51 protein-coding genes and 1 riboswitch (2 of these 52 only partly in view) are annotated in these 57,063 nt (G+C 63.7%); of the genes, 34 read left to right on the top strand and 17 right to left on the bottom strand.

Annotated elements, in window-relative coordinates; genetic code table 11:
- A protein-coding gene (locus BCEP18194_RS36505; protein ID WP_011356350.1) for a S10 family serine carboxypeptidase-like protein crosses the window boundary here: on the top strand, positions 1 to 202 show its end. 1,643 nt of this gene lie to the left of the window's left edge; only the last 202 of its 1,845 coding nucleotides appear in the window; the start codon falls outside the window, past its left edge; it ends in the stop codon at positions 200 to 202.
- Between the two features lie 53 nt (positions 203 to 255).
- On the top strand, positions 256 to 687 hold the full coding sequence (locus BCEP18194_RS36500; protein WP_050781645.1) for a hypothetical protein: 432 nt from the start codon (positions 256 to 258) through the stop codon (positions 685 to 687).
- Between the two features lie 81 nt (positions 688 to 768).
- Here the strand turns inward: BCEP18194_RS36500 and BCEP18194_RS36495 are convergent, their stop codons facing one another.
- A complete protein-coding gene (locus BCEP18194_RS36495) occupies positions 769 to 1,773 on the bottom strand; it encodes a helix-turn-helix domain-containing protein (RefSeq protein ID WP_011356348.1) in 1,005 nt (334 codons plus the stop codon).
- A 170-nt stretch (positions 1,774 to 1,943) separates the two neighbouring features.
- On the opposite strand from BCEP18194_RS36495, the gene BCEP18194_RS36490 reads away from it, so the two are divergent.
- From BCEP18194_RS36490 to glyA, 3 genes are all read left to right on the top strand, one after another.
- Positions 1,944 to 3,191: a D-arabinono-1,4-lactone oxidase gene (locus BCEP18194_RS36490; RefSeq protein ID WP_011356347.1), complete on the top strand. Its 1,248-nt coding sequence runs from the start codon at positions 1,944 to 1,946 to the stop codon at positions 3,189 to 3,191.
- 33 nt (positions 3,192 to 3,224) lie between these two features.
- Positions 3,225 to 4,004 (top strand): SDR family NAD(P)-dependent oxidoreductase, encoded by a 780-nt coding sequence (locus tag BCEP18194_RS36485; RefSeq protein WP_011356346.1) that lies wholly within the window; start codon positions 3,225 to 3,227, stop codon positions 4,002 to 4,004.
- Positions 4,005 to 4,245: 241 nt separating this feature from the next.
- Positions 4,246 to 5,493, top strand: coding sequence for a serine hydroxymethyltransferase (gene glyA / locus BCEP18194_RS36480; protein ID WP_011356345.1), 1,248 nt, complete (start codon positions 4,246 to 4,248; stop codon positions 5,491 to 5,493).
- Between the two features lie 122 nt (positions 5,494 to 5,615).
- Here the strand turns inward: glyA and BCEP18194_RS36475 are convergent, their stop codons facing one another.
- Complete coding sequence (locus BCEP18194_RS36475) at positions 5,616 to 7,148, bottom strand: amino acid permease (RefSeq protein WP_011356344.1); 1,533 nt, start codon at positions 7,146 to 7,148, stop codon at positions 5,616 to 5,618.
- Between the two features lie 898 nt (positions 7,149 to 8,046).
- Between BCEP18194_RS36475 and BCEP18194_RS36470 the strand changes: the two genes are divergently transcribed.
- Positions 8,047 to 11,349 (top strand): VPA1262 family protein, encoded by a 3,303-nt coding sequence (locus tag BCEP18194_RS36470; RefSeq protein ID WP_041493396.1) that lies wholly within the window; start codon positions 8,047 to 8,049, stop codon positions 11,347 to 11,349.
- Positions 11,350 to 11,591: 242 nt separating this feature from the next.
- Positions 11,592 to 15,497 (top strand): RNA-directed DNA polymerase, encoded by a 3,906-nt coding sequence (locus tag BCEP18194_RS41530; protein WP_011356342.1) that lies wholly within the window; start codon positions 11,592 to 11,594, stop codon positions 15,495 to 15,497.
- 433 nt (positions 15,498 to 15,930) lie between these two features.
- Here BCEP18194_RS41530 and BCEP18194_RS36455 read toward each other — a convergent pair whose 3' ends face one another.
- Both BCEP18194_RS36455 and BCEP18194_RS36450 read right to left on the bottom strand, forming a co-directional pair.
- Positions 15,931 to 16,230, bottom strand: a complete 300-nt coding sequence (locus BCEP18194_RS36455; protein WP_011356341.1) for a hypothetical protein — start codon at positions 16,228 to 16,230, stop codon at positions 15,931 to 15,933.
- Positions 16,231 to 16,260: 30 nt separating this feature from the next.
- The gene (locus tag BCEP18194_RS36450; RefSeq protein WP_011356340.1) at positions 16,261 to 16,815 is read right to left on the bottom strand and encodes a flavodoxin family protein; all 555 of its coding nucleotides are present in this window, start codon (positions 16,813 to 16,815) and stop codon (positions 16,261 to 16,263) included.
- Positions 16,816 to 16,972: 157 nt separating this feature from the next.
- On the opposite strand from BCEP18194_RS36450, the gene BCEP18194_RS36445 reads away from it, so the two are divergent.
- Positions 16,973 to 17,929: a LysR family transcriptional regulator gene (locus BCEP18194_RS36445; RefSeq protein WP_011356339.1), complete on the top strand. Its 957-nt coding sequence runs from the start codon at positions 16,973 to 16,975 to the stop codon at positions 17,927 to 17,929.
- Positions 17,930 to 17,941: 12 nt separating this feature from the next.
- Here the strand turns inward: BCEP18194_RS36445 and BCEP18194_RS36440 are convergent, their stop codons facing one another.
- Complete coding sequence (locus tag BCEP18194_RS36440; RefSeq protein WP_011356338.1) at positions 17,942 to 18,958, bottom strand: GlxA family transcriptional regulator; 1,017 nt, start codon at positions 18,956 to 18,958, stop codon at positions 17,942 to 17,944.
- Between the two features lie 88 nt (positions 18,959 to 19,046).
- On the opposite strand from BCEP18194_RS36440, the gene BCEP18194_RS36435 reads away from it, so the two are divergent.
- Entirely contained in the window at positions 19,047 to 20,147 is a 1,101-nt protein-coding gene (locus BCEP18194_RS36435; protein ID WP_011356337.1) for a DJ-1/PfpI family protein, read from the top strand.
- Positions 20,148 to 20,186: 39 nt separating this feature from the next.
- Here the strand turns inward: BCEP18194_RS36435 and BCEP18194_RS36430 are convergent, their stop codons facing one another.
- Together BCEP18194_RS36430 and BCEP18194_RS36425 are read right to left on the bottom strand one after the other, a co-directional pair.
- A complete protein-coding gene (locus tag BCEP18194_RS36430) occupies positions 20,187 to 20,606 on the bottom strand; it encodes a hypothetical protein (protein ID WP_011356336.1) in 420 nt (139 codons plus the stop codon).
- A gap of 131 nt (positions 20,607 to 20,737) precedes the next feature.
- Positions 20,738 to 22,216 carry an aminotransferase class V-fold PLP-dependent enzyme gene (locus BCEP18194_RS36425; protein ID WP_011356335.1) on the bottom strand — a complete coding sequence of 493 codons (1,479 nt, stop codon included), beginning with the start codon at positions 22,214 to 22,216 and terminating at the stop codon, positions 20,738 to 20,740.
- Positions 22,217 to 22,415: 199 nt separating this feature from the next.
- Between BCEP18194_RS36425 and BCEP18194_RS36420 the strand changes: the two genes are divergently transcribed.
- The 17 genes from BCEP18194_RS36420 (at position 22,416) to BCEP18194_RS36355 (ending at position 37,438) form a co-directional block, all read left to right on the top strand.
- A complete protein-coding gene (locus BCEP18194_RS36420; protein WP_011356334.1) occupies positions 22,416 to 23,030 on the top strand; it encodes an NIPSNAP family protein in 615 nt (204 codons plus the stop codon).
- A gap of 516 nt (positions 23,031 to 23,546) precedes the next feature.
- Positions 23,547 to 24,803 (top strand): MFS transporter, encoded by a 1,257-nt coding sequence (locus BCEP18194_RS36415; RefSeq protein WP_011356333.1) that lies wholly within the window; start codon positions 23,547 to 23,549, stop codon positions 24,801 to 24,803.
- A 146-nt stretch (positions 24,804 to 24,949) separates the two neighbouring features.
- A complete protein-coding gene (locus BCEP18194_RS36410; protein ID WP_011356332.1) occupies positions 24,950 to 25,879 on the top strand; it encodes a LysR family transcriptional regulator in 930 nt (309 codons plus the stop codon).
- Between the two features lie 115 nt (positions 25,880 to 25,994).
- On the top strand, positions 25,995 to 26,489 hold the full coding sequence (locus tag BCEP18194_RS36405; RefSeq protein WP_011356331.1) for a hypothetical protein: 495 nt from the start codon (positions 25,995 to 25,997) through the stop codon (positions 26,487 to 26,489).
- Positions 26,490 to 26,527: 38 nt separating this feature from the next.
- Positions 26,528 to 27,547: a hypothetical protein gene (locus tag BCEP18194_RS36400; RefSeq protein WP_011356330.1), complete on the top strand. Its 1,020-nt coding sequence runs from the start codon at positions 26,528 to 26,530 to the stop codon at positions 27,545 to 27,547.
- 51 nt (positions 27,548 to 27,598) lie between these two features.
- A complete protein-coding gene (locus tag BCEP18194_RS36395) occupies positions 27,599 to 29,065 on the top strand; it encodes an aldehyde dehydrogenase family protein (protein WP_011356329.1) in 1,467 nt (488 codons plus the stop codon).
- 8 nt (positions 29,066 to 29,073) lie between these two features.
- Positions 29,074 to 30,141, top strand: coding sequence for a maleylacetate reductase (locus BCEP18194_RS36390; protein WP_011356328.1), 1,068 nt, complete (start codon positions 29,074 to 29,076; stop codon positions 30,139 to 30,141).
- Between the two features lie 28 nt (positions 30,142 to 30,169).
- Positions 30,170 to 30,313, top strand: a complete 144-nt coding sequence (locus BCEP18194_RS41525; RefSeq protein ID WP_157687402.1) for a hypothetical protein — start codon at positions 30,170 to 30,172, stop codon at positions 30,311 to 30,313.
- Between the two features lie 5 nt (positions 30,314 to 30,318).
- The gene (locus BCEP18194_RS36385; protein ID WP_011356327.1) at positions 30,319 to 30,630 is read left to right on the top strand and encodes a YciI family protein; all 312 of its coding nucleotides are present in this window, start codon (positions 30,319 to 30,321) and stop codon (positions 30,628 to 30,630) included.
- A 3-nt stretch (positions 30,631 to 30,633) separates the two neighbouring features.
- A complete protein-coding gene (locus tag BCEP18194_RS36380; protein WP_011356326.1) occupies positions 30,634 to 30,969 on the top strand; it encodes a Rieske (2Fe-2S) protein in 336 nt (111 codons plus the stop codon).
- A gap of 197 nt (positions 30,970 to 31,166) precedes the next feature.
- Positions 31,167 to 32,255: a porin gene (locus tag BCEP18194_RS36375; RefSeq protein ID WP_011356325.1), complete on the top strand. Its 1,089-nt coding sequence runs from the start codon at positions 31,167 to 31,169 to the stop codon at positions 32,253 to 32,255.
- A 184-nt stretch (positions 32,256 to 32,439) separates the two neighbouring features.
- On the top strand, positions 32,440 to 33,255 hold the full coding sequence (locus BCEP18194_RS36370) for a MipA/OmpV family protein (protein ID WP_041493667.1): 816 nt from the start codon (positions 32,440 to 32,442) through the stop codon (positions 33,253 to 33,255).
- 8 nt (positions 33,256 to 33,263) lie between these two features.
- On the top strand, positions 33,264 to 33,938 hold the full coding sequence (locus BCEP18194_RS36365; RefSeq protein WP_011356323.1) for a response regulator transcription factor: 675 nt from the start codon (positions 33,264 to 33,266) through the stop codon (positions 33,936 to 33,938).
- 48 nt (positions 33,939 to 33,986) lie between these two features.
- On the top strand, positions 33,987 to 35,339 hold the full coding sequence (locus tag BCEP18194_RS36360) for a sensor histidine kinase (RefSeq protein ID WP_011356322.1): 1,353 nt from the start codon (positions 33,987 to 33,989) through the stop codon (positions 35,337 to 35,339).
- Positions 35,340 to 35,490: 151 nt separating this feature from the next.
- A riboswitch (SAM-I-IV-variant riboswitch) is annotated at positions 35,491 to 35,594 on the top strand.
- 42 nt (positions 35,595 to 35,636) lie between these two features.
- Complete coding sequence (locus BCEP18194_RS41520) at positions 35,637 to 35,993, top strand: hypothetical protein (RefSeq protein WP_157687399.1); 357 nt, start codon at positions 35,637 to 35,639, stop codon at positions 35,991 to 35,993.
- Between the two features lie 238 nt (positions 35,994 to 36,231).
- The gene (locus BCEP18194_RS40600) at positions 36,232 to 36,381 is read left to right on the top strand and encodes a helix-turn-helix domain-containing protein (protein WP_081436698.1); all 150 of its coding nucleotides are present in this window, start codon (positions 36,232 to 36,234) and stop codon (positions 36,379 to 36,381) included.
- A gap of 244 nt (positions 36,382 to 36,625) precedes the next feature.
- A complete protein-coding gene (locus tag BCEP18194_RS36355; RefSeq protein WP_041493666.1) occupies positions 36,626 to 37,438 on the top strand; it encodes a hypothetical protein in 813 nt (270 codons plus the stop codon).
- Between the two features lie 832 nt (positions 37,439 to 38,270).
- On the opposite strand, the gene BCEP18194_RS36345 is transcribed toward BCEP18194_RS36355, so the two are convergent.
- The 3 genes from BCEP18194_RS36345 to glmS all read right to left on the bottom strand — a co-directional run bounded on the left by BCEP18194_RS36345 (position 38,271) and on the right by glmS (position 42,360).
- Positions 38,271 to 38,513 (bottom strand): hypothetical protein, encoded by a 243-nt coding sequence (locus BCEP18194_RS36345; protein ID WP_011356317.1) that lies wholly within the window; start codon positions 38,511 to 38,513, stop codon positions 38,271 to 38,273.
- 218 nt (positions 38,514 to 38,731) lie between these two features.
- Positions 38,732 to 39,460 (bottom strand): tetratricopeptide repeat protein, encoded by a 729-nt coding sequence (locus tag BCEP18194_RS40590; protein WP_157687393.1) that lies wholly within the window; start codon positions 39,458 to 39,460, stop codon positions 38,732 to 38,734.
- Positions 39,461 to 40,530: 1,070 nt separating this feature from the next.
- Positions 40,531 to 42,360 (bottom strand): glutamine--fructose-6-phosphate transaminase (isomerizing), encoded by a 1,830-nt coding sequence (gene glmS, locus BCEP18194_RS36340; RefSeq protein WP_011356315.1) that lies wholly within the window; start codon positions 42,358 to 42,360, stop codon positions 40,531 to 40,533.
- A 156-nt stretch (positions 42,361 to 42,516) separates the two neighbouring features.
- Between glmS and BCEP18194_RS36335 the strand changes: the two genes are divergently transcribed.
- Positions 42,517 to 43,008 (top strand): Lrp/AsnC family transcriptional regulator, encoded by a 492-nt coding sequence (locus tag BCEP18194_RS36335; RefSeq protein ID WP_011356314.1) that lies wholly within the window; start codon positions 42,517 to 42,519, stop codon positions 43,006 to 43,008.
- 51 nt (positions 43,009 to 43,059) lie between these two features.
- Here the strand turns inward: BCEP18194_RS36335 and panB are convergent, their stop codons facing one another.
- Positions 43,060 to 43,917 (bottom strand): 3-methyl-2-oxobutanoate hydroxymethyltransferase, encoded by an 858-nt coding sequence (gene panB, locus BCEP18194_RS36330; protein WP_011356313.1) that lies wholly within the window; start codon positions 43,915 to 43,917, stop codon positions 43,060 to 43,062.
- A gap of 77 nt (positions 43,918 to 43,994) precedes the next feature.
- Between panB and BCEP18194_RS36325 the strand changes: the two genes are divergently transcribed.
- Complete coding sequence (locus BCEP18194_RS36325) at positions 43,995 to 44,813, top strand: AraC family transcriptional regulator (protein WP_011356312.1); 819 nt, start codon at positions 43,995 to 43,997, stop codon at positions 44,811 to 44,813.
- 19 nt (positions 44,814 to 44,832) lie between these two features.
- Here the strand turns inward: BCEP18194_RS36325 and BCEP18194_RS36320 are convergent, their stop codons facing one another.
- Positions 44,833 to 45,366 carry a methylated-DNA--[protein]-cysteine S-methyltransferase gene (locus BCEP18194_RS36320; protein ID WP_011356311.1) on the bottom strand — a complete coding sequence of 178 codons (534 nt, stop codon included), beginning with the start codon at positions 45,364 to 45,366 and terminating at the stop codon, positions 44,833 to 44,835.
- Positions 45,363 to 46,847, bottom strand: a complete 1,485-nt coding sequence (locus tag BCEP18194_RS36315; RefSeq protein ID WP_011356310.1) for a DNA-3-methyladenine glycosylase 2 family protein — start codon at positions 46,845 to 46,847, stop codon at positions 45,363 to 45,365. The genes BCEP18194_RS36320 and BCEP18194_RS36315 overlap by 4 nt, the downstream gene beginning before the upstream one ends.
- Positions 46,848 to 47,168: 321 nt before the next feature.
- Between BCEP18194_RS36315 and BCEP18194_RS36310 the strand changes: the two genes are divergently transcribed.
- A complete protein-coding gene (locus BCEP18194_RS36310; protein ID WP_011356309.1) occupies positions 47,169 to 48,461 on the top strand; it encodes an MFS transporter in 1,293 nt (430 codons plus the stop codon).
- 94 nt (positions 48,462 to 48,555) lie between these two features.
- On the opposite strand, the gene BCEP18194_RS36305 is transcribed toward BCEP18194_RS36310, so the two are convergent.
- Positions 48,556 to 49,659, bottom strand: a complete 1,104-nt coding sequence (locus tag BCEP18194_RS36305) for a LacI family DNA-binding transcriptional regulator (protein ID WP_041493393.1) — start codon at positions 49,657 to 49,659, stop codon at positions 48,556 to 48,558.
- A gap of 81 nt (positions 49,660 to 49,740) precedes the next feature.
- Between BCEP18194_RS36305 and BCEP18194_RS36300 the strand changes: the two genes are divergently transcribed.
- Positions 49,741 to 50,577, top strand: coding sequence for an NAD-dependent epimerase/dehydratase family protein (locus BCEP18194_RS36300; protein ID WP_011356307.1), 837 nt, complete (start codon positions 49,741 to 49,743; stop codon positions 50,575 to 50,577).
- Positions 50,578 to 50,596: 19 nt separating this feature from the next.
- On the opposite strand, the gene BCEP18194_RS36295 is transcribed toward BCEP18194_RS36300, so the two are convergent.
- Positions 50,597 to 50,917 carry a DUF1330 domain-containing protein gene (locus tag BCEP18194_RS36295; RefSeq protein ID WP_011356306.1) on the bottom strand — a complete coding sequence of 107 codons (321 nt, stop codon included), beginning with the start codon at positions 50,915 to 50,917 and terminating at the stop codon, positions 50,597 to 50,599.
- Positions 50,918 to 51,171: 254 nt separating this feature from the next.
- On the opposite strand from BCEP18194_RS36295, the gene BCEP18194_RS36290 reads away from it, so the two are divergent.
- The 3 genes from BCEP18194_RS36290 (at position 51,172) to BCEP18194_RS36280 (ending at position 55,334) form a co-directional block, all read left to right on the top strand.
- The gene (locus tag BCEP18194_RS36290; RefSeq protein ID WP_041493392.1) at positions 51,172 to 52,899 is read left to right on the top strand and encodes a sensor histidine kinase; all 1,728 of its coding nucleotides are present in this window, start codon (positions 51,172 to 51,174) and stop codon (positions 52,897 to 52,899) included.
- Positions 52,900 to 52,902: 3 nt separating this feature from the next.
- On the top strand, positions 52,903 to 53,553 hold the full coding sequence (locus BCEP18194_RS36285) for a response regulator (RefSeq protein WP_011356304.1): 651 nt from the start codon (positions 52,903 to 52,905) through the stop codon (positions 53,551 to 53,553).
- Positions 53,554 to 53,885: 332 nt separating this feature from the next.
- Positions 53,886 to 55,334, top strand: coding sequence for a hypothetical protein (locus BCEP18194_RS36280; RefSeq protein WP_157687390.1), 1,449 nt, complete (start codon positions 53,886 to 53,888; stop codon positions 55,332 to 55,334).
- Positions 55,335 to 55,423: 89 nt separating this feature from the next.
- On the opposite strand, the gene BCEP18194_RS36275 is transcribed toward BCEP18194_RS36280, so the two are convergent.
- Positions 55,424 to 56,122: a hypothetical protein gene (locus BCEP18194_RS36275; protein WP_011356302.1), complete on the bottom strand. Its 699-nt coding sequence runs from the start codon at positions 56,120 to 56,122 to the stop codon at positions 55,424 to 55,426.
- Positions 56,123 to 56,231: 109 nt separating this feature from the next.
- Positions 56,232 to 56,702, bottom strand: coding sequence for a MerR family transcriptional regulator (locus BCEP18194_RS36270; protein WP_011356301.1), 471 nt, complete (start codon positions 56,700 to 56,702; stop codon positions 56,232 to 56,234).
- Positions 56,703 to 56,779: 77 nt separating this feature from the next.
- Between BCEP18194_RS36270 and BCEP18194_RS36265 the strand changes: the two genes are divergently transcribed.
- Positions 56,780 to 57,063: the 5' portion of an NADH:flavin oxidoreductase/NADH oxidase family protein gene (locus BCEP18194_RS36265; protein WP_011356300.1), read on the top strand. It continues 961 nt past the right edge of the window; the window shows 284 of its 1,245 coding nt (coding positions 1-284); its start codon is at positions 56,780 to 56,782; its stop codon lies off the right edge, out of view.

Raw genomic sequence — 57,063 nt, 5'->3', positions numbered from 1 at the left:
CGGCCACATGATCTACCTGGACGACGTCGCCCGTCCGCAGATGAAGCGGGACCTGAAGACGTTCTACAAGGGCGCGCGGATTCCGACGGCACTGACGCTGCATACGCTGCCGCCGCCGTGGCCGGATGAAAACCCGCCGAGCGTACCGACCGGCAGCGTCCCCGGCGCAACCGCCGCGACGACGCTGGCGGCGGCCCCTTGAGCGACCCCGAGCGACGGACTCCTTGTCAAAGGAACCCTCTATTCATCCATTGAATGCGAGTGATCATGTCCCTAATCAATTTGATGCGGCGTATGTCTCCGTTGATCGTCCTCGGTGCCGTGATGAGCAGTGCCTACGCGTTGCCGCCGCAGGCGGTGGCGCCGGTGAAGCTGCCGCACGGCGGGCGCGGTGTCGACGGTCCGTTCTTCCCTGCCACGAAAGCGGCGCCCGTGTTGCCGTCGACCGGCGCGACGCTGCAGCAGCAGGCGCAGCAGCGTGTCGATGCGAGGCTCGGCGCCAATACGGTGCTGAGCAACGGCGCGGCCGTGACGAAGGCGCAGGCGCAGAGTAATGGCCTGGGTTTCGTGTCGAAGCACTTCGACGAGATCGATGCGAAGCACACCGGCCGCGTGACGATGAGCGATGTGCGGCAGTTCATCCAGCAGCGGCAGGTGCAGGCGCAGCAGGAACAGCAGGACGAGTGACGTAGCAGGCAGGGCGGCGGCCGGTGCGGACTCCTTCGTAACCGGCCGCCGGAAGGTGAACGACAGGGTGAACGACAGGTGCTAGGTGGCCTGGCGCGCGTAGCGCTTCGCGGTGGCCGACGGCAGTTCGCCGAACATCGCGCGATAGTCCTGCGCAAAACTGCTCAGGTGCCAGAAGCCCCATTTGGTGGCCGCGGACGTCACGGAGTCGCCGAGCCGCAGCTCGCGGCGCACGTGATTCAGCCGCACGGCCCGCAGGTACGCGATCGGGTTCAGGTTCAACGTGTCCTGGAACGCGTATTGCGCGGTGCGCCGGCTGACGCCGAGCTCCACGCACAGCTCGGCGATCGACAGCGGGCAGGTCGATGCATCCTGCAGCCGCTCCCGCACCGCATTGACCAGCGACCAGTATTTCGTCGGGCGCACGATCTGCGCGCCAGCATCCGGCGTGGCGGCCGTCATCACTTCCGAGATCGCGTACAGCACGGTGCGTTCGAGCAGTTCGATCCTGTCCTGCGTCGTTGCATCGCCGATGTGCGTGGTTTTTGCCGCGGCGGCGAGCGTCTGGCGCAGCAGGTCGCGCAGATGGTCGGCCACACCGGTCGCCATCGGGATCACCGGTGCATGGGTGCGAGCGCGCAGAGATTCGGCAACCGTACGCAGTGCCTGCGTCGACAGTTTCTCCGGCTCGATTTCGACATTCACGAGCAGATGCCGATCGGGCGAATAGAACTCGAATTCCGGCTGGCTCGAGAACACGTGCAGGCTGTCGCGCCCGCTCTTCTCGCCGCACAGGCGCGCGTGGCCTTCCAGTTCCAGCGGCACGGCCACGGCGATTCGCTCCAGTGGCACCGCGCCTTGCTGCAGGATGACCTTGTCGAGATCCTCGACCAGCAGCTTGATGCCGCCCAGCGACATGATCGACGACGAGCCGTGAAACAGCCCGCCCGAGATCTGCGTGTAGTTCATGTTCCAGCCGTCGAACGAGCGCGCCTGTTCCTCCACGTCGGTGAACGCGCAGAACGCGACCGTTCGCGCGAACAGCGGGTTGCCGGAGAAATCGCTCGGGTGGGCAGACGGCGTCATCGAGGGCGGGAAGGGGCGGGCCGGATCGATTCATTGTAGCCGCTCGCCGCGCCGGTCAAAAAGCGCCGGACGGGTGTCGCCTCGTCAAAACCCTAACTTGCCGAAATCCGATAGTGGAAAACCTTTCGGCACCTTACCTTTGGCACCAATACGACGCTGGAGAGACGGTGATGGAACTTCCCCGTGGCGGATTCTGGAGAAACTGGGTCGGCAATCAGTCGTGCGTGGCCGCGCACCTGGCGTCGCCGGCCAGCGAGGCCGAGATCGCGGAGCTGGTGCACACCGCGACGCGGCAAGGCAAGCACGTGCGCTGCGCCGGGTCGGGGCACTCGTTCACGCCCGTCGTGGCCACCAGCGGCCTGCTGCTGTCGCTGCAGGATTACCAGGGCATCGTGGCGGTCGACGAAGCGCGCAAGCGCGTGACCGTGAAGGCCGGCACCAAGATCAATGCGGTGACGCGGCACCTGAAGGAACTCGGCCTGTCGCTCGTCAACCAGGGCGACATCGATTCGCAGGCGATTGCCGGCGCGTTGGCCACCGGCACGCACGGCACGGGGACGACACTGAGCAACCTGTCGTCGCAGGTCGTCGGGATGCGCATCGTGCGTCCGGACGGCTCGATCATGACGGTGAGCGACCGGCAGGACCTCGACCTGCTGCACGCGACGCAGGTCAACATCGGCATGTTCGGCGTGGTGTCGGAGTTGACGCTGCAGGTGACGGACGCGTTCTGGCTGCACGACCGCGTATGGCGCGAGGATTTCGACGCGCTGATGGCGCAATACGACGACCTGGCCGCGAAGCACCGGCATTTCAGCTTCTTCTGGTGCCCGACGTCCGCCAGCCGCGATCTCTACTGCCTGCCCGACACCACGAAGGTGTCGAACTCGAAGAAGGACTACGACGTGTGCGAGATCAAGGTGATGGATGTCACCGACGCGCGCACGTTCCACGAAGGTGAGCACGAGAAGATCGCCTACAGCTCCGAGGTGTACGCGATCCACTACGTGCCGAACTTCCACGAGCTCGAGTACGCGGTGCCCGCGCAACACGGCAAGGAAGCGCTGCGCCGGGTGCGCGAGCTCATCCTTACGAAGCATCGCGACTGCATTTTCCCGGTCGAGTACCGCTTCACGAAGGGCGATCCGGCGTGGATCAGCCCGTTCAATCACCAGGACAGCGTCACGATTTCATGCTCGGGCGGCCCGAACGGCGTCGACTACTGGCCGTTCCTGAAGGACGTCGACACGATCCTGCGCGACTACGGCTCGCGTCCGCACTGGGGCAAGCTGCATTTCACGAACCGCGAGGACGTCGATCGCTGGTTCCCGAAGGCCGAGGCGTTCCGCGCGCTGCGCCGCAGCGTGGACCCCGAAGGCTATTTCCTCAACGATCACCTGCGGACGCTGTTCAGTTGAGCAGACCGAACGAACCAGACTGGAGAACGAAGCATGAATGTCAAGATTGACGGCCGACTGGCCGGCAAGGTCGCCGTCGTGAGCGGCGGCGCCGGTGGCTGTGGCGGCGCGGCGTCCGAACTGTTCGCCGCACAGGGCGCGAAGGTCGCGATCATCGACCGCGACGGCGACGCCGCTGAAACACTCGCATCCCGGCTGCGCGACGCGGGCCTGCAGGCGATCGGCTTCGGCGCCGACGTGTCGAAACAGGCCGAAGTCCAGCAGGCCGTGAACGCCGCGCGGGAGCAGTACGGCAACGCGGACATCCTGTTCAATCACGCCGGCACGCTGATCGTCAAACCGTTCCTCGACATCGAGGAGTCGGAATGGGACTGGCTGATGGGCGTGAACGTGAAGAGCATGTTCCTGATGACGAAAGCGGTGCTGCCGCAGATGCTGGAGAAGGGGCGGGGCAGCATCGTCTGCACGTCGTCGATTTCCGCGGTATGCGCGACGCCGGGCGAGGTGCTGTATGACGCGACCAAGGGCGCGTGCCACATGTTCGCGCGGGCGATTGCGGTCGAGTACCGCGACCGCGGCATTCGGTGCAACGCGCTCGCACCGGGGTTCATCCGCACGCCGCACGGGATGCGCGAACTGAAGGACCTGCAGGCGATGGGTGTCGACGCGACCGAGGCGGCGATCGCGGTTCAGCAAGGCCGCCTGTGCGAGCCGTCGGAAGTCGCGGCGGCGGCACTGTTCCTCGCTTCCGACGAGTCGAGTTTCGTCAACGGCACCCACCTGTTCGTCGACAACTGCTTCTCCGCCGTCTGATCGTTGATGCTCGCAAGAAGCTGAAGGGCAAGCCTCACGCCCGCTCGGCAGGCAAGTTCCGTCGAAGGTGTCGCAGCGATGCGACCCTTCGATTTTTTTTGCGCGCCCGGCGCGCGGTGTCCTAGCGGAATGTCGGAATCCTTCTAGCTGAACGAGGGCGCGTCTGATGGAATGCGAAGGCCGAAACACCATGCAGCCGGCAAGCCGCGGTCAGTCATTCACTCTCAACTGGTCAATCATCATGTTCAACCGCACCACCAGCACCGTTGCCAACGTCGATCCGGAACTTTATGCCGCGATCGAGCAGGAAAACCGCCGCCAGGAAGATCACATCGAGCTGATCGCGTCGGAAAACTACACGAGCCCGGCCGTGATGGCTGCGCAGGGTTCGCAACTCACGAACAAGTACGCGGAAGGGTATCCGGGCAAGCGCTACTACGGCGGCTGCGAATACGTGGACGTGGTTGAGCAGCTGGCGATCGACCGCGTGAAGCAGCTGTTCGGTGCGGAAGCGGCGAACGTGCAGCCGAACTCGGGTTCGCAGGCGAACCAGGGCGTGTTCTTCGCGATGCTCAAGCCGGGCGACACGATCATGGGCATGAGCCTCGCGCACGGCGGCCACCTGACGCACGGCTCGCCCGTGAACATGTCGGGCAAGTGGTTCAACGTGGTGAGCTACGGCCTGAACGAAAACGAAGACATCGACTACGAAGCGGCCGAGCAGCTCGCGCAGGAACACAAGCCGAAGCTGATCGTCGCAGGCGCGTCGGCATTCTCGCTGAAGATCGATTTCGAGCGTCTGGCGAAGATCGCGAAGTCGGTCGGCGCGTACCTGATGGTCGACATGGCCCACTACGCAGGCCTGATCGCAGCGGGCGTGTACCCGAACCCGGTGCCGCACGCAGACTTCGTGACGACGACGACGCACAAGAGCCTGCGCGGCCCGCGCGGCGGCGTGATCCTGATGAAGGCCGAGTACGAGAAGCCGATCAACTCGGCGATCTTCCCGGGGATCCAGGGCGGCCCGCTGATGCACGTGATCGCGGGCAAGGCCGTGGCGTTCAAGGAAGCGCTGTCGCCGGAATTCAAGGCGTACCAGGAGAAGGTGGTCGAGAACGCCCGCGTGCTGGCTGAAACGCTGGTGAAGCGTGGCCTGCGGATCGTGTCGGGCCGTACGGAAAGCCACGTGATGCTGGTGGACCTGCGTGCGAAGAACATCACGGGCAAGGCAGCGGAAGCAGCGCTGGGTGCTGCGCACATCACGGTGAACAAGAACGCGATCCCGAACGATCCGGAAAAGCCGTTCGTGACGAGCGGCGTGCGCCTGGGTTCGCCGGCAATGACGACGCGCGGCTTCGGCGTGAAGGAAGCGGAGATCGTCGGCAACCTGATCGCCGATGTGCTGGAAGCGCCGGAAGATGCGGCCACGCTCGAGCGTGTGCGCGGGCAGGTCGCCGAACTGACGAAGCGTTTCCCCGTCTACGGCTGATGCGCGCAAGATTCAACCGCTGCCAGGCGGTTGAATCTCGTTGTTGTGTGTAGACATGAAAAAACCGACTCGCGGCATCGAGCCAGCGAGTCGGTTTTTTTTCGGCCTGCTTCGAAGACGCTTCAGGCCGTCGGATCGACGTTCGCCTCGAGTTCGCGGATGCGGTCGAGATTGCGCGTGTCCTTCAGCACCGGCGGCCCCGCGAACGTGTTGCGCACGCCGAAGCCGTACCAGATCACCATCAGCACCACGACGAAGCCGACGAGCACGTACAGCACCTTCTCGTTCGGCGGCTGGATGCCGACATACGCGAGCACGCAGGCGCCGACCAGCGCGAGCAGCGCACACGGCTTCGACCAGATCCCCAGTTGAAACGGGCCCTTGTCGGTCCACGTGCGGCCTTCGGCCAGCATCCCGGAGCCGATCGGCATCGCATACGAGATGAACAGGAACACCGCGCTGCCGGCACTCAGCACCGAGAACGCATCGCCGTACAGCGTGACGACGATCGCGAGCACCGCACACGTCCAGATCGCGGGGCCGGGCGTGCGGTGCGTCGGGCTCACGCTGCGCAGCAGCTTCGACGCCGGCAGCCCGCCGTCGCGTGCGAACGCATACACCATCCGCGACGTCGACATGATCGCCGCGAGCCCGCACACGTAGTTGATGAAGAACATCGCGAGTTCGAGGATGACGCGCAACGTCTTCGGAATCGGCGCGAGAATCGCTTCGAAGAAACCGGTGCCCTGCTTCATGCTGGCGGTCAGGTCGGGCATCACCAGCACGAACGCGCACACCATCACGTAGCCGAACACCGCGGACCAGAACACCGACCCGATGATGCCGCGCGGCACGTTCTTCGCCGCATCATGCGTCTCTTCCGACGTGTGCGCGGAAGCGTCGAAGCCGGTGATGGTGTAGGTCACGAGCAGCAGGCCGGACAGGAACGCGAGCGGCGTGGCCTGCTTCGGCCATGCGCCGCCATCGACACCGGTGAAATTGGTGAACGTCACGAGCCGATGCGCATCGAACGCGACCGGCGAGTAGTAGAGCAGCGACACCACCAGCGCGATCGTCACCACGAAGATGAGATAACCCGACAGGTCGGTGATCTTGCTCGCGATCCTGATGCCGCGCGCGTTCAGGATCGCCTGCGAGATCGTGATGAACGCGATGAACGCCGTTTGATGCCACCAGGTCAGGCTGTCCGGGCTGACGCCGAACATCGGTGCGATCAGCGTCTTGAAGAACGGGTCGTAGGTGCCGAAATTGATCGCGGCGATCACGAAGATCAGGCCGATCAGGTTGAGCCACGCCGTCATCCACCCCCATTTCTTCCCGCCGAGGATCGCGCCCCAGTGATAGAGGCCGCCGGCCGTCGGAAACGCGGACGCGATCTGCGACATCGACACGGCGACGATCAGCGCGAACAGCGAGCCCAGGGGCCAGCCGAGGCCGATCGACGCGCCGCCGGCGGCGGAAAACGCGAGCTGGAACGCGGTAATGCCGCCCGACAGGATGCAGATCACCGAAAACGACACCGCGAAGTTCGAAAAACCGCTCATACGTCTCGACAGTTCCTGCGCATAGCCCATCTTGTGCAGCAGGCTTACGTCACTGTCGGTGCCTGAATCAGGCTGGAATTTTGCATCCATGGTCGCTCCGTCACGAATGTCCTGCGTGGCAGGACCGTCATCGCCGCCCGGGCCAAGCAAGCTGGCCCGCTCCTGGGATTCGTCGGCGGCTCGCGATGCCCGGGGTCGAGCGGCAATCGCTTTCCAGTCCGATGCGTGAACGGTATGAAATCAAATCTCCCGGCTCTATCAGATTTCGGCAACGTAGTGAAAATCCGGAGGGATGTGAGACAGGAAGGATAATTTTCCATGAGGTGCAAAGATATGCTTCTGTTTACAAAGTGCAGCCTTATGCTTCGCAAACAAAAATCCGGCCCTGAGCCGGCTTTTTGTTTGGTCGCACTGATCTGCATGGTGAGGCCAGAGCGCCTAGCTGACCTGCGTCATCCACACAAATCACCTGTCCCACATTCTTGTCAGCGGCCTCACGTGTCCCCGAGGATGCATTCGTGACCCGACTGCACTTCTTGTCATGCGCACACCCCTTGTGACGTGGATGAGCTTGTCATCCACGGTGTCAATCGGCGTCAACGGGAACTCTACATTGAACACTACGGATATTTTTCGTAAGTGATTGAATATTAATGGTTTTAGTGATTTTTGAGCGAGCGTAGGAACCCTACTTTAGATCTAGCCGACCATCATGGCACGCCGAAGAGCCTGCGAGTCGTTGGTTCCGGAGGAGCGCCTATTCGATCAATTGCTCGGGCGCGTGATACGCGTCGCAACAACCGCCCCCAGGCCAAAAAAGATCACACTAGGCGAGAGTAGATTGCCAGCGGACAATCCAGCAATGTCTATAGCCTGAAAGAACCGTGACGCAACGGACAGCCGTTGACGGCGCTAAGCGGAAGCAGGCAATGTGTGCTGCCCGCCACAGCGGTCGGTGGGGATGTGGAAAGTTACTCACAAGGGAACAATGGCTCCGACACTCGATGACCTTCTCAACGATGGCCGGTTGACGCGGCTGTTCTCGAAGAGTACCCGCCACTGCGCGCTGCAGCTTTGGATCCTGCAGATCAAGTCGGGGCAATCGATCGAAAATCGAGTGGTCTACGGCCGTTTGCTTCCCTACAGCCATTCGAGTGATCGCTGGTCAGCCGGGGACGATGATAGTTTTCGCCCTGTCGGACAAGTACAAGCTCAGGTTGCCCGGCTCAACCTATACGTCAAAAGTGTCTACTGCGCCGACCTACTACGGCGACTGGCTGCGGGTTGGACCGTTTCTGCAGTCAGCGAAGAGTTGAAGCTTGGCCTTTCCGATCGGCTGAAAGAAAGGTTTGGGGCAACCTCGCTTGCTCCCGATGGCCTAGCTTACCGCCCGGTCTCCTATCAGCTAAATCGTGGCGCACATGACGAGCGGTCGCTCTCCAGCCCACATGGTGGAGCTGGGGCGTTCAGTGCCTCTATTACTCTGACTGACAAGGGGGCGCTGTTCCGTGTTGGGCAGGACTATGACGTAGCTTTGACCTCATTGGTGGTCGAACGCATCAGCGCAGATACGGGCTTGGACTTTGGTGCTGCTGACCTAGCTCGGTTTGGTGATCTTGAGCTGTTAGTTTTTCCTGCGCTCGACGACATGGAGCGACAGTTGATGAAGGTAGGCTGGGTTGATACCCCGCATGCATTAGTCGCGCGATTTGATCCGATGCAGGTCCCGCACTTCAGTGCGTTCCATTTTCGTCTGTGTATCGCGAACGGCGGACAGATCGTCTACTCACGTATCGCCGTCGCAAAACGCGATGCGGAGGGCGTGTACGAGCACAAGTTCGAGCTGAGCGAGCATCTGCACGCTACCACAGACAGTACTGAGCTAGAGGTCTACGGTTTCGACGGCGATCAATCTCGCGAGGGTACGCTGTGTTGCCGGTGGCGAATCGGGTACTTCCGGGAGGTTAATCTGCAGACACACGTGGTAGGCCGCGGAGCTGAGCCGGTTAAATTCGACTGGTTAGAAAAAACCACACGGCCGGCTGTACTAGCGAGAGTGAAGGCGGCCCTGACTATCAATCGCGGCGATTTGGGATTTGCTAACCGTGTCGGTAGCCGTGAAGCGGATCCGTGGGTTCCTGCTAACCTTGATCTCGCATCTCTTTTCGAGCGACTCCATCCGAGAAATTCAGAGGGGCGGTTCTTCTTACGCTGGGGGCAGGGGGACGGAGAGGGGCGATTGCAATTCGTGGAGTGGTTTAGAGGACTACTGAACAAATACCAGCAGCATCAAATAGTCATCTTTGATCCATACTTTGAGGCTGCGGGCCTAGCCCTGTTGCTACTCGGTGCGGCGCCTAAGTCTGACTATATTGTCTTCACGTCCTTGTCCAAACCGTCCAAAGTAAGTGACGGTGTGGTAGGCGAATCTGACAAACCTGCACAGAGTCGGATTAACAACCTAGTGGCGAGTTGCGAGCACAACAGCCAACTGCTGAGGCGGATCAAGTTGCGCATCTATGGCCTGAGGGAGGGGCGGCTGCACGATCGTTACATCTTGATCATGGGGGCGGACGGACTACCGGCAGCGGGCTTCAATCTATCAAACTCGTTTCAGAAGGCCGCCGAAAACTATCCTCTGTTAGTTACCCCGATTCCAGCGGACACCCTTCTCTCGGTTGAAAAATACATGTCCGGGCTGGTGCAGGAGGCGGAGACCGCGCAGTCCGAAGGGGGGGGCGAAAGCTATTCTATGCGCCTACTTTTCAACTCCGCATCGTCGCCGATGGTGCCGCAGCGCTACGAGCCATTACGCTTTCTTGAAAACGTTAGAGCAGGCGATGTGTTGAGCGTCTGGGTTGGCGAGTTATCACTACGTGGCCAAAGCGGTGATTCGTTGAAGGTGCAGATGGCTGAGTTGGGCCTGCTCAAGGATGGTTCGCTTGTGCTGCCTGAGATGGTTGATCTGCAGGATTGGATGAATGAGCAAGCGAGCAACTTCACTGAATTCACTGCGATTTGGGAGGTGCTCGGCGAGGTTATCGCGCATACACGTGCCAGTGATCGTCGATTTCGCGAGGATAAATTGGACCGTGGCTTTGTCGAGTTCCTTGTGCGGTTCCTCAATACATCGTTCAACCGCGTGTATGACGGAGTAGATGAGGAGTTATCTGTGATGGATGCTCGTCTCTTTCGGGAGCCGGTCGAGACTCTACTACATAGCTCTTACCGTCCCGAACACTTGTTCCACGCGACAAAGTATGTAGCTTTGACTTGGTCAGAGTACTTCACCATCAAGTTTCTGTGGTGGTACGCCCCGCATATGCTGCTGGCGACTTTCGAAGCCCAAGTGGCTGACTTGCCGGTAGAGTCAGGAGGCTCAAATGTAGTGCAATTGTCCCTGTTGAGCCAGATCGTTAGCGACATTTCGCTCTCGATCCAGTTCGATATAAACAAGGTGCAGCGGGGCCTCCTTGTGAACAGTGGCAACGGCTTTCTGCGATGGATGGGACTCATCGCGATTGAGCGACAGCTGGAAGGACCAGGTGGGCTCGCCGTTGTGCTGCAATTGGTCGCCAGATTTTCCTCTGCAGACCAGGTACGTGCCCTTGGTTGGATGATTCATCGTGCGAAAAGTAATCCGAAGAAAGCAGAAATTTACGATGGTTTGGTAACGTCGTTGCATGAGGCGTTGCCACCGATGATCCCTGCGGAGGACTTGAGGCATCTAGTTGACTCGATGCGTGGGCATATGCGGCAATTGACTTGGGCAGAGCCTTGGCTGTTCCAGGATGTCGTCTTTCCTTTGTTGCAGGATGAGCGCGCTAATACAGATGATGCTTGCGAGATCTGGATCAATGAATTGGTTGCGTTGCTGGGACCAGAACTGAATCACCGGCTGTTTGCTCTTGCGCGTGAGGGCCAGACGACCAATATCACCGCGTTCCTTTTTGCTCACAGCGGCCCTGAGCGGCAGCGAGCCAGCCTTAGGTCGATGCAATTGATCTTGAAGCAACAGCGACGGATTGTGCAACAACCTCTCGCCAGCACGTCAGACTGGACTCGCTGGGACGATGCTTTGGTTGTCTCGATGTGGATACTCGCTTTTACCCGATGGGCGCAGTACTACCTACGCCTGCGCGACGTGACCGACAGTGAGCTGGAACGACTGTCGGAGGACGCACGAGAGTTAGCTATGGTTCGACCGATGGATGAATGGCGTTCGGAGGGGGCTGGCAAGCCAGTCCAGTTGGCGGCGTTCCTTGATCAGGCCGAAGAACTCTCACTTTAAGCGACAAGCCAGCGGCCAAACTCCCACAGTCGACCGAGTGGTGGCCTTGGGATAGCCGATAAGGATGTGATCGATTGCTTGAGGGCAAGTCGGCGGATGACTTCGTCGTTGCGGGAAGCAGCAGCCCTCTGTGCACGCTACCTTCGAGAGGCGATACAGGAGATAAAGGTTAGCTTCCCTCGATACCCTGCTGGAATAGGGGGCAGCACTCGAGATGCTCCCCCTCTGCTGAAGAGTGGACGATGCTCTTGCCAACGTTACGCGGACATGCCACCTTTGGTGTCGATGTTCGCCATACGCAAAAAATAACGGGACACGGCATGACTAATAAGACAGATAAGTACGCAGCTCTAGCTCCGAGAATCGAGTATCTCAGCGATGTAGTTGTGCTCTCACAGGCATGGAAGAAGACGCATACTTACATCCGGCATCACAACTGGTATGCCGACACGCTGGAACTAGACTGTTCGGCTGTAAACCTTGACGGAGAGCTTAGTCAATGGTCCGCGGAGCTGCGAGACGGAACGTACACTCCTAAGGCCGCTCGCCTTGTGCCGGCTCCCAAAAGCGATCCATGGGTGTTCGGTGATGCGGAGATAAATGGGTGGGCACCCGTGTCATCGAGTGAGCATTTCTTGCGCCCTCTTGCTCATGTGGGAATTAGGGAGCAGACGATAGCTACAGCCGCTATGTTGTGTCTCGCTGATTGTGTTGAGTCGGCACAAGGCGATACGTCACTAGACGCATTGGATGCGCAGAAGGCTGGTGTCTTCAGTTACGGAAACCGACTGTTCTGTTCGTGGACAGATCAAGGGGCTCGCGCGCGCTTTTCGTGGGGAAATTCAAATGTATACAGTCGATATTTTCAGGACTATCAGAGTTTTGTCGAGAGACCGCTGCTCATCGCGCAGAGCGCCGTCCTGAGTGGACAAGATGCTCTCACTTTGTTTGTCATAAAGCTAGATTTGAGCGCTTTCTACGACAACATCAATATAGAAGGACTCGTCGAGAAGTTGACGGAGCTTTATTGGCGGTACAGCGAGACGATCGCTCCGACAGCGAAAACATCCAGTGCGCGATTCTGGGCCACTCTTGCGAAATCCCTGTCAATTGGATGGCAGGTCGAGGACGCGAAATGGGCGCCGTATCTGAAGGGACAAAAGCTTCCATCAGGGCTGCCGCAGGGGCTGGTATCAAGTGGATTCTTCGCCAACGCGTATCTAGTGGATTTCGATGAGGCCGTCGGGGAATCAATAGGTCGATCTTTCAATCGTCGGGGCGTGAAATTTCGGCTGCACGACTACTGTAGATACGTTGATGATGTGAGGCTTGTTGTCTCTTGTGACAAACAAGTACCAAGCGAAGAAGAACTTGGACTCGCACTGACTGAATGGGTCCAGGCACGGCTTGATTCTAAAGCGAATGATGTTGAGTTTGAGGAGCGACTCGTAGTAAACGAGCAGAAGACGGAAGTTCAACCGTTTGCATCTCTTGGTGGAGAGTCTGGGACGGCAGCACGTATGAAGTCGCTACAGAGCCAGCTTAGTGGTCCGTTCGATATCGCAGCGCTACAGCACGTCGAGGCAGGACTCAATGGTTTGCTGGCTCAGGCTGAGTTGGGGACAGCAGCTAAGCAGAAGGTTGACGGTGGCAGAAATTTACCGCCTCTAGCATCCGTGGTGCGTCCAAAGCGCGAGGTGCGTGACGACACGTTGACTCGATTTGCAGCCTATCGGTTGACAAAGGCCCTGAAGCTACGCAGAAAGATGACGGATCTCACCCAAGATGAGGAAGCCGGACTTTCGCGAAATATTCTCCTGCATGACCTGGAGGTTGCTGCGAGGCGACTCGTTGCTGCGTGGTCCCTGAATCCAGGTCTCGCACAAGTCCTCACTTATGCCCTAGATCTGTTTCCGTGTCCTGAGTTGCTAAAAACCATAACGGATGCACTTCTGACAAAGGTTCTCGGAACGCAGGAGGATGCATACTCGACTGGAACAGCCTTGTATACGCTTGCTCAACTATTTCGAGCGGGGGCGTCCCAGACGGGAAAATACTGGGAGAGTGATGGTTCCCTGCAAGTCGGCGACGTAGAGCGCTATCGGCTGGAGCTCGGGCAACTGGCGCGGATGCTTATTGATGAGGGAGTTCTTCCATGGTACGTCCGACAGCAGGCACTGCTGTTGCTCGCGTCGCTGAGCCAGGTCATCACGCTTGATACGAGCTTCGACGAGTTACCCTACCACCGAAGCTTGCATGAGTTCATTGGTAAGCGCGTGGATGAAGGACTTCCACACATTGAGGAAACAATTGCGGTGTCGTTGGTCGGTCATCAGCTACTGCGCGATGATGCGCACTATGCGATGTGGTTTGCGGCCTTATCGAGGCAGTCGACGCGCAAGGATCGCCTTATAGCATTGGAGCTACTCGCGCAAAATCAGCCACACTTGCTGCGGGTAATCGCAGCGAGCCGCAGTAATCGGCAGCTTGCTGCTGAACCGGCTTTCCAAAGCATTGTCCGATATTTTTCGAGCTTCAAGGAACCGGAAGACGAATGTGCGTTGGTCGACGGCGAATGGCTATCTTTCGGTGACATCGTCAAGATGCGTGATACGCCATTCCACGAGGAGAACGCGCTGTTGCAGCTTGCGTTCGCACTTGCAGATGCGGTGTCTCGCACGGATGAACTGCCCGAGCAATGGACGCCTCAGACGATACAGGTGAGATGTGAAGACTGGGCGCTTTTGAGCGATCCGCGTGGTATGCCGCGACTATCGATACGGATTGGACCAACTCGTGGTCGCAGGGATCCACGCTATAGAACACCGGAATGGTGTAACTCAGAGGATGCGATTCTGTATGCAATCGGAAGAGTTATTCGATGTGCCGCCACTGGGGAGTTGGACTTCACAGCGCGCCAATGGTTGCTTCGAGAAGAGAACATTGGCTGGTATCGAGGTATTTCCAGTACGTGGAAGAAGCGCCAAATAGGTATGTTGAATACGTCCGTCGCTATGGCCGGGACAACTGCGGCCATAACGCCGTGGTTCTCGGAGCTTTTACTTCGGCTGCTACGCTGGCCGGGACTACAAGCTCAATTGGAAACAAGTAGCAGCGTTGGTGTCGTCACCGATGCGGCCATGTTACGAGACCTTGTGCATGAGCGCTTGAAGGCACAGGCTGCCTTGTTTGGAAAAAGCTCAAATCTCCCCATTTACGTCTATCCGGTCGATTGGCCCATTGACGAGTCGAGATTGCTACGCGTCTGCGTCATTCAAGGCTTGCTGCCAACCACCAAGGATTTCGATGGAGGTTTGGCGAGTTTGCACAAGGAGGGATTCCGGGCTAGACAAAGAAACCACACCGCATCAATCCTTTATCTCGCGTATCAGCAACTGCAAGCTCGTGATTCTGTACTCGGTAAGGATCACAAGCCTTACGTTGACTTGGTCGTGTTGCCGGAATATAGCATTCATCTTGACGACCAAGATCTGATGAGGGCGTTTTCGGATGCCACTGGTGCAATGATTTTTTATGGATTATGTGGTGCAACTCATCCAGTCACGAGCGAACCGATCAATGCGGCGCGTTGGTTAGTGCCACAACGTAGAAATGGAGGGCGTTCGTGGGTTGAAGTTGATCAAGGGAAGAAGTATCCGACTACCGAAGAAGAGACCCTCGGGGTTAAACCGTGGAGGCCTCATCAGGTGGTCATTGAGCTTTCCTCTGGAGGTGCTGGAAAGTTTCGGATTTCTGGTGCGATTTGCTACGATGCAACCGACATTTCACTTCCCGCAGACCTTCGCGACGTCTCACACATGTTCATCGTGTCTGCTATGAACAAAGACGTAAAGACATTTGACAGCATGGTAGGCATGCTTCGCTATCACATGTATCAGCACATATTGGTGGCAAATGCTGGTGAGTTTGGTGGATCGACGGCGCAAGCTCCATATGAACAGGAGCACAAACGTCTAATATCTCACAACCACGGCTCCGACCAGATTAGCGTAAGTGTGTTCGATGTCGACATAAATCACTTTGGCCCAAATTTGCAAGCAACGAAAGTTACGTTGGATCCAAGTGGGAAGAAGAAGCGTATCGGTAAGACGCCACCTGCCGGTCTGATGCGCGATAGCGTCCAGTAATCGCTCGCATCATTTCTGCAGCCGCTCGGGTGACTGCGCCCTGGAACGGTCACCCGGGTCTAGCGGACCAGCGTCGTCCTTCTGGTGAACGATTGGTACCGGTGTGGCTTATCCGATCGACGGTGCTTTCCGGAGCAGACGTACTCTATTTGTCCACAGCCTCTCTGGTTTCCAAGTATCTACTTCGGGCAGTGTAGGCGGCTTCTCGGACTACTGGATCCAACAGAGAGAGGCCGACCTTGCCGAGTACTTCTTCTATTTGCCTGCGGGCTCGAGTTCAGGGAGCTCGTTCTCGCCGGGTGCAAGAACTTCCGTCCTGTCTCAAATGCACCGGAAGCGGGCAGGGGGCGGTGTCGTGGCAGGTCGATCCGGTGCGACGCCGGATGCGGATTCTCGCCCCCGGAATGCCGGGGGCGAGCGTGGGGGACGTCAGTCACGCATGGCCCGCCGCGAACAGCGCTTCCCAGCCGAGAAACGCGCCGAGCGGAATGATGTCCCAGTCGATCAGCCCGGCCTTGGCCAGCGGAAACTCGCGCAGTGCTTCCCGCGCGCTTTCCATCGAATCGCACTCCGCAATGATCGCGACGCCGGGGCGATCCTGGCGGAAATAGATGTCGCGGACGATCCCGCGCTTGAGCAGGTGCCAGCCGTAGCGCACTTCGTCGAGCATGTGCGGTTGATAGGCTTCCGGACTCGCACCGGGCAGCGGAACGTCGAGGCACAGCAGTTTCATGTCGATCTCCTGGTAAGCGCGTTGCACCGCTTATGCGCTGGCCGCGAACCGCGTCGCCAGTTCGGCGACGCGCTGCCCGAGGTGCGCGGCGGTTTCGAGGTCGCTGGCGATCGGCGACAGTTCCGGCGACACGTCGTCGGACTGCGCCATCGCGCCGAGCCAGCCGCCGATCCGGTTGCGCTCGTTTGCCGCGGTGCCGGCGAACAGGTCGAGCCCGACCCAGATCATCCCGTGTTGCGCCGCGAACAGCGTCATCGTCATCAGCGCGTTCAGCTTGTCGCCGTGCTGCGCGCCGGAGTTGGTGAAGCCGGCCGCGATCTTGTTGCGCCAGGCTTGCGGAATCCACGCGGGGCGCGTCGAATCTTCCATGAACTTCTTGAGCCGCGAGCTGATCGACGCGTTGTACGTCGGCGAGCCGAAGATGATCGCGTCGCTCGCGGCGAGCGCATCCCACGGAATCGCGCCGTCGGCGACCGCGATGAGCCGCACTTCCGCGCCCGGTACGCGCCGCACGCCTTCCGCGACGGCTTGCGCCTGTCGCTCGGTGTGACCGTGACCGCTGTCGAAAACGATGGTGGCAAGCATGAGCATTCCTTTGCAGTCCGTTGAACGATGGCCGCATTGTGGGCGGCGCGAGTCGCAACCGGAAGTTGGGCCCGGGTTGAGTCGCTCTCAACTTCAGGTTGATAATCGGCGGCAGGCGAAGGTGTACCGTGCAACGTGTCGATCGAAGGAGGCTGCTTTGGATGTGTCACAACGGACGCGTGCGATCCTGTCGTTCGTGCATGCGGCCGACGGCGGCAGCTTTGCAGCGGCCGGGCGGATGCTCGGCATCACGTCGGCCGCCGTCAGCAAGAACGTCGCCGGCCTGGAGCAGGCGCTTGGCGTGCGGCTGATGAACCGCACCACACGCACGCTGAAGCTCACCGATGAAGGCAGCGTGTTCCTGCGCGAGGCGCGCATCGCTCTGGACGCGCTCGATTCGGCGGTCGACAGCATCGTCGCGCAGCGGCTCGGGCCGCAAGGGCGCGTGCGCATCTCGACGAGCGCTGCGTTCGGGCGCGAGCACCTGCAACCGGTGCTGCCCGGGTTGCTGGCGCGCTACCCCGGTTTGTCGGTGGAGGCCGATTTCGACGACCGGATCGTCGACGTCGTGCGCGACGGTTACGACATCGTCATTCGGGGTGGCAACATTCACGATTCCGCACTGGTATCGCGGCCGATCTTTCGCATGAATACGGTGCTGGTTGCGTCACCCGCCTATCTGGCGAGTCACGGTATTCCGCGAGCACCGGACGATCTGGGCGCGCACCGGCTGATTGCACGCAGGTTTCTAGGCGGTGAGGTGTCGACGTGGAGCTTCAGGATGCGCGGCGGGAGCATCGTGGCGGTCGATCCGGGCGACACGGCGCCGCTGACGTTCTCGGCGCCGGAGGCTGTGCTGCAGGCCGCGCATGACGGCCTCGGCATCGCGGAGGTCGGTGTGCATCTCGCGTGGGCGCATCTGCGCGCCGGCTCGCTGAAGGTGTTGCTGCACCGCCATCATTTGCCCGGCACCTACGAAATGGCGATGCAGTATCCGCATCGCGCATTGAAGGCGTCGCGCGTGCAGGCGACGGTCGACTATCTGCTCGACGCGTTTGCTTCGAACGAAAGCCTGCATGTGCCGTTGAAGGCGCTGGATGCGTACGGCGCGTGATGCGGGCGCGGCCTAAGCGGTCCGCTGTCTGTCGGGGTGGGGATGCACGCCGAAGCGCGCGCGATAGTCGCGCGGCGAGACGCCGACCTGTTTCGCGAATGCGCGCTGTAGCGCGTCGACACTGCCGAATCCCGACCGTTCGGCGATGCGTTCGAGCGGCCAGTCGGCCCGCTCGAGCAGCGCCTTCGCGCGCTCGACCCGTGCTGCCAGTACGAATTGCGCGGGTGATCGCCCGGTTTCCTTGAGGAAGTGGCGCGCAAACGAGCGTTCGCTCATGTGCATCCGTGCGGCCAGCGCGGCGACGCCGAGATCGCCGGCCGGATCGTCGGCGATCTCGGCAAGCAGGGTACGCATGCGCGGCGTTGCGCTGGCCAGCGAGCCGAGCCCGACGCTGAACTGTGCCTGCCCGCCGGGCCGGTGCATGAACAACACGAGTTCGCGTGCGACCGCGAGCGCGGTCGGCGCACCGCAATCCGCCTCGACCAGTGCAAGACACAGATCGATGCCGGCCGTCACGCCGGCCGACGTATGGAACGGCGGGTCGCTGACGTAGATCGCGTCGGGCTCGATCCGCGCGTCGGGACAGAGTGCCTGCAGCATCGCGCACCGGTTCCAGTGCGTGGTCGCGCGCTTGCCGTCCAGCCATCCGCCCGCGGCGAGCACGAACGCTCCCGTGCAGATGCTCGCGATGCGCCGCGTGTCCGCGATCCGCGTGCGCAGCCACGGCAGCACGCCGGCTTCCGACGCCGCGTGTCGCAGCGCCGCTTCATCGCCGCCGGCGACGACGATCGTGTCGATCCGCGCCGGCAGCGCCGCCAGCGCGACGGTACCGGCGAGCCGCAAGCCCGCATGCGTGACGATGTCGTCCCCGTGTTGCGACGCGAGCGTGAGCCGGTACGGCACGGCATGGTCGGGCAGGTAACGGTTCGCGACCGCGAACACTTCCATCGGGCCCGTGATGTCGAGCGACTGGACGCCTTCGAAGCCGACGACAACGATGTCGCGTGCCGAACAGGTTGACTGGGACATGGCGGAAAGTGCGGTGGAGTTGTCCTTGTGACCGCGAGCATGATCCTTGTAATTTTCCGGACGTGCAATCGACGGATGCGGGGGGACGATGCGGGTATGGAAGACAGGCGGCGCAGTGCTGCTCGCGGGCGCGATGCTGGGCGCGTGCGCAGCGGGGCGGACGGCACCGGCGAAGGCGGAGGACGCACTGCCGGTCGCACGCGCGCTGACGATCGGCGTGCCGAAAGCGGGCCGCACGCGGCCGCTTGTAGCGATCGTCGCGGACAACGCTGGAACCGAGACGACCGATTTCATCGTGCCGTACGCGATTCTGAAGACGTCCGGTGCGGTCGATGTCGTCACCGTGTCGGCCGACGAAGGCGAGGTCGAACTGATGCCCGCGCTGCGCATGCTGGCCGATATGACGGTCGAACGGTTCGATGCCGCAACGCCTGCGGGGGCCGATGTCGTGATCGTGCCCGCGCTGCATCGCGCGGACAGCCCGGTGGTATTGGCGTGGCTGCGCAAGCAGGCCGTTGCCGGCGCGACGATGGTGGCGATCTGCGATGGCGCGGAAGTCCTCGCGAATGCGGGCCTGCTGCGGCATCGCACGGCGACGTCCCACTGGTATTCGCGCGACGGCCTGCGCCGCCGCTTTGCCGATACGACGTGGGTCGACGATCGACGCTACGTGATGGACGGCAACGTCATGACGACGACCGGCGTGTCGGCGTCGATTCCCGCTTCGCTGGCCTTGGTGAGTGCGCTGGCCGGGCCGGCAGCGGCGCGCGAGACGGCGCGGCGCGTCGGCGTGCAGACATGGAGCGATGTTCACGACGGCCGCCGGTTCGCGTTGACTGCGCGTGCGGTGACGGTCGCGTTGACGAACCGCGTCGCGTTCTGGCGGCACGAGACGTTCGATCTTCCGGTCGAAAACGGGTTTGACGAGCTGTCGGTTGTGTTGACCGCCGACGCATGGGCGCGAACCTGGCGCAGTGACGTCGTCGCGACGGCGGACACGCGCGTGATCGCGTCAAGGCACGGGCTGCGGTTGCTGGCGCAGCCGCCGAATGCCCGGCATGTGAGCGTGACGACGCCGGCCGCCCGGCGTGGGGAATCCGTGCTGCCCGGTGTGCTCGGCGACATCGCGGCCCGCTACGGCGATGCGACATCGGGCTGGGTCGCGTTGCAGCTGGAGTATCCGAAGTAGCGGCCGTCTTGCGCAGAATGCGGGCGTTGTGCGCTGCGCTTACTTCACCCACTCTGCGAGCTTCGGATCGGGATAGGGCAGGATGTCCCGCGACTGGGTGTGCTCGGCCACCCATTTCGTTCCGTTCCAGTGGAAATCGGCCTGCGTTTCCGTCCCGTGGCCGTTCGCGCGGATGACCAGCGTGCAGGCCGCCTGGATCGGGTAAGTCGGGTTTTTCGGGCCGATGCAGGACCCGAGAATCACCATGACGTCGCCGAGGCCGAACCGCTCCTTCATCGCGTAGGTCGCGTCGAATTCCGAGAGCCGGTCCGGTACCGGCGTTGCGTCGCACGCGGCGACGCTCGCGGCAAGCAGCAGCGCGGCGGCTCGGCCGGCACGCCGCCAGGTGAACGGGGTGTGGGCTGAACGGGCATCAGCGTCGGCGCGCTTCTCCGCGCGGGAGTTTGACGGACAGGGCATTCGGAGTTCGGGTCACGGACACGGCGGCCATTGTGACGGATTTCACCGGCACCCGGGCTGACCCGAGCGCATCGATGCGTCGGCGTCGTACTCGAACGCGGGGGAACCGTTGAGCGGCGCGGTGTTCCGGCTCACGCCATACGCCGGGCGGACAAGCGATTCCACAGCATGCCGGAGCGGTTGCCGCTGCGGCAGTATGCGAGCACCGGCTTCTGCAGCGTGTCGACCAGTTCACCGAAGGCATCGATCTCCGCATCGCCGATGCGGTCGCGCTCGACCGGCAGATAGCGCGCTTCGAGGCCCAGTTCGCGGGCTGCCGCGGCGATTTCATCGAACGCCGGATGTTCGTCGCCTTCGCCGTCCGGACGATTGCAGATGACCGAGCGGAAGCCGGCATTGCGGATCGCCTTCAGGTCGGCCGGCGTGATCTGCCGCGACGCGGAGAACCCGTTCGCCGCCGTCGCGCGACACTGTTCGATCGCGTGGCGGAAGCAGGCGATCGCGAAGTCGACATCCTGCTCCGTCGTGAAGCGGCCGAAGCTCACGCGCACGGTGCGGCCTGCCGTCTCCGCATCGAGGCCGATCGCGGTCAGCACGTGGGACGGTGCGCCGCTGGTCGAGTTGCACGCGGACGTCGACGACACGGCGAGCGCTTCGCCGAGCATGAACGGGAAGAAGCCCGGCGCATTCACCGTCAGGCTCAGCGTGTGCGGGATGCGGCGCGCGGCGGCCGCGTTCTGCGTGACATCGCCGAGCGCGACCAGCGCGTCCGTCAGGCGGGCGCCGAGCGCTGCGATCCGTGCGGTTTCGCCGTCGAGCTTGTCAGCGGCCAGTTCGCATGCGACGCCCATGCCGACGATCTGATGCGTCGCGAGCGTGCCCGAGCGCAAGCCGCGCTCGTGCCCGCCGCCGTGAATCTGCGGGGCGATCCGGTCCGCGATGTCGCGGCGCACGAACAGCGCGCCGATGCCCTTCGGGCCGTACACCTTGTGCGCGGACATCGACAGCATGTCGATGCCGAGCGCGCGCACGTCGATCGGCGTCTTGCCGAGCGCCTGCGCGGCGTCGACGTGGAGCAGCGCGCCCGCGTCATGCACGATGCGCGAGATTGCGCCAATATCGGTCAGCGTGCCGAGCTCGTTGTTCACGAGCATCAGCGACACGAGGCCCGTATCGGGGCCGATCGCGGCAGCGACCGCGTCGACGGTGATCTCGCCGTCGCGGGTGGGCGTCAGGAACGTGACCGACGAGCCGTGCTTCGACAGGTTCGCCATCGTGTCGAGAATGGCCTTGTGCTCGATGCGGCTCGTGACCAGGTGGCGCTTGCCGGTCGCGTTTTCCGCATAGCCCTTCAGCGCGAGGTTGTTCGATTCGGTGGCGCCGGACGTCCAGACGATCTCGTCGGCATCCGCGCCGATCAGCGCGGCGACTTGTGCGCGTGCCTGTTCGACCTTGTCTTTCGCCAGCCGGCCGGCGGCATGCGAGCTCGATGCGGGGTTGCCGAAGATGCCGTCGAAGCCGAGGCAGGCCGTCATCGCTTCGATCACGCGCGGATCGGCGGGGGTCGTGGCGGCGTAGTCGAGGTAGTGCAGCGTGGTGGTGTCGCTCATGTCCTTCTCATACTCGTTTCTTTCGGAATGGAAGAAATGATACGGGGGACAGGAGGGAAAAAGGATCCAAAGTTGGCTGGCGATTCAGCTTGATATGGAATAACGTTTTATCTGAATGTGGATTGGGGGAATTTATTTTTCTGGCGGCGGGCGGGTGCGACTGGCGCGTCCGCCGCCCATTTTGCGAGGGATGGTCGAGATGCAGTATGAACTGACGACGTTGTCGTGTTGGCTGCTGGCGCAGGATGCCGTTTCCGCCGGGGCGCACCGATGGGTATCGGATCCGGGGGCCGCGGGGCGTCTCCTTGGCGCCTGGCGTTCGGAAATCGGCGAGTTGGGGCAGATCGTCGTGTTGCGCGGCTTCGACGACGTCGACGAACTGCAGCAGGAGCGCCGTCGTGCGTTGATGAGCGGCGGGCCGTTCAATATCGACGGTGCCGACGTGGGTCTCAACATGGAAACCTACGAACGCTTTCCGTTCCTGCCCGAGATCGAGCCGTCGAAACTCGGCAGGTTCTACGAATTTCGCCGCTATTGGCTCAAACCGGCCGGGATCGCGCCGACGATCGCCGCGTGGGAGCAGGCCGTCGGTCCGGCCGAAGCCTATACGTCTCATCTCGTCGCGAACATGTACGCGATCGATGGCCCGCCTCGCATCGCCCATATCTGGGGGTTCTCGAGCCTGGAGGAGCGCATGGCCTTGCGCGCGCGCCACTATGCCGAAGGGCTCTGGCCGCCCAAGGGCGGACCGCAGCAGATCGAGCGGGCCACGTCGACGATTTGCCTGCCGGAGGCGTGGTCTCCGCTGTGCTGAATGTCCGGTGATGCGTCGATGATGTCGCCCCGCGCATTGCCGCCGAGGGCAGCCCGTTGCGAAGGCAACTGGCTGGTTCGGCCACGCCGAAGCGGCCGGCTTGCCGCGTTTTACCGCTGAACGGCGGCGAGCGCCGGGGCGTGCCCGAATGGCGGTTCGCCGTGCTCATGCGGCGAAATGCAGCCGCCGCCATGTCTATGAGGGATTCCCCCGTGACACGCGAATGAGCGCTGCTTCAACGCCGCTTTCGTTCGCTCCGCGCTTCTCCGTCGATGCTTCCCGCGCACCGCCCGCGATTATTTGCGTTTCGCGAATGGCGCGTTCGCCGGTTGTTCCATACCCGATTGGCGGCCGTGCACCTATCGTGGTGACGTCGGCCGATTGAACTCGGCGCGTCGAACCCGAACGGCGGCCGGCACTTCCTCGCGATTCGCGTCGCACACAAAAACCATCGGACCTGGCTCATGCGCAGGCGCTGCGGCGCGCGCAGGCGAACCTGTGTCCACGGAGACGGACATGAAAGCAAACGAGTGGGATACCTCATACGAGTGGAAGGCGGTCACGCTGCTGGCGCTCGGTTTCGGGCTGGTCGGCCTCGATCGCTGGCTGATCGCGCCGCTGTTCCCTTCGATCATGAAGGACCTCAACCTGAACGCGCAGGACGTCGGCAACTGCATCGGCGTGCTCGGCCTGTCGTGGGGTATTTTCGCGGCGCTGATGGGCGGTATCTCCGACAAGATCGGCCGCCGGAAGGTGCTGATTCCGGCCATCCTCGCGTTCTCGCTGCTGTCGGGCTTCTCGGGGCTCGCGGGCGGGCTGCTCGGGTTGATGGCGATTCGCGGCCTGATGGGCGTGGCCGAAGGCTCGTTCTGCCCGACGAGCTTTGCCGCGACGGCCGACGCGTCGCATCCGCGGCGGCGCGGGCTGAACCTCGGCCTGCAGCAAAGCGGCTTCGCGCTGTTCGGGCTCGCGCTGTCGCCGATCATCGCGACGCAGCTGCTCGGCTTCGTGTCGTGGCGTTGGGTCTTTGCGCTCGTCGCCGTTCCCGGCCTGATCCTCGGCGCGATCATGTTCTTCGTCATCCGTGAGCCCAAGGTCACGAAGGCCGTCGCGTCGGAGCATGCGCCGGCGTCGCTCGGCCATGTGCTCAAGAGCCGCAACATCCTCGTCGCGATGGCCGCGCTGTGCTGCGCGATGACCGGCGTATTCGTGCTCGGCGCGCTGCTGCCGCTGTACCTGACCGACTACCTGGCGCTCGGCACGCAGAAGATGGGCCTCGTCGTGTCGGCGATCGGCTTCGGCGGTTTTCTCGGGCAGTTCGGGTTGCCGGGCCTGTCCGACCTGGTCGGCCGCCGCCTCGCGAGCATCGTCGGCTTCGCGGGAACGGCCGTGATGCTCTATATCTTCCGCGGCCTCGGCCCGCAGCCGGTCGTGCTGTTCGGGGTCCTGTTCGTCGCGTCGTTCTTCACGCTCGGGCTGGTGTCGCTGCTGTCCGGCCCGGTGGCGACCGAGGCCGCGCCCGTCGGGCTCGTGTCGACGTCGATCGGCGTGGTGGTCGGTGTCGGCGAAATCTTCGGCGGCGGCATCGCGCCGGCGATGGGCGGCTACGTCGCCGCACACTTTGGCATCCAGAACATTCTGTGGCTGCCGATGTGCTCGGTCGTGCTGGGCATCGTGGTCAGCTTGCTGCTGAAGGAAACCGCGCCGGCCGTGCTGCAGCGTCGCGTGGCGGCCGTGCAACCGGAACTGGCGGCGGGTGAGCAATCGCGGTAACGTCCGCGCGGGCACGGCGGTGCATTCGGGAGCGGGTGCCGCCGGCGATTGACATCGATTGGGTGACAGAGTGACGCCTCCCGCATGACACAGCCCGTTACCCGCACGGGTAGACTGCCGGTTTCGCTGTCGAAAAAGGGCGCGGTATGGACCGGTTCCTGAGCATCGAGGCATTCGTCAGGGTGGCGGAGGCGAGCAGCTTCGCCGAGGCGGCGCGGCAGCTCGGCGTGACCAGCTCCGTCGTGACGAACCGCATCCAGCAGCTCGAGAAGTTCGTCAACGCGCCGCTGTTCCATCGCAGCACGCGCCACGTGCGCCTGTCGGAAGTGGGCGAAGCGTTCTATCGCGAGTGCGCGGAGGTGGTGGGGCGCGTCAACGAGCTGACGGACCAGATGCGCGAGCTTCGCGCGACCCCGACCGGGCGGCTGCGCATCCAGATGCTGCCCGGTTTCGCGCTCGATCACTTCGGCGCGCCGCTGATGGAATTCAACCGGCGCTACCCGGGCATTCAGCTCGACGTGATCGTCAATGACCGTGTCGTGGACCCTGTCGAAGAAGGGTTCGACATCGCGTTCCAGATCTTCCCGCCGATCTCCGAGTCGCTGATCGAACGGCGGCTGTTCACCGTCAGGCGCCTCTTCTGCGCGTCGCCTGCGTACCTCGACGCGCATGGTGCGCCACAACATCCACGCGACCTGCTGCAGCACACCACGGCACTTTATTCGGGCTATCCGTCGCGCAACCGCTGGACGATGACGCGCGGCGACGAGGTCGTCGAAATGGAGTTGCCGGGCATGATCCGCTCGAACTCCGTGCACCTGCTGCGCGAGTATGCGCTGTCCGGCGGCGGCGTCGTGTGCCTGCCCACGCTCGTCGCGAGCGAGGCGCTCGTTGCGGGCCGGCTGGTGCCTATCCTCACCGACTTCCAGCTCGCGCCACTGAGCTTTGCCGCGGTTTATCCCGCAACGCAGCGACAGGCGCTGAAGGTGAAGGCGCTGGTCGAATTCCTCGCGGAAACCATCGGCGACGAATCGCCGTGGGACCTTCCGCTTCTGGAGCGTGGCTGGGTGCGCTGAACCGCGCGGATTATTCGCGAAACGCAAATGCCGTAGTCGCCGTCCCGTGCCTTGTTGCGGTGGTGCCTTGCCCCTAGAGTTGAATCCAACAAGCGGTTCAACTCAGGAGACAGAAATGACCGACACGGCATTCCACACCGTCTTTGGCTCGCTCGACCATTACCGGAAGGGCGAGATCGAAATCACGAGCGGCAGCGCTCAACACTACGCGTTCTCGAATGTCTTCGAGGTCGCATCGAAGTCGGCCCCTTATGAAAAGGTCGTCGCCGGCAAGAACCTCGAATACGTGATCGAAGTGCTGCGGACCGACGGCCAGTCGCCGTGGTTCGCCTGCTCGCACGACGAGTTCGTGATCCAGATGGATGGCGAAGTCCGGATCGAGTTCATCAAGCTCGATACGCCGCCGCAGTCGGCGCGCGGCACCGTGAGCGCCGGCATGCAACCGGCCGGCCGCAAGATGGGCTACGTCGTATTGCGCCAAGGCCATCAGGCGCTGCTGCCGGCCGGCTGTGCGTACCGCTTCACAGCAAGCCAGCCGGGCGTCGCACTCGTGCAGACCGTCCTGGGCGAGCTGTCCGTGGAGAAGTGGGCCGACATCTGCCTGCACTGATTCGTCCGACCTCATTCGACTATTCCAGGAGACACGTTATGGCCACCCTCGACACCCTTGATACCTCCGCAGGCTTTGCCGCCGATCTGGTGCGATCGACCGAAGCCGATGCCGTCACCGGCTACCGCCGCTTCCAGCTCGGCGCATTCGAATTCCAGCGCGACGAATATTTCGTGAAGATCTGCTGGCCCGCGAAAGGCCAGACCCGCACGCACGCAATGCCGGCGGACGCCTTCCTGCGCGCGATGATGCGCGACGTGGCGTGGGGCTTCTTCTACGGCTGGGTGAACTTCGATCACGTGTTCGGCACGCGCAATCACTATGGCAAGGTCGACATGTATGCGGGCACCTTCAACGGCATCCTGAAGGACGCCGGGGTCGACTACACCGAGACCTTCGAAACGCCCACGATCATGGCGACCTTCAAGGCGATGTTGCACGACTGGACCAACGAAGGCTTCGATCCGTTCGCGGCGCCCGAGGAAACCGGTACGGCGTTCGGGCGCAAGCACGGCGACAACGGCTCGGCGATCGAGCGCACGCGGATCGCGACGCGCCGCATGCCGGGCCTCGAAGGCGATTCGCCGCTGCGCGACGACCTGCCGGTCAACCGCGCGTTCGTCGACGTCGCGCAGGACGAGCCGGAAGTGCATGTCGAGCCGGGCTTCGAAGGCGAACTGCACGCGTTCAACCTGTTCAAGTACCTGTCGCGCTCGGACGTGACGTGGAATCCGTCGGTCACGTCGGTGTGCGGGCGCAGCCTGTTCTGCCCGACCACCGAGGAATTCATCCTGCCGGTGTTCCATGGCAACGACCGCGTCGAGTGGTTCCTGCAACTGTCCGACGAAATCGTGTGGGACATCGGCGACAAGAACACCGGCGCGCCGCGCGCACGCGTGACGATGCGCGCCGGCGACATCTGCGCGATGCCCGCCGACATCCGGCATCAGGGCTACTCCACGAAGCGGTCGATGCTGCTGGTCTGGGAGAACGCGACACCGAACCTGCCGCAGCGCTACGAGAGCGGCGAGCTTGCGCCGTATCCGATCGCGTTCTGAGCGGCGCTTCCGCTTCAGATTCCGCTTCAAGCCATACACCGAGGACGATTCATGCAAACCCAACTCTTCATCGACGGGCGCTTCGTTGACGCCGTCGACCGCGGCACGATCGACGTGCTGAACCCGCACGACGGCTCCGTCATCACGAAGATCGCGGCCGCCACCGCCGCGGACGTCGACCTGGCCGTCGAAGCCGCGACCCGCGCGTTCCCCAAATGGTCGGCGCTGCCGGCCGCCGAACGCGGCCGCTTGCTGCTGCGCCTCGCCGACGCGATCGAGGCCAATGCGGAGGAGCTGGCGCAGCTCGAATCGCTGGACACCGGCCACCCGATCCGCGATTCGCGCGCGCTCGACGTGCCGCGCACGGCCGCCTGCTTCCGCTACTTCGGCGGCATGGCCGACAAGCTGCAGGGCTCGGTGATTCCCGTCGAAACCGGCTTCCTGAACTATGTGCAGCGCGCGCCGATCGGCGTCGTCGGCCAGATCGTGCCGTGGAATTTTCCGCTGATGTTCACGAGCTGGAAGATGGGGCCGGCGCTCGCGGCCGGCAACACGGTGGTGCTCAAGCCGTCGGAGATCACGCCGCTGTCGACGCTGCGCATCGTCGAGCTGATGGCCGAGGTCGGGTTCCCCGCGGGTGTCGTCAACATCGTTCCCGGCTACGGTCATACGGCCGGCCAGCGGCTCGCCGAACATCCGGGCGTCGGCAAGATCGCGTTCACCGGATCGACGGCCACCGGCCGCCGTATCGTCGAAGCGTCGCAGGGCAACCTGAAGCGCGTGCAGCTCGAACTGGGCGGCAAGGGCGCCAACATCGTGTTCGACGACGCCGACCTCGACGCGGCCATCAACGGCGCCGCGTGGGCGATCTTCCACAACCAGGGGCAGGCGTGCATCGCCGGCTCGCGTCTCGTGCTGCACGAACGCATCGCGGATGCGTTCCTCGAGCGCTTCGTGGCGCTCGCGTCGTCGATCCGCATCGGCAACCCGCTCGATGCGAACACCGAGATGGGGCCGCTGACGTCGAAGCAGCACCTCGATCGCGTGCTGTCGTTCGTCGACGTCGCGCGCGAGCAGGGTGGCCGCGTGCTCACGGGCGGCAGTGCACCGCAGGACCCGGCGCTCGCCAACGGCTACTACGTGCGCCCGACGGTCATCGAAGCAAAGAGCGCGGCCGACCGCGTTGCGCAGGAAGAAGTGTTCGGCCCGTTCGTCACGGTGCTGCGCTTCGGCAGCGACGACGAAGCGCTGGCCATTGCGAACGCAACCGAATACGGGCTGGGCAGCGGTCTCTGGACGAAGGATCTCTCGCGCGCGCACAAGATGGCGTCGCAGATCAACGCGGGCATGTGCTGGATCAACTGCTACAAGCGCGTCAATCCGGGCAGCCCGTTCGGCGGCGTCGGCCAGTCGGGCTACGGCCGCGAGATGGGCTTCGAGGCGATGCACGACTACACCGAGGCGCGGTCGGTGTGGGTCAACGTCGACGGCAACGTGCCGCCGCACTTCAAGCGCTGAGGTTCGTCATGGATCGCTTCGTTTATCAGGGCACCCCTTCCCGTGTGGTGTTCGAATGGGGCGCGCTCGACAGGCTGCCGGACGAGTTGTCGACGCTCGGCGCGCGCCGCGCGCTGATCCTGTCCACGCCCGAGCAGCGGCCGCTTGCCGAGCGCGTGGCGGCGATCCTGGGCGAGCGTGCAGCCGGCATCTGCGCGCAGGCGGTCATGCATGTGCCGATCGAGGTCGCGCACGCGGCGCGCGAGATGGCCGGCGAACTGGATGCGGACTGCTGCGTCGCGATCGGCGGCGGGTCGACGATCGGGCTGGGCAAGGCGATTGCGCTCGAGTCGGTGCTGCCGATCCTGGCCGTGCCGACGACGTACGCGGGCTCGGAGATGACGCCGATCTTCGGGCTCACGGAAGGCCGGCTGAAGCGCACCGGGCGCGATGCGCGCGTGCTGCCGCGGACGGTGCTCTACGACCCGTCGCTGACGTTGTCGCTGCCGCCGGACATTTCCGCGGCATCGGGCATCAATGCGATGGCGCACGCCGTCGAGGCGCTGTATGCGGAAGACACGAACCCGGTGATCAGCCTGATGGCGGAGGAATCGATTCGCGCGCTCGGCGAAGCGCTGCCCGTGGTCGTGCGCGATCCGGGGAACCGCGAGGCGCGCAGCCGCGCGTTGTACGGTGCATGGCTTGCCGGAACCTGCCTGGGTGCGGTCGGCATGGCGCTGCACCACAAGCTGTGCCACACGCTCGGCGGCACCTTCAACCTGCCGCACGCGCAGACGCATGCGGCGATGCTGCCGCATACCGCGCACTACAACCACAGTGCCGCGCCCGATGCGCTACGCCGCGTGGCGCGGGCGTTGGGCGGGAGCGATGCAGCCGAAGCCGGCCCGCTGCTGTTCGCGCTGAACGCACGGCTCGGCATCGCGCCGGCGCTGGCCGACCTCGGGATGCCGGAGGCCGGCCTCGACGAAGCAGCTGATCTCGCGTGCCGCAACCCGTATGTGAATCCGCGGCCGGTCGAACGCGCGGCGATTCGCGCGCTGCTGCAGTTCGCATGGGAAGGGCGCGCGCCGCAATGAGCGGGCGGATGCGCCAACGGAGACAACCATGAGCCATGATCACCATGACGGCGACGCCACGCTGACCGAGCAGGCCGTCGCCAGCTTCGACGGCACGCCGAGCCATCACTGGCGAGCGCCGATGCAGCGCCCCGTGCGGCGTCGTCATGCACTCGTCCTCGATCGGAGCTGATCGTCATGGCGCGATTCTTTGCGGTGTTTGCGACGGACCAGCCGGGCATGCGCGACGTGCGCGATCGCGTACGGCCGATTCATCGGACTTACCTGCGCTCGGCCGATCAGCACGGCGTGGTGGTGCGGCTCGGTGGCCCGACGCTGGACCCGCACGGCGATGCGATGAACGGCACGCTGCTCGTCGTGGAAGCGGACGACATTCAGGCAGTGATGCAGTTCATCGGCAACGATCCGTATGTGAAGGAAGGGCTGTTCTCGCACGTGGAAGTGCGTCCGTGGGACTGGAGCCTCGGTAACCCCGAGCATCGAGTGTGAATCATGGATGCACGACAACTCTGCCACTTTTCCGATGTGCCCGACGGCGGCGCGCGGGTCGTCGACGAAGCGTGTATCGGGCGTCCCGTGATTGTCGTGCGACGCGGCGAGCACGTGTGGGCTTATGTGAATCGTTGCCCGCACTTCTCGGTGCCGCTCGATTTCGTGCCGGGTAGCGTTTCCTGTTACCGGTCGCAGGTATTGATGTGCGCCCATCACAGCGCGCTGTTCCGGTTCGACGATGGCGTGTGTATCGACGGGCCGTGCTCGGGGTCGGCGCTGGAGGCCGTGGCTGTCGAGGTGGATGCCGCCGCGTGGGTCGTCTATCGAGGCGCTTGATTCGCGTGTTTTGATGAAGTCCAAGCAGGACCGTTCTATGCGACGGTCATCGTATTGATCAATCAGTAAATCTAATCATATTTCGGGTGTCCGGTAGTCGACGCCTGAATGACGGCGATTCCTTGTGCAGCACCGAGCGAGCACCTGCCACGTAGCAGGTGGTGGCCTCGCTTTTTCATAAAAAAGACGGAGACAGCATGAAACTCAGGTTTGGAGCAGTGGCGATTCTCGCCGTGGCGCAGGGTGCATGGGCACAAAGCAGTGTGACGATGTTCGGTCTGATCGATGCCGGCGTCTCTTATGTGAGCAACGAGGGCGGCGGAAAGAACGTCAAGTTCGACGACGGCATATTTGCGCCCAACCTCTTCGGCTTTCGCGGCACGGAAGATCTCGGCGGCGGATATCGCGCGATCTTCGCGCTCGTGAACCAGTTCTCGATGGCGAACGGCGCGATCATCGGGACGGGGATTTTCGGGCGCAATGCGTACGTGGGCCTCGAAAGCAACCGGTTCGGCAGCATCACGCTGGGCAATCAGTACGACTTCATGGTGGATTCGCTGTTTTCCAAGAACAACGCGATTTCACGGGATATCTCGGGGCTGTACGGCTTTCGCAATGGCCCGTTCCAGCGTCTCGCGCTCCCGGACAATCCGACCGGTGCATTCGATTGGGACCGCACGGCGGGTAGCAAGCCGATCGCGAATGCCGTCAAGTACAGTTCGCCGACGGTCTCGGGGTTTTCGGGCGGCGCGATGTATGCGTTTGGCGGCGTAGCTGGCTCGGTCGGCGCGGACAATGCGGTCAGCGCCGGGGTGAACTATGAGATGGGACCGTTCGGGGTGGGCGCCGCCTACACGAACGAGAAATACGGCCCCGCGCCCGGCGTGCCGTCAACCAGCGTGCGCAACTGGGGCGTCGGGATGCATTACGACTTCGGCGTCGTGACCGCGAATGCGCTGATGACTACCGTGCACAACTCGTTCAACGACGCCGGGGTGTGGATGGCCGAAGCGGGCGGGCTGTGGCACGTCAGGCCGGATGTCGTGCTGGGCGCGAAGTACATGTACATGAAGGGCAATGAAGCGGTGAACGACAACCACGCACACCAGGTCAGCGTGGCGCTTCAGTACCTGTTCTCGAAGCGGACGATGGTGTATGTGTCGGCGGACTACCAGCGCGCGAACAACGGCGCGAATGCGCAGGTCAATGGCGTGCTCGATCCGAACGGGGCGTCGAGTTCCGCGAGCCAGACGGTGGCGCGGATCGGGCTGCATACGGTGTTCTGACGGGGCGGTCGCCTCGCTCTTCAAGCGCGCGGGGCGACACATGCTCGCCCTGCGTCGATATTCCCCATCACCGATATTTCCCGCAAGGTCCGCAACGCGACGATATTTTTCCTGGTAAGTGAGCGGTAAGTCGACTGGTCCTACAGTAGCCCCCGTTTCGATCGTCGACTCCAGGAAAATGATGCTGAAAATAGCCTCCCGCCGCCAACGTCCGTTATTGCTGCTTGCCGCGTCGTTCGCATTGTCGTCCGCTTCCGCGTGGGCGGACGATGGCATGATCCCGCCCGATGCCGATCATTCGGGGCTGACCATACTCGACAACGCGACGAATGTGACGCATTGGGGATTGGGTGCCGGAGTCGGTGTCGCGCCGTCGGTCTACCGAGGCGACAGCAACCGCGTGTTGCCGTTTCCGCTGGTCTTTTTCGACAACAAATGGGTACATGCCGTCGGTACCACGGCCGATCTGAAAATCGGGAGCTGGAGCGGCGTCAGCGTCGCGCTTCGTGGCCAGTTTTCGCTCTTCGACGGATACAAGGGCTCGGACGCACCGATCCTGAACGGCATGGAAAATCGCAAGGGTGCGTTCTGGTACGGGCCTGCATTGTCATGGCGCACCGGGTTCGGTACGTTGTCGGGTACCTTCCTGTTCGGCGGAAACAAAGGCGAGCGCGCAAAAATCGGCTTGGAGAAGGCATTTGCTTTCGGCCAATTCTCGATCGCGCCGCATGTCGGTGCGGAATGGCTGAGCAACCAGTACGTCGACTACTATTACGGCGTGCGACCATCGGAGGCGCGCGCCGGGCGCGCCGCCTACAGCGCGGGTTCGACAGTGAACGTGTCGGTTGGCACGCGTATCGACTACCAGCCGACGAAGCAGCAGACGATATTTCTGGACGTTGGCGTGTCGCGTCTCGGCGACGCCATTACTGACAGTCCGATCGTTGGAAGACGGTACGTTCCCGAGGCCAGAGTGGGTTACATGTATCGGTTCAAGTGAGTACGAGTATGCCAAGAGTGGCGATTGTCGAGGATCATCAGCGCCTCGCCGATTTGTTGTCGCAGGCGTTGGCCGCTGCGGGAATCGAATCCGACCTGTTCGGCAATGTCCGGGAAGCCGCCTACGGTGTCGACCAGGCCGACTACGCGTTGCTGATCATCGACCGCGGATTGCCTGACGGAGAGGGGCTGGCGTTCTTGCGGACGCTGCGCGCGGCGGGACGCATGACGCCATGCCTGATGCTGACGGCGCGCGACGCGTTGCGTGACCGCATCGACGGTCTCGAAAGCGGGGCCGACGACTACGTGACCAAGCCGTTCGAAATGTGCGAACTCGTTGCCCGCGTGCGCACGCTGATGCGGCGTCCGGTGTTGCTGACGACGCTCGTCGCGTCGTTCGCGGATGTGACCGTGGACCCGGCGCAGCGTGCGATGCGCTGCGGCGACAGGACGGTACTGCTTGCGCCGGCCGAGCTGCAGGTGATGCTTTGCCTGATCGAAGCCGCGGGCCGCACCGTCCGTCATTCGATACTCGAGCATGCCGCCTGGGGGCTCGGAGAGGCGGTCACGCCGAACGCGCTCGAGGTGACCGTACACCGCTTGCGCAAGAAACTGGCTTCAATCGATGCAACGATGCGGCTGACCAATATCCGGGGCGCCGGCTTCGCGCTGCAGGATGCATGACGCTTCGCCGCGTCTTGCTCGTTGCCGCTTCAGGGTAAGAAAGCGACCATGTTCCATCATTGGATTCGACGCCTGTCGACGCGTCTGTGGGTGACCAACGTCGTTGCGTTCGCCATCAGCCTGGCGCTGCTGTCCGCGCTCGCGGCATATGTCCTCGATCGATATCCGGAGTTCTTCGGGCGGCGGCAGCAGATGGAGAGCATCCGTCATATCGAGGCCGGCCTGGGCTTCGGCGCCGATGGGCGTCCGGTATCGGTGCAATTGGGCGAGCGTCCGGCATTGATGTTCCGGCTCTTGCCGACCGAGGTGCAGTATCGCGTGCTCGATGCGGCGGGGAAGCCGTTGCTGGCGTCGGTGCCGTCGAACGGCGATCGACCGTGGTTGACGGAGGATCTCGCGAAGGCGGCCGGCAAGGTGCTGCCCACCACGATCGACGGCAACGCGTATTCGGTCGCCACGCAGCGCGCATCGAACGGGAGCGTCGTCTATTACGTGCAGGTGGCGCAAAGCAGGCAGCTTCTCGATGCGCTCATCATGTCGAGAATCGATCCGATACCGAAGACCGTCGGAATCGTGCTGGTCATTGCGACCGTCATTTTCGGGCTGACGCTGCCGCTGACGATCAGTCGCGTGCTGAAGCCGTTGCGGGAGGTATCGCGCGCCGCGAGGGGCATCGAGCCGCGCAATCTGAAGACGAGACTGTCTCCGAACGGCATTCCCAGCGAGATCAAGCCGCTGATCGACGCGTTCAACGATGCACTGACCCGGCTCGAGAATGGCTTCGCGGTCCAGCAGCAGTTTCTGGCCGACGCCGCGCATGAGTTGCAGACACCGCTCACGCTGGTCAGAGGCCAGATCGAGTTGCAGCCCGACATCCGGCAGAAGGCGCTTTTGCTTCGCGAGATCGACCTGATGGCCCGGCAGGTCAAGCAACTGCTGCACCTGGCCGAAGTCAGCGAAGCGCAGAACTTCAGCTTCGGCGACGTGAACGGCGTCGACGTCGCGCGAGACGTCGTGAGCTTGCTGGCCGGCAAAGCCGATGCGAAGCAGGTGGCGCTCCATATCGAAGCGCGCGACTCCGCGTCACGCATACGGGCTGATGGCGGGGCGCTGTTCATCCTGCTCAAGAACATTCTCGAGAATGCGATCAACGCGTCGCCGTCGGAAGGCGTCGTCGTGCTGACCGTTCTCGAGACGGCGATTCATGTCGACGATGAAGGGCCGGGCATCCAGCGGGAGCATCTTCCGTTGCTCTTCGACCGATACTGGCGAGCGCCGGATTCACGGTATGACGGTGCCGGTCTCGGGCTGGCAATCTGCAAGGAGATTGCCGTGGCCCATCAATGGAAACTGACGGTCGATGTGCTGGCCACGGGGACGCGGTTCAGCGTGTGGTTTTAGGCTGCACGGGCGCCGTGCGTGGCCGGGCTCCCACCGTACAAGGGCCGGATCGAGGGTTCCACCCGGTCGAAGGGTGGCTTTCCCGGGGGCTCTTGTCAGGTGTCAGTTTTTCGATATAATGAACCAGCGTTCGGAATGTCGAACGCGAGAAGTCAAGCATCCAGAGTCGGATTCTCCGACGCCAACCTGCCCTCCCGGGCAAGGTGGACGCCTCTGAGGCGATGCGGCCGATTTACGGCAACGAAACGGGAGCAGCATGGCTGGCACCGGTTCGATAACCAATCATCCGGAGCAACCATGAGCCAAATTTCCTCCGCTTCCCGCCCGGCAGTCTGTGAAGACTGGTCGCAGTTCCTTCCTGGTTTCACGCTGACGCATACGGTTCATCTCGTTTCGGGACGGAATCCGGGCATCGTGTCGACTGCGGCTGCTGTGCTCGAAGATGAAACGGCCACGGTTGATCGTTGGGCCATCACCCGCTGTGGTGACGTTCTCGAGCAAAAAATCGTTCTCGGGGAAATGACGGAAGGGCGAGCAGTTCGACTGCGCGAACGACTGGCCGCGGTCGATGGCGTACTGCGCACGAGGGTGGAGCATCATTTCGTGCGGAGTGGGTCAGTTGCGTCCGAGAAGGCGTCGGGGAGCGGTTGTTAGGCGACGGCAGTGCAACCTGTCGCCCCTGAGCTTGAACGTTTCTCACTGCCAGCCAAGCTGACGAGCGTTCACAGACGACTTCCTCGACAGGTTTCGGCGACGTAGCATTCAAAACTGAAATGCCAGTGTCATCTGGTAGCCAGAACGCTTGAGCGACGCGTTCGACCGCCCGGAGATTTCCTCGCCGCGCTGAGCGCCTGTGTGTGCATGGAGCCCGACGGCGTGTATCCGTGCGTGAATCTGCTGTTCGATCGGCGGCGAACCGGTCGATCTCGCGGAGTTGGCTCATGCGCTCGGGTATGTCGATCAGGCGCATTTCACGCGCGATTTCCGCATGCGGGTGGGGAAGGCGCCGGCGCAATACAGGCGGGAGGATCGCCAGGCGTGAGGTTGCGGTTTCGCGACGGGCAACTGAATGTCACTGCCCCCCGTCGCGCCGCTGCTCACGAGTCGTGGATTGTTGTAGTCTGGGCAATACGATAGTGTGGCGCGCCGGCCTGCCGCCGAACTGACAATGAACCTATGATGTGTCGCGCAGGCGATCGGTGAACTCGAACGGTTGGACCGTTACCGATCGTTCGATCCTGCCGCTCTCATCGTCGACCGATCCGCCAGAAAATCAGGAGTTTGTCGTGTCTCACCGGAGATCCATGTTGGGCCGTCTGAATGTCGCGTGCGCCGTCGCCGTGGCGATCATGCTGGCCCCGGTCGCGACGCGTGCAGCGGCCGACCATGTCAACGAAACGGCGAGCGTCGCGCCTGCCGTTTCGGCCAACGCGTCGCTCACGCGGCCGATTGTCGGCGACGATCCGGTTGCGATTCGGGAAGCACTGGAGAAGCTGCACGTCAAAAGCGCGTCCCCGTCCCTGGGCGATCGCGTCCGCAGCCTGATCCCCGGCGTGGCCGACAAGCATGGCCAGAACGCCGACCTGGCCGCGGTCAACCTGGATCGTGAGGTAACTTTTCTGGTGCCGGTGACGTACGGGCTGCGATATCAGTCGCAGAAGCATCTGTTGAAGGTGAACGCCGACCTGGTCGACGCCGACGGCGAAGGCCGGACAGGCATCCTGCTCAGAAAGGTCATTACCGGGCCGCGAGGGCGAGGGCTCGTGATCGCACCCGAGGCGAAGGCAAAAGGCTATATCCAGCAGATCGACATCATCGAGCTCGATCCCGGAAAAGGCAGGAAGTCCACCGTGCGCGGCCGCGTGAGGCTGTCACCCGCTGAGTACGCGCAAACGCATGGCGGGTTCGTGTTCGCGCTTTCCGGGCGTCTGGTCCGGCCGTATCTGACCGAACACGTCGAGCACGCCGAGCCGAGCAACGACGAGCCGACCGACATCACGACGAGGACTTCGAGGTTGTACCTGGATATCGAATCCATTTCGCTCGTGAGTCAGGCGAGTGGTGCGGTGTTGTTGAAGAAGCTGAGTTTCTCGAAATAGCGGGTTACTTGCGCGAGTCTTTGGCCGGTAAAGGGGCGCCGCAACGGAACATTCGAGTGTGCGGGGTTGAGCGAGCGCATGCTGCAGCAGCGTTTTTCCAGCGATGTGGGCGTGATGCCGAAGCGGGTGATCGTCGATCTCGCGGAACTGGCTCATGCTCTCTCGGGGATCTCGATCAGGCTTGCTTGACGCGCGATATCCGCAAGCTGGCGGGGAAGACTCGGGCGGAGTATCCGTGGGAGCATGGTCGCGGGTGACGCTGCGGCACGCGGCGGTGCCGCCACGTCAGGCCGGATTGTGCTGCTGCGGAGACAGGGCGACGTCAGCCTGACCGTTGCTCGGCTGCGATGCGAGCAAGTTATTCCGGAAAACTTCTCGCGCTCGGCGAGCGGCCAAAAGCACGAAGTGAATGAATTTTCGCTGCATTCGGATTAAAAGTCGTTACGCCCGTCAGGCAAGGCTTCCTGCGGAAAAGCGCATCTCCCGAGCGCGACCACGCATCGGCCATTTTTTCTTCATGGTCGCGTCGCGAACCAGATGCGTTAGCTTTCGTCTGAATCGCGTCGACCTTCATCTCTGGCAGCTTTCTTTGCTTTCAACCATGCATCGTATTTTGCCTCGGCAGGCGTTCTCGATGCAGACGGTGGCGCAGGAGGCGGGGTAACGGGCCGCTTTTTGAGCCCGAGCGCCGCCGTCGTCCGCTCATCCCACTTGCGATTGTTCGTGAGTATCGCTGTGGCTCTTGCATTCGCGGCGGTGGTGCCTGCAAGTTCGTGAATCTCACCGTTGGCCGTGCGGTGTTGCACGGCGTCCTTGACGTCCTTATGTTGCTCTACGGTTGCCCTGCCACCTTTTTTCTCTTCCTCTGATCGCTTTCGGTCTTGAGCATCGCGTCAGCCAATCTGGCAAGCGACAGCTGTTGCCACGTGACGTTCTGAATCTTGTCCAAGTCCTCACGGATACGCAATGGGTTGCCGAGCGTGATGACCCAGAATGGGAAATTGCACAGCTTAAGCAGCGGATTGCTGAACTGGGCGACGAGTATCGCTAGCTCGAACCGGCCGAAAAGTTGCATCGCGTCGCTCCCTGAAAGTGCGTGTGGACGGAACACACGCGAACGACGCGCACGTCTGTACCATGGGTGAATGAGCCGAGAGCCTGCACCTCAGGTTACCCGCGGCCGCGAACGCATAGCCTCTTGCCTCAGTAGAACTTCACGGTGATGTGCCGCAGGGGGCTCGCGATAGAAGCCCCTTCAGTAAGGTGGTGCGCCGTAACACGACAGAGTCATGCTTACCGATTGCACGGAACAGACCATTCAGTAAATCCACCACATCCAGCATGTCCATCCTTGTAATCGACGCAGTTCAACTCGCTTGTGCCTCCGGGTGAAATCCCTGTTTCCGAGACGCCGTTATCGCCCGGATTATAAACTTGGCGCCTTACCGCTCTAACTATCATCTGGGTATTGCAGCTATTTCGGAACGTTAAAACGTAATTGATTTGCTCTCCGGGTTGTCCATCTTTCCGACTGCCAACCAAGGAGACACACGGTCTCGAGTTGTCATCCACTGGCATGCATTTGCCCCCGGAACTGGACTTCGTTCCAGCTGTTTGGGCAGGTGATACAGGCAAGTTGGTGCTGCTCCCCTGGGTGCCAGAATTGGCTGAAGTCGTTGCGCTAGCGCCAGTGACTTGCGGACCGCCCGCTTCCGCAGCAATTCGTTGCCTTACCGCTTCAAACTTCTGCGGATTTGTAAAGTGTATCGACGGGTCAAGGGTTTGCGCACGGTCGAGTTCTGCCAGTCCTTCAGAAGGTTGGTGCAGCTTGGAGAGGACTTGGCCGAGTAAATAGTGCGCGAGCGCGTTATCTGGGTGTTCGCTAAGTACCTCTCGCAGCATGCGTTCGGCGCGCGCCATGTCGCCGTGGGCGATGGTGGCCTCTACTTGTTGCTTGGTGGGCGCCGCCCTCACGGAATTGCCTCCCGAAGAAAGGACGGCTGCGACCAGCAGTGCCGTCATGAGTCTCATAGGGGTTGGCATCGTGACCTCCAAACGAGAAGTACGTGCCACCCTCTACGGGCAACTTGTGCCCATCGACGGAGATAGTTGGAATCCTCCAAATTTTCTCTTTGCACGATTTCTTCCTTTTATTGTGGGGCTGTTCTGCTTCGATACAAATTCAAAGGCGGACCTAATGCCCAAGCAAAAAGCACGCCCGAGCGTGCGAGTGGCGGTAGTGGAGGCGATTGAGTACTAATGTTCTCTCGAAAATGGTGAAAATGTTTCAGGCGCGAAACGCTTGTGGTGGGCTTAGTGATGAATCAGACGAAACTAATTAAGTAGTCCGCGTCGAATTCATTGTGTTGTGTGCCAGCAAGATGTCCCCACCGAGAAAAGAAGAACGCCCGTTCGCCACACGCAATCGCATCGGGAGAGAGTGCAGCTCGCGTTCAGTTGGTTTCGCGGGATGCATCTAGGAGGTTTTTGGGAACCATTAGCCGAGACAACCTCCGGCGGAGGTTGCTTAACGGGCGCATGCCGCTTGAAAATTTCAAGGGTTGTCTCGGACACCAAGACACCGCTCAGGGATGCCGGGGGCGCCTTAGGGGTGAGATTCGGCAGCCAGGGCGGCCATTGCCGTCGCCGCTACTATGCAATATCGAACCTTACTGCATCGCTTGGTCGGATTGACCGCGGCTGAAGCGCGAAGTGGCGGGCCGCTCAGCTTGATCCGCAATGCTCCAAGGAAGCTGCTCGGCAGAACCCCGCCCGGAGCACGGAAGCTGGTGGCGACGCCCTGTGCAGAAGCTCGGAATGCGAGCGAGAACGACGCCTGGCGAGGGACGGTTCTGCGACAGGGAGAGGCAGAACACTGTGGGGAAGGCAAAACGAGCGGGCCAAGGCCGAAGCCCCGGTCCGCCCGTCTCGAGAAATTCATTCGCGGACACCTTTTCCGGGATTTCCCCGTCAAAAGCAGGCGATTTGGTGTTTTCGGATTGGAAGCGTTTACCTTGCAAATTCAACTGCTTAGAAGCGTGTAGCGACCTCTAATCCGAATTTCCAGGCCCGAATCGCTGATTCGGAGACCCTCACTCCACCGTCACCGACTTCGCCAGATTCCGCGGCTTATCAATATCCGTCCCCCGCGCCAGCGCGGCGTGATACGCGAGCAGCTGCATCGGCACCGTATGCAGAATCGGCGAAAGCGGCCCGTAGTACTCGTTGAGCCGAATCACCTCGATCCCTTCGCTCGGCACCAACCCGCAGTCCACATCTGCGAACACAAACAGCCTGCCATTCCGCGCACTGACCTCATGCATGTTCGACCGGAGTTTTTCAAGCAGCATGTCATTCGGCGCGACCGCAATCACCGGCATCTCGTTACTCACGAGCGCAAGCGGCCCATGCTTCAACTCCCCCGCTGGATAAGCCTCCGCGTGAATATACGAAATCTCCTTCATCTTCAGCGCGCCTTCCAGCGCGATCGGATAATGCATCCCCCGCCCGAGAAACAGCATGTTGTCGCGCCGTGCGAGCAGTTCCGACCAGGCCATGATCTGCGGCTCAAGCGCGAGCACTTTCGACATCGCATCGGGCAGATGCCTTAGCGCACGCAGATGCTCCTTCTCCTCGTCGTCGCTTAACCGCCCACGCACCTGCGCAAGCGACAACGTCAGCAGAAACAGCGCCACGAGCTGCGTCGTAAAAGCCTTCGTCGAAGCCACCCCGATCTCGATGCCCGCGCGCGTGACGAACTGCAGCGCACATTCCCGCATCAACGCACTCGTCGCGACGTTGCAGATCGCGAGCGTATGCATCATTCCAACGCGCTTCGCGACATGCACGGCACCAAGCACATCAGCCGTCTCACCGCTTTGCGACACGGCGACAACGAGCGTACGCGGATTCGGCACGCTGTCGCGATAGCGAAACTCGCTCGCAATTTCCACGCTGGCCGGCAGCTTCGCGATGCTTTCGATCCAGTACTTCGCCGTGAGCGCCGCGTGATAACTGCCGCCACACGCGAGCAACAACACCGAATCGACGTCGTTGAACACGCGCCACGCACCATCACCAAACAACTCCGGCATGATCGACGAAACATCGAGCAACGTATCGGCCACCGCCTGCGGCTGCTCGAAGATCTCCTTCTGCATGTAGTAGCGATACGACCCGAGGTCGGCCGCGCCGCTATGCGCGGCGACCCGCTGCACCGTGCGCTCGACGCGCTGGCCGGCCGCATCGACGATCCAGTAGCGATGCAGTTGAATATCGGCAACGTCGCCGTTCTCGAGGTAAGCGATCCGATCGGTAATACCCGACAGCGCAATCGCATCCGACGCCAGAAAATTCTCGCCTTCGCCGACCCCGACAACGAGCGGCATCCCGTCGCGCGCACCGACGATCCGGTGCGGCTCGTCGCGGCACATCACCGCGATCGCATAGCTGCCGCGCAGTCGCGCGACCGCACCCCGTACCGCATCGAACAGATCACCGTCGTAAAGATGGTCGATCAGGTGCGCGATCGCCTCACTATCGGTCTGGCTCGCGAACACATAGCCATGCGCCTGCAATTCCGCACGCAGTTGATCGCAGTTCTCGATGATCCCGTTATGCGACAGCGCGATGCGCGCATTGGCGTCGCTCGGCGAGAAGTGCGGATGGGCGTTGAGCGTGACGGGCGCGCCATGCGTGGCCCAGCGCGTATGCGCGATGCCGGTGTAGCCCGACAGCGCATGCTCGGCGATCTCGCGCTGCAGGTTGGCGACACGATCGACGCTGCGGGCGCGCGCCAGCGCCCGGTCGCGGTAGACCACGACGCCGCACGAATCGTAGCCGCGGTATTCGAGCCGCTTCAGGCCGTCGACCAGGTTCGGCAGGATGTCCCGCTGGGCGACCGCCCCGACAATTCCACACATATCGCGCTCCGTAAATGTCCTGTCTGGATCAGTGAGAGCGATGGTAGGGCGAGCTGGATGGAATTAAATTTCAAAATACAAGAACAAATGAAACGAATAGCAGATCGTCTATCATATTGAAATTAAATTTCACACCCTGACCGGAAGGAGCCGCCGATGGCCGGCATTACCCTCGACGATCTCGACCTGCGCATCCTCGCGATCCTGCAGGACGACGCGTCAGTGTCGAACCTGCAACTGGCCGAGCGCGCGCTGTCGTCGCCGCCCACCTGCATGCGCCGCGTGCGGAGGCTGACGGAAGCCGGCGTGATCCGCCGGCAGGTCGCGGTGCTCGACCCGGTGGCGATCGGCACGGCCGTCACCGCGCTGATCGAGATCAGCCTCGACCGGCAGACCGCCGAAGACTACGACGCGTTTGAAGCGTACGTGTGTGCGGAGCCGGCCGTCACACAGTGCTACCGCGTGTCGCCGGGGCCCGATTTCGTCGTGGTGGCCGATCTGGCCGACGTCGCCGAATACGACGAATTCGCGCGGCGCCTGTTCACCGGCGCGTCGAACGTTCGCAACGTGCGGACGTTCTTCTCGACGCATCGCGCGAAGTTCGAGGCGAACGCGCGGGTTACGCATGCGATGCGCAAGCGCGGATGAGGTGGTCGCACCATCATTCGCAATGCGTTCGCGAATGCCTTCGCGACGTCATCACGCAGCAGCGTCAGCCGCACCCACGAGTTGCAGCGGCTTGCCATACCCGAAACAATGCGCGGGTTCCGGAAACACACCCTGCCGCACGTCGTGCGCGTACTGGCGGATCGCATCGCGCATTACTGCGTTCGCATCGGCATAACGCTTCACGAAGCGCGGCGTGTATGCATCGAATGCGCCGATCATGTCCTCGGTCACGAGCACCTGCCCGTCGCATGCGGGCGATGCACCGATGCCGATCGTCGGGATCGTCAGCGTTTCGGTGATATGGCGCGCGAGCGCTTCGGCCGTGCCTTCGATGACGACGCTGAACGCGCCGGCCTGTTCAGCCGAGCATGCGGCATCGAACACCTGCGCGGCGGAACGCGGGTCCATCCCCTGCGCGCGGAAGCCGCCCGTCGCGTTGGCCTGCTGCGGCATGAGGCCGACGTGTGCCATCACCGGGATGCCGCGCTCGGTCAGGAAGCGGATCGCGTCGGCCATCTCGGTGCCGCCTTCGAGCTTCACGCCCTGCGCGCCGGTTTCGGCGAGCAGGCGCGCGGCGGAGCGATAGGCCTGGGCGGGCGATTCCTGGTACGTCGAGAACGGCAAGTCGACGACGACACATGCCTGCGCGGCGCCGCGCACGACGGCCGCACCGTGTGCAATCATCATGTCGAGCGTGACGCGCAGCGTATCGGGCATCCCGTACAGCACCATGCCGACGGAGTCGCCGACGATGATCACGTCGGCCACTTCGTCGACCAGCTTCGCCATCGGCGCGGAATACGCGGTCAGCGACACGAGGCTGCCGATGCCCTTGGTCGAACGGATCGCGGTGACGGTCTTGCGGGTGGTGCGGGTATGAGCGCTCATGAACGGAAGCCGTGTGAAAGAAGAGCCGCCACGGTAGCATCGCGCTCGTTCGTGCAATGACCTTCGGAGGACGTCTTATGTTGCTGGCGGGACAATCGGGTGACCCTTACGCGGTGCCGCCGATGGCGCGCCTGCCGAGGCCGCTGTACGTGCGCGCGTTCGGGATTCCCGGCAACGTGAGCATCGACGCGCACAGTCATCCGTGGGCGCAGTTGATGTATGCGACGAGCGGTGTGCTCGAGGTGTCGACGCCGTCGGGCCGGCATCTGCTGCCGCCGCACTATGCGATGTGGATTCCGCCGCACGTGCCGCATGCGGTGTCGACGCGCGATTGCGTCGCGTTCCACAGCCTGTATCTCGATGCCGCGATTGCGCGCGACGACGTGCACGACGATTGCGCGATCCTCTGCATGACGCCGCTGCTGCGCGAGCTGGTGCTCGCCACGGCCGAATTGCCGGTGAACTACGACGAGACGGGGCCGGACGGCGCGCTCGTCTGCCTGATCGCCGACCGGATCGCACGGATGCGGCAGGCGCCGCTGACGGTGCCGCTGCCGCGCGATCCGCGTCTGCTGAAAATCGCGCGGGCGTTGCATGCGTATCCGGGCGATACGCGCAATCTCGACGAATGGGGCCATCAGGTCGGCGCGACGCGGCGCACGCTGTCGCGGCTGTTCCGGCAGGACACGGGGCTGTCGTTCACCGAATGGCGGCAGGCGGTGCGGCTGCTGGCGTCGCTGCCGCTGCTCGACGCGGGCGAGCCGATCGGCGCGGTGGCCGCACAACTAGGCTACGACTCGACGTCGTCGTTCATCGCGCTGTTCCAGGCGAAATTCCACGTGACGCCCGGCGCGTATGCGAAGCGTGAAGCGCGCCGGCCCGTGCTGAACGCCTGACGCTGCGGCACATCCCGACTTAGAACGCGAGCGCTTGCTGCACCGGATGGTGGGCGCCGCGCTCGAACCCTGCGCCTTCGAGCGACAGCAGTGCGCGCTTGCGGTCGATGCCGCCGGCATAGCCGGTCAGGCTGCCCGACGCACCGACCACGCGATGGCACGGCACCATGATCGACACCGGGTTCCGGCCGACCGCACCGCCCACGGCGCGTGCGCCGCTCATCGGCAACCCGACGCGCTCGGTGATGTCGCCGTACGTCACGAGTTCGCCGAACGGAATGGCGAGCAGTTCCTTCCATACGCGTCGCTGAAACGCGGTGCCGCGCAAGTGGATCGGCACCGAGAACGTCTCGCGCGTGCCGGTGAAGTACTCGGCGACTTCTTCCGCGACCTTGCGCGCAAGCGGCGACATCGCGAGCGCGTCTGCTTCGGTCACGATCGCAACCGACGGGAAGTATTTCTGGCCGACGAAGTAGAGGCCCGTCAGCGCATCGTCCTCGATACGCACGGCGATGTCGCCCAGCGGGCTCGGAATCAGGTGAGCGGGAGTCATCGCAATACGTCTCCATGAAGGCGCCACACGTGCAGTGCGGCATACGCGCGCCACGGCGCCCAGCGCGCCGCATGCGGCGCGGATGATGGCACACGGGCGCGTTCGGTGCGGGCGGGCAGCCACGCATCGTCGGCCGGGAACGCGTTCGGCCAGGCCATCGCGCGCATCGCGACGTACTGCACCGCGTGTTCGTCGAAGCCGGGTAGCGCACGCAATGCGTCAAGCGTCGTGTCGAGCGGCGCCATCGGTTCGAGTGAGAGCGTGCCGTCGTCGACTGCGCGGGCGAGCGACACGATGGCCGGTGCGATGTCGCGCGCGATGCCGATCGTTTCAAGCGCGGAAGCGGGCAGGGCGGCCAGCGTCGCGGCGGAGGGCAGCGCGTGTGTGAGGCCGGGCGGCGCGCCTTCGACCGATGTGCCGAAGCGCTCGGCGATGCGTGCCAGCACGGGCGTGCCCGCATGCGCTGCCGCAAGGCGCTCGCCCGCGATCGCACGGATCGCGATCTCGACACCGTCGAACGCGCCGGGGACGCGCAGGCCCGGCGAGCCGCTCGCGAGTTCGCCGAGATGCGCGTCGATCACGTCGGGGCGGCTGTCGAGATCGAACAGCCGGCGCACGCGCGCGAGCACGGCCGGCACGACCGGCGTTAGCGCGGGCGACACGGTGACGGCCAGCGCGAAGCGCTGCGGCACATGCGCGACGGACAACCAGCCGGCGACGCGCCCGTTGCCGCCGTTGCCGTTGCCAATCCGGTTCGGCAATTCGACGAAACGCGCATAACCCTGCGCATCGATTCGCTCGACACCGTCGATCTGCCGCTGCGCGAGAAAGCGCATCAGGTCGTCCCATGCGAACGGTGGCCGATACGGCAGCGGGAACGTCATGTCGCCATCGGCCGACGCACGAGCCCCTTTGCGCAGCCGTAGCGGATTGAGGCCGTAACGCTGCAGGAACAGGTCGTTGAAGCGCCGCACGCTGCCGAACCCGGCCGTCGACGCGACGACGGCCACCGGCAGCACGGTATCGGTCAACAGCCGCTTGGCCATCAGCAGCCGGTGCGTCTGCGCGAACTCGACCGGCGACACACCGAACTGCGCGCCGAAGATCCGGCGCAGGTGGCGTTCGGTCACGCCGACGCGCTGCGCGAGCGCATCGACGGAATGGGCATTCAGGAAACCGTCCTCGATCAGCGTGGCGGCCGCGTCGGCGAGATTGCCGGACAGGTCGAGCAGCCCGTGGCCGGGCGCGAGCTCGGGGCGGCAGCGCATGCAGGGTCGGAAGCCGGCTTTCTCGGCGGCTGCAGCGGTCGGGTAGTAGCTGCAGTTCTGCGCTTTCGGCGGCTTCACCGGGCAGACGGGACGGCAGTACACGCCCGTCGTTGCGACGCCGACGAAGAACCAGCCGTCGAAGCGGCGGTTCCGCGAAAGCAGGGCGTCGTAGCAGGTGTCGGGATCGAGGCGCATGAGACGACTGTAAACCATCCCGGCCCGCGATTCTGGCTGGAATCGGACATGTGTATCGGCGGCCGTCCCCGCGCGTGCCGGCCGGGAAAATCCGGGAAAAACGGTTAATGCCACGTGGCGAAACAGTCGTCTCTTTTGCCGTGACCAATTTGAGATGACTCATCGAAATCCCCGACTGACAGGGCGCCGGCAGACGTCCTATTCTCTGAAAAACGTTTTCCAGATTGATCGGCGGAATCGGCCGTGCTCGACAAGTGCACCGCCGTCCGCCCCGGCGCCGGTCGCCGGTCAACGAACATCGTGCGGCGCGACGGGCGCGGCCGCGCATCGGAGACATTCATGCAATCTGCCGTCGTCGGCGCCGTGCGCGCTGCCGCCAGCCGCTACCGCTGGACCGTCTGTGCGCTGCTGTTTTTCGCGACCGTCATCAACTACATGGATCGGCAGATCCTCGGCCTGCTCGCGCCGATGCTCCAGCACGACATCGGCTGGAGCCAGGTGCAGTACGGCCGCATCGTGATGGCGTTTTCCGCGTTCTATGCGCTGGGCCTGCTCGGCTTCGGGCGCATCGTCGACCGGCTCGGCACGCGCATTTCGTACGCGCTGGCGATGCTGGTGTGGAGCATCGCCGCGATGTTGCACGCGGCGGTCGGCTCGGTGATGGGCTTCGCGTTCGTCCGCGCGCTGCTCGGCATTGGCGAGGGCGGCAACTTCCCGGCCGCGATCAAGACGACGGCCGAGTGGTTCCCGCGCCGCGAACGCGCGCTCGCCACCGGCATCTTCAACTCGGGCGCGAACATCGGCGCGGTGTTCGCACCGGCGATCATTCCCGCGATCGCAGTGGCCTACGGCTGGCGCGCGGCGTTCGTGATCATCGGTGCGATCGGCCTCGTGTGGCTTGCGGTGTGGCTCGTGCTCTATCGCCAGGCCGATACGCGTGCGCTGGCTGCCGAATACGACGAGCCGCGCGACGAAGCGGAGGCGCTCGACGCGGCGAACGCGAATGCCGGCGCACCGCGCTGGGGCGAACTGATCCGCAAGCGCGAGACGTGGGCGTTCCTGATCGGCAAGTTCCTGACCGATCCGGTGTGGTGGTTCTACCTGTTCTGGCTGCCGAAGTGGCTCAACGAATCGCGCGGGATGGACATGCAGCACATCGGCCTGCCGCTCGTCTGCATCTATGCGCTGACGACGGTCGGCAGCATCGGCGGCGGCTGGTTGTCGTCGATGCTGCTGCGCGCGGGCTGGAGCGTGAACGGCGCGCGCAAGACGGCGATGCTGATCTGCGCATGCTGCGTGCTGCCGATCGCGTTCGTGTCGCAAGTGCAGAGCCTGTGGGCCGCGGTGCTGATCGTCGGCCTCGCCGCCGCAGCACACCAGGGCTGGTCGGCGAACCTGTTCACGACGGCGTCCGACCTGTTCCCGCGCCGTGCGGTGGCATCGGTGGTCGGCATCGGCGGGATGGCCGGTTCGATCGGCGGCGTGCTGTTCTCGGAAGTGATCGGCCAGGTGCTGCAGCGTACGGGGCACTACTGGGTGCTGTTCGCGATCGGTGCGTCGGCCTACCTGATCGCGTTGGGCGTGATGCACATGCTCACGCCGAAGATGAAGCCTGCGCAACTCGACGCGTGACGGGGTGATCGCTAGATCCCGTCATCGCATGTCCGAAAACGAACGCGCCGCCCTCGGGCGGCGCGTTTTCTATTGAAGGCTCGAAGCGGGGAACTCAGCCGACCGCGGCCGTCGATGCGCGCATGATCAGCCGCGGCTCGAACGTCGAGTAGCTCGCATCGGTGCGGCCCGCGAGCGCGTCGATCAGCTTCTGCATCGCGAGCTCGCCCATGTTCTCGCTCTGGATGTCGACGGTGGTCAGCGCGGGCGCCGCGTATTCGCCGTACGGCACGTTGTCGATGCCCGCGACCGACACATCCTGCGGCAGCCGGAAGCCGAGCGACGCGGCTTCTTTCATGAAGCCGAGCGCGATCAGGTCGTTGTAGCAGATCACGGCCTGCGGGCGCTGCGGCCCGAGCATCACGCGCGAACACGCGCGCTCGCCGGCTTCAGCGGTCGGCGCATGTGCATCGTGCACGTCGAGCGTGAGCCCGGCTTCCGCAAGACAGTCGCGCGCGCCCTGGATCCGCTCGTCGTTCACGCGTGCGGTGCCGAAGCCGAGATACGCGATGCGCGTGTGGCCGAGATTGAGCAGGTGGCGCGCGAGCATGTAGGTCGACAGCCGGTTGTCGATGCCGACGCTCGGAATCGGCAGGCCGGGGCTGCGACGCAGCAGCACGAGCGGCTTGTTGAGATCGAGCATCCAGCCGGCTTCTTCATCGGGCATCCGCGTGCTGACGATCAGCCCGTCGACGCGCTGCGCGAGCGCCTCGATCAGCGAACGTTCGCGCGCCTGGCTCTCCTCGGTATCGACGAGCAGCAGCGTGTAGTCGTGCTGCAGCGCGACGCGGTTCGCGCCCTTCACCACGTTCGTGAAGTGCGGGTTGCTGATGTCGAGGATCACGAGGCCGATCGTGCGCGTGCGGCCGGTGATCATCGAGCGCGCGAGCGGGTTCGAACGGTAGCCGAGCCGCTCGATCGCCTCCTTGAGCCGTGCTTCGACGGTCGGCGAGAAGCGCTGCGTGCCGTTCACGTACTTCGATACCGTCGCGACCGACACGCCGGCTTCCGCCGCCACGTCGCGGATCGTCGGGGAAACTTTTTTCATTCGAAGGGTAACGTTTTCGTCCGATAACGCCGGATTGTGGCAGAAAAAGGGTGCACGCGGCCACGCGCCGATATCGGGAAAGTGCGGATGGCTGCGAACGGGTTCGACCATTGACGTTCGGCAGTGCGCCCGCGTATAGTTGGAAAACGTTTTCCGATTCAGTCAGATTTCAGTCAGATTCAAGGAGACTCGATGAACGCCTCATCCACCGGCGCGCGTAAACCATTCGGGCGCCTGCTGCTGACGGGCGCGGCCGGCAACCTCGGCCGCCAGTTGCGCGGCGCGCTTGCCGACTGGGCCGACGTCGTACGCGTCAGCGACATCGCGACGCTCGGCGACACCGCCCCGCATGAAGAAACCCGCGTCGTCGACCTGGCCGACCGGGCAGCGGTAATGCAGCTGGTCGACGGCGTGGACGCGATCGTCCACCTCGGCGGCATTTCGGTCGACGCGCCGTTCGACGATCTCGTCGGCGCGAACATCACCGGCACGTACAACCTGTACGAAGCCGCGCGCAAGCATGGCGTGAAGCGCGTCGTGTTCGCGAGCTCGAACCATGCGATCGGCTTCCATCCGGTCACGGAAGTGCTCGACGCCGATTCGCCGCTGCGCCCCGACAGCCTGTACGGTGTGACGAAGTGCTTCGGCGAATCGCTGTCGCGCTACTACTTCGACCGTTTCGGGATCGAGACCGTATGCCTGCGGATCGGCTCATCGTTCGAAGTGCCAAAGAATCCGCGCATGCTCGTGACGTTCCTCAGCTATCGCGACTTCATCGAGCTGGTGCGCTGCTCGCTGCTGACGAACCGCGTCGGGCACGCGATCGTGTACGGCGCATCGGACAACCCGGTGAAGTGGTGGGACAACACGAAGGCCGGCTTCCTCGGCTTCCGTCCGCGCGACAGCTCCGAGCAGTTCGCCGGGCTGTTCCCGGTGTCGGCGCCGACTGCCGACTACGACGATCCCGCGCAGCGGTTCCAGGGCGGCGGGTTCGTCGTCGGCGAGCCGATGGAGCGCAACGCGTCGTAAGCGTCGCCGGCGTCGCGGCTCAGCGCAGGATGTCGGTCGCCCTGTGCCGCTCGTCGACGCCGTCGATCAGGATCAGCGGGCCGCTCGCGTGCTGCGCGCGCAGCGGCTGGATCTGCTGGTACGCATCCGATTCGTACCACGCGCGCGCGGTGTCGAGATCGGGAAACGCGATCGCGATCAGGTCGCCGTGCCACACGCCTTCGCGTACTTCCGGCCGTGCGCCGTGAATCACGAAATGGCCGTCATACGGCGCGAGCGTGCCGTCGATGCGTTCGAGGTATTCGACGATGTCGTCGCCCATCTCGACGTCGTGCAGGTGGGCGATGGCGTAGGCGGTCATGGCGGGCTCCTTGGCGTGATGCGGTTCGTGCGTCGGTGGAGCCATGATCGCGGCGCGGGCGGCGCGGGTCGATTACCTGGGACGTAAGCAAATCGCAACGCAGTCCCGCCTTGCCAGCCGGCCGCGGGTCGGTAAGAATGCGGCGAGACCACACGCGGCCAGGCGTCGATGCGCCCGGTACGCGTGACGACAATCGAACCAGCACGGCGGCCGCCCCGGCGCGTTCGCCCGATCACCACGCCACGCTATCCGCCATGATCCGGCGCGCTTCCCGCCATCCGCTCGCGATCGCCGCGATCGTCCTGATGCTGCTGCTCGGTGTCACGCACCTGGTCGTCGTCCAGCTCGACGCGCGTGCTCGCGCAGCCGCCGACCTGAAGTTCGGCGAATTCGTCACCGATACGAGCAACAAGATCCAGGTTCAACTGCTGCGCTACGTGGACGTGCTGTCCGGCGTGCGCGGGCTGTGGTCGGTCGTCGGCGAGCCGACGCAGCAGCAGTTCACCGACTACGTCGCGTCGCTGCATCTGGCGCGGCGCTTCCCCGCGCTGCAGATGATCAACTACTGCGACTACGTGGCGACCGCGGACACGCGTCAATACGAGCAGACGATGCGCGTGCGGCTGGGGAAGCCCGACTTCAAGGTGTTTCCCGCGAGCACGCCGCATCCGTTCCGGGCGGTCCTGCGCTACAACATGCCTTACACCGCGATCTACATCGGGCGCGACGTTGCCGTGAACTTCGGCTGGAACGTCGCGGAAGAGACGAACCGGACGGGCGAGCCCTATACGTCCGGCGTCGGCGTCACGCAGCTCGATGGACACGCGGGCCCGGGCCTCGGGATCCGTCTCGCCGTGTATCGCGGCGGCGAGGTGCCGCCCCCCGCCGAGCGCCTGTCGCGCGCGATCGGGTCTGCCGGCATCTTCGTCGACGTGCGCACGCTGATTCGCGAGGCGATGCCCGACGACGACTGGCAGTTCGTGTCGCTGCGGCTCCATACGGTGGCGAAGCCCGGCGAAGTGGCCGACGTGCGGCGCCGCGGGCTGTTCGCTTACGACAACGACGCGCTGTCCGGCAAGCCGACGATGACGGAGCGCCGCACGTTCGTGGTCGCCGGCCGGCCGTTCGTGCTCGACATCGCGGTGCCGGCCGGTCACTTCCAGGACGTGATCGGCCGCCATCTCCGTGCGATCGGCTATGCGCTCGGCAGCGCGATCAGCCTGGCCAGTGCGTTCATCATCTACCTGCTGCTCGTGTCGCAGCGTCGGCTGTCCGACACCGTCACACAGCAGTCGGTGTCGCTCGCGAGCACGCAGCACCAGGTGTCGACGCTGCTCGACGCGCAGCTGCGCGCCGAGCGCGAGCTCACGCGGCAGGGCGAGCGGGAGCGCCAGCAGATCGGCCGCGAGCTGCACGACGATCTCGGCCAGAAACTGACCGGTGCGTCGCTGATGCTGAGCACGCTTGCCCAATCGCGCCGTGACGGCGCGGACGACTCGCAGCAGGTGATCGACAAGGTGTCGGCGATCGTCGAGGACGGAATCGAGACGATCCGCACGCTGTCGCGCGGGCTGTCGCCGTTCGACGGCTCGCCGCACGATCTCGCGGCCGCGCTGCGCGAACTGTGCGGCGACGTCGATCGCATTGCCGCCGGCGGCTGTCACCTGAGCGTCGAGTACGATACCGAGCTGTTGTCGCCGGACGCGTCGCTGCACCTGTACCGGATCGTGCAGGAATCGATCTCGAACGCGCTGCGGCACGGGCGTGCGACGCGGATCGAAGTCGCGCTGCGCGACTTCGACGGCCGGGTCGCGTTGTCGATCCACGACAACGGCACCGGTTTCGCGCCGGGCGTCGATCCGGCCGCGCAGCCGGCATCGCGCCTCGGGCTGCGCAGCATCCGCTCGCGCGCGCAATTGCTCGGCCTGCAGGCGCGTTTCCTGACCAACGAAACCGGCGGCATGACCGTCGAAGTGAACTGACCGATGAACCCGACCCTCGTGCTCGTCGACGATCATCCGATCGTTCGCGAAGGCCTCGCGACGTTGCTGCATTCGGTGCCCGGCTACCAGGTGGTCGCGCAGGCCGGCAACGAACGCGACGGCCTGGACGCCGTGCGCACGCACCGGCCCGACATCGCGGTGATCGACCTGATGCTCGGCGACACGCTTGCGCTGCGGCTGATCGAGACGATCGCGCACACGTATCCCGACACGGCGGTCGTCTGCATCTCGATGCACTCGGATGCCGCGTATGCGGAACCGGCCGCGCTGGCAGGTGCGCTCGGCTACGTGAACAAGGCGAACGTGAGCCGCACGATCCTCGACGCGATCGACTCGGTGCTGCGCGGCGTGCCGTATTTCCCGCCGGAAGTGCAGCAGAACCTGCTGCGCCGCGCGCGCGGCCAGGCTGCGAAGCCGACCACGCCGCTCGCCGCGCTGTCGCCGCGCGAGATCGAGATCCTGCGGATGATCGGCGAAGGGCTGACGAAGCAGCAGATCGCCGAGCGGATCGGTCACAGTGCAAACACGGTCGAAGCGCATCGCACCAACATCAAGCGCAAGCTCGGCCTCGACAACAACGCCGAACTGATCCGCTTCTCCGCGCTGAACCTCTCGCCCGCACCCACCCGCTGAACCGCGAAGCGGGGCCCCCTCGCTCACGGGTTGATGGCGACATCGATCCGCCGAGCGATTGTCCGGCCCGCGCGCCGGCCCTACGATCCCGATCACTACGACAACAACACCGCGGGGTCTTCATGCCATTCCGACTTTTACCCGACAGGCCCGGCACGGCCGGCCTGTTCCCGGACCCACGCGACCTGACGGCCTGAACGTAGCGGTCGCGCGCACGGCAAGTGCCTGCCGCCGCGCGTGCCGCTGTCGTTCGCGCATCGCTTGCCGGCGCCGACGTCGTCGCGCCCGGCTCGTCGTTCACACCCTTTCACAACCACAAGAGCGAGACCACGATGAAACACCAGACCCTGGCCGGCCTGCTCGCCGGCACGACCCTGCTCGGCGCGCTGGCCGGATGCGGCGGCGGCGACAGCAGCACGCCGTCGTCGAACAACGGCGGCAACGGCAACGTGACGACGACGCTGAGCGGCACGGTCGCGACCGGCGCGCCGCTCGGCAACGCGACGATCACGGCGTATCAAGCGGACGGCAGCGAGTGCGGTTCGGCCGTGAGCGCGGCGGACGGCACCTACGTGATGCACAACATCCACTGCACGTCGCCATTCCTGATCGAGGCGCAGACGGCCGACGGGCTGCTCGTGTCGCCGTACGTCGGCTCGGGCATCGTGTCGAACATGAACGTGACGCCACTCACGACCGGCATCTTCTTCGGCACGATCGCGAAGAGCGGCATCACGCGCACGCTGACCGATTCGCTGCAGACGCTCGATGACGCGCAGCTCAAGGGCTATTACGCGAACGTCACGGCCGACCTGCAGACGATGTTCCCGCCGTCCGCATATGGCGTCGACTGGACGAGCACCGATCCCGTCACGACGCCGTTCCAGGCGAACCACCAGCTCGTCGACGCCGTGCTCGACCACCTCGGGCTGATCCGCCCGACGGCCGATAACCCGTCCGTGACTTACGTGAATACCAGCACGAGCCAGAAGTTCTCGACGACGGCATCGGACACCGGCGGCGCGGCGGCGGTCAGCGGCGTGACGGCGCAGGCGCCGCTCGCGTCGTCGATCGCGCCGGTGAACACGACGGTCGGTTATCTCGACTTCAACTACGGGCAGCCGCTCGCATCGACGACGAGCCTGCGCGGGTCGATTCTCGATTCGGGCCCGTCGGCGGTGTCCGGCGGCGGGATCGCGGGCACGGTGTCGTTCGGCAGCCCGCAGGTGGCGTCGGCGTTCACGAGCGTCGGCGGCAACTACACGTGGGGTTCGAATATCGCGGCGGCCAATGGGTTCGATGCGAGCGCAACCGATTTCAACCTGCCGGCTGTTGCGATGCTGTGCCAGTCGATGGCGGGGCAGGGCGCGGGTGCGTCGAACCTGAAGTCGACCGACGTGCTGGTGCCCGTTGACGCGGTGCCGGTGACGCAGGCGTCCGACCTCGTCGGCGTGTCGTTCACGCGCTACTACGAAGATTGCCTGCAGGGCGGCACGAGCCCCGCGACGACGACCGGCAACTACCTGTCGTTCGACGGGCAGGGCGGCGCGACCTTCGTCGTCGCGAACGGCGGCTCGACGCCGCAGACGATCACGGTGCCGTCCACTCAGGTGACGGGGGCGCTGACGGGCACGCCGCTCGTGTCGCTCGGCGGGCAGCCGGGCAACACCGTGTTGTCGGCATATCGTTACCAGACGGCGTACGGGATGACGCGCTACGTGCTGGTCGAGCGCGGCAGCGCGGGCGCATCGTCCGCGTATGTGGGGATCTGGCTGCAGTAAGCGGTGGCGCGTCGACCGGCGAGGCTAACGACATCCGCATGCCGCGCGGGTCGATCTGCGCGGCGTGCGGGTGCCTTGCCGCATCGCCATCAATGCTGCTTGCTGCAAGCCGGATCGGTATCGCGCCGCTCGGCCGAATCGCACCAGTAACTCGGCCGCCACGCTTCGAACGAGACGGCTTTCGCGGCATTGGCGCGCGTGACACGCACCGGGTCGGCTTTCAGCGCATCGCCGTTCGGGTCGTCGGTGGGCCGCCAGTTCCGCATCACTTCCCGATGGAACACCCAGGTGCGATGCGCGGCGTCGTAGCGGAACGTCACGCGGTCGCGCCAGTGGCTCGGCCCGGCGAAGACACCCTGTTCGACCGTGAAGGTGCGCGGCTCGATCGTGAGCGCGTTCTCGGCGACGCCATCGAGATACGGGTCGCCCATCCCGCCTTCGTCGGCCTTCATGATCACGGTGTCGTTGCGCGCCGCGAGCCGGTAGTGGCCGTCTTTGCCCGGCACGAAGATCATCAGCGGACGCGGCGACGCGTGGCGCATCGAATCGTCGGGCTGATGCGCGACGACGACATAGCCGATGCGCGCGCCGTCGGTCAGGTGCCCCGACGCGACATCCAGCGCTGCGTACCCTGCGGGAATCTGCGCGACGATGTCGGCCGGAAGGTCGGGGGTGTCGGGACACGCGGACGACGCGGGCGTGTCGCCGCACGTCGCGGCGAAGGTGCTGCCGATGCCGAACGTCAGCAATGCAGCGACGATGAATCCTTTGATGCGGGGGATCGTCATGCGGATCGGGTCATGAGATGAAGTCGCGCCGCGGAAGCCGGCGCGCACGCGCCGTCTCGTCTCGCCGCCGCGCGGGTGGGTTGTTTGTCAGGTGACGCAGTGTAACCAGTCATGCGCGCTTGCGCGTCGGCCGCGGGATCGGCACGGGCGTCGGTGCCGATGCCCGCGCTTCGTCGGCTTGCGCACACAGCCGGTCGAGCATCCGTTGCGCGGCTTCCGCGCAATCCTCGCCCGCCGGCTTGTTCTCGATCTCGTCGATCAGCACCTCCAGATGTTGCCGGTTCTGCGCGAGACGCTGTTCGAGCAGCACGATTTCGTCGACCTTGTGCCGTAGCGCGACCAGCAGTTCGTCGCGCGGCCACGCGCCGAGATCGGGCGGCAACACCGCGCGGATTTCGTCGAGCGCAAAACCCGCGCGCTGCGCGCGGTCGATGATCGCGAGCCGCGTCAACGCTTCCGACCCGTATTCCCGATAGCCGTTGGCCTGCCGACGGGCCGGTTCGAGCAGGCCGCTCGCTTCGTAGAAGCGGATGCGGGACGCCGCGAGGCCGCTCGCCTTCGCCAGTTCACCGATTTTCATGCCGTGCTCCAAAAGGGCTTGACCTTAAAGTTGACTTTAAAGTTATCGTTGGGCATCGTCAATCGAGGGTGCCCTCCATGAACCTGTTTACACCGCTGACACTGCCCAACGGGGCGGTGATTCCGAACCGTCTGGCCAAGGCCGCGATGGAAGAGAACATGGCCGATGCGAATCACGCACCGTCCGACGCGTTGCTGCGCCTGTACCAGGCGTGGGCCGACGGCCAGGTTGGCCTGATCCTGACCGGCAACGTGATGGTGGACGGCCGCGCGATGACGGGGCCGAACGGCGTCGTGCTCGAGAGCGACGCGCATCTCGACCGCTTCCGCCGCTGGGCGCAGGTGGCGCGCTCGGGCGGCGC

It is taken from the genome of Burkholderia lata (assembly GCF_000012945.1).
Taxonomy (GTDB): domain Bacteria; phylum Pseudomonadota; class Gammaproteobacteria; order Burkholderiales; family Burkholderiaceae; genus Burkholderia; species Burkholderia lata.
This window is presented reverse-complemented; position numbering and strand designations above follow the sequence as displayed.

Bases quoted from the DNA above. Each gene is read 5' to 3' on its own strand.
- BCEP18194_RS36500 (WP_050781645.1), top strand. From the start codon at position 256: ATGCGAGTGATCATGTCCCTAATCAATTTGATGCGGCGTATGTCTCCG.
- BCEP18194_RS36495 (WP_011356348.1), bottom strand. From the start codon at position 1,773: ATGACGCCGTCTGCCCACCCGAGCGATTTCTCCGGCAACCCGCTGTTC.
- BCEP18194_RS36490 (WP_011356347.1), top strand. From the start codon at position 1,944: ATGGAACTTCCCCGTGGCGGATTCTGGAGAAACTGGGTCGGCAATCAG.
- BCEP18194_RS36485 (WP_011356346.1), top strand. From the start codon at position 3,225: ATGAATGTCAAGATTGACGGCCGACTGGCCGGCAAGGTCGCCGTCGTG.
- glyA (WP_011356345.1), top strand. From the start codon at position 4,246: ATGTTCAACCGCACCACCAGCACCGTTGCCAACGTCGATCCGGAACTT.
- BCEP18194_RS36475 (WP_011356344.1), bottom strand. From the start codon at position 7,148: ATGGATGCAAAATTCCAGCCTGATTCAGGCACCGACAGTGACGTAAGC.
- BCEP18194_RS36470 (WP_041493396.1), top strand. From the start codon at position 8,047: ATGGCTCCGACACTCGATGACCTTCTCAACGATGGCCGGTTGACGCGG.
- BCEP18194_RS41530 (WP_011356342.1), top strand. From the start codon at position 11,592: ATGCTCTTGCCAACGTTACGCGGACATGCCACCTTTGGTGTCGATGTT.
- BCEP18194_RS36455 (WP_011356341.1), bottom strand. From the start codon at position 16,230: ATGAAACTGCTGTGCCTCGACGTTCCGCTGCCCGGTGCGAGTCCGGAA.
- BCEP18194_RS36450 (WP_011356340.1), bottom strand. From the start codon at position 16,815: ATGCTTGCCACCATCGTTTTCGACAGCGGTCACGGTCACACCGAGCGA.
- BCEP18194_RS36440 (WP_011356338.1), bottom strand. From the start codon at position 18,958: ATGTCCCAGTCAACCTGTTCGGCACGCGACATCGTTGTCGTCGGCTTC.
- BCEP18194_RS36435 (WP_011356337.1), top strand. From the start codon at position 19,047: ATGCGGGTATGGAAGACAGGCGGCGCAGTGCTGCTCGCGGGCGCGATG.
- BCEP18194_RS36430 (WP_011356336.1), bottom strand. From the start codon at position 20,606: ATGCCCTGTCCGTCAAACTCCCGCGCGGAGAAGCGCGCCGACGCTGAT.
- BCEP18194_RS36425 (WP_011356335.1), bottom strand. From the start codon at position 22,216: ATGAGCGACACCACCACGCTGCACTACCTCGACTACGCCGCCACGACC.
- BCEP18194_RS36420 (WP_011356334.1), top strand. From the start codon at position 22,416: ATGCAGTATGAACTGACGACGTTGTCGTGTTGGCTGCTGGCGCAGGAT.
- BCEP18194_RS36415 (WP_011356333.1), top strand. From the start codon at position 23,547: ATGAAAGCAAACGAGTGGGATACCTCATACGAGTGGAAGGCGGTCACG.
- BCEP18194_RS36410 (WP_011356332.1), top strand. From the start codon at position 24,950: ATGGACCGGTTCCTGAGCATCGAGGCATTCGTCAGGGTGGCGGAGGCG.
- BCEP18194_RS36405 (WP_011356331.1), top strand. From the start codon at position 25,995: ATGACCGACACGGCATTCCACACCGTCTTTGGCTCGCTCGACCATTAC.
- BCEP18194_RS36400 (WP_011356330.1), top strand. From the start codon at position 26,528: ATGGCCACCCTCGACACCCTTGATACCTCCGCAGGCTTTGCCGCCGAT.
- BCEP18194_RS36395 (WP_011356329.1), top strand. From the start codon at position 27,599: ATGCAAACCCAACTCTTCATCGACGGGCGCTTCGTTGACGCCGTCGAC.
- BCEP18194_RS36390 (WP_011356328.1), top strand. From the start codon at position 29,074: ATGGATCGCTTCGTTTATCAGGGCACCCCTTCCCGTGTGGTGTTCGAA.
- BCEP18194_RS41525 (WP_157687402.1), top strand. From the start codon at position 30,170: ATGAGCCATGATCACCATGACGGCGACGCCACGCTGACCGAGCAGGCC.
- BCEP18194_RS36385 (WP_011356327.1), top strand. From the start codon at position 30,319: ATGGCGCGATTCTTTGCGGTGTTTGCGACGGACCAGCCGGGCATGCGC.
- BCEP18194_RS36380 (WP_011356326.1), top strand. From the start codon at position 30,634: ATGGATGCACGACAACTCTGCCACTTTTCCGATGTGCCCGACGGCGGC.
- BCEP18194_RS36375 (WP_011356325.1), top strand. From the start codon at position 31,167: ATGAAACTCAGGTTTGGAGCAGTGGCGATTCTCGCCGTGGCGCAGGGT.
- BCEP18194_RS36365 (WP_011356323.1), top strand. From the start codon at position 33,264: ATGCCAAGAGTGGCGATTGTCGAGGATCATCAGCGCCTCGCCGATTTG.
- BCEP18194_RS36360 (WP_011356322.1), top strand. From the start codon at position 33,987: ATGTTCCATCATTGGATTCGACGCCTGTCGACGCGTCTGTGGGTGACC.
- BCEP18194_RS41520 (WP_157687399.1), top strand. From the start codon at position 35,637: ATGAGCCAAATTTCCTCCGCTTCCCGCCCGGCAGTCTGTGAAGACTGG.
- BCEP18194_RS36345 (WP_011356317.1), bottom strand. From the start codon at position 38,513: ATGCAACTTTTCGGCCGGTTCGAGCTAGCGATACTCGTCGCCCAGTTC.
- BCEP18194_RS40590 (WP_157687393.1), bottom strand. From the start codon at position 39,460: ATGACGGCACTGCTGGTCGCAGCCGTCCTTTCTTCGGGAGGCAATTCC.
- glmS (WP_011356315.1), bottom strand. From the start codon at position 42,360: ATGTGTGGAATTGTCGGGGCGGTCGCCCAGCGGGACATCCTGCCGAAC.
- BCEP18194_RS36335 (WP_011356314.1), top strand. From the start codon at position 42,517: ATGGCCGGCATTACCCTCGACGATCTCGACCTGCGCATCCTCGCGATC.
- panB (WP_011356313.1), bottom strand. From the start codon at position 43,917: ATGAGCGCTCATACCCGCACCACCCGCAAGACCGTCACCGCGATCCGT.
- BCEP18194_RS36325 (WP_011356312.1), top strand. From the start codon at position 43,995: ATGTTGCTGGCGGGACAATCGGGTGACCCTTACGCGGTGCCGCCGATG.
- BCEP18194_RS36320 (WP_011356311.1), bottom strand. From the start codon at position 45,366: ATGACTCCCGCTCACCTGATTCCGAGCCCGCTGGGCGACATCGCCGTG.
- BCEP18194_RS36315 (WP_011356310.1), bottom strand. From the start codon at position 46,847: ATGGTTTACAGTCGTCTCATGCGCCTCGATCCCGACACCTGCTACGAC.
- BCEP18194_RS36310 (WP_011356309.1), top strand. From the start codon at position 47,169: ATGCAATCTGCCGTCGTCGGCGCCGTGCGCGCTGCCGCCAGCCGCTAC.
- BCEP18194_RS36305 (WP_041493393.1), bottom strand. From the start codon at position 49,659: ATGGTCGAACCCGTTCGCAGCCATCCGCACTTTCCCGATATCGGCGCG.
- BCEP18194_RS36300 (WP_011356307.1), top strand. From the start codon at position 49,741: ATGAACGCCTCATCCACCGGCGCGCGTAAACCATTCGGGCGCCTGCTG.
- BCEP18194_RS36295 (WP_011356306.1), bottom strand. From the start codon at position 50,917: ATGACCGCCTACGCCATCGCCCACCTGCACGACGTCGAGATGGGCGAC.
- BCEP18194_RS36290 (WP_041493392.1), top strand. From the start codon at position 51,172: ATGATCCGGCGCGCTTCCCGCCATCCGCTCGCGATCGCCGCGATCGTC.
- BCEP18194_RS36285 (WP_011356304.1), top strand. From the start codon at position 52,903: ATGAACCCGACCCTCGTGCTCGTCGACGATCATCCGATCGTTCGCGAA.
- BCEP18194_RS36280 (WP_157687390.1), top strand. From the start codon at position 53,886: ATGAAACACCAGACCCTGGCCGGCCTGCTCGCCGGCACGACCCTGCTC.
- BCEP18194_RS36275 (WP_011356302.1), bottom strand. From the start codon at position 56,122: ATGACGATCCCCCGCATCAAAGGATTCATCGTCGCTGCATTGCTGACG.
- BCEP18194_RS36270 (WP_011356301.1), bottom strand. From the start codon at position 56,702: ATGAAAATCGGTGAACTGGCGAAGGCGAGCGGCCTCGCGGCGTCCCGC.